The following is a 57,671-nucleotide window of genomic DNA, read 5'->3' as shown; positions in this document are numbered from 1 at the left end:
GTCGAGCAATCCGGCCTGAGCCTTGAAGACATCGAACTCGCCGCGCGCATGTATCGCCGCGCCAAGCGGGTGATCATGTGCTGGGCCATGGGGGTGACCCAGCACGCGCATTCGGTCGTGACCGTGCAGGAAATCATCAACGTGCAATTGCTGCGCGGCAACATCGGCCGGCCGGGCGCGGGGCTGTCGCCGGTGCGCGGGCACAGTAACGTGCAAGGCGACCGCACCATGGGCATCAACGAACTGGCCCCACCGGAGCTGATCAATGCGCTGGAGGCACGCTTTGATTTCAAGGTGCCGCGCCGCCACGGCCACAACACGGTGATGGCGATTGCCGCCATGGAGGAAGGGCGCTCCAAAGTCTTCATCGGCCTGGGCGGCAACTTCGCACAGGCGACGCCAGACAGCCCGCGCACCCATGCGGCCTTGCGCAACTGCGACCTGACCGTGCATATCGCCACCAAGCTCAACCGCAGCCATTTGGTGACGGGCCGCGAAGCCTTGATCCTGCCGTGCCTGGGTCGTACCGATATCGATATGCAGGAAGAAGGCCCGCAAGGCGTGACGGTGGAAGACACCTTCAGCATGGTGCACATCTCCCACGGGCAACTGAAACCCAAGTCGCCCTTGATGCGCTCGGAACCGGCAATCATCGCCGGGATCGCCAACGCGACCCTGGGCAAACATCCGATTGACTGGTTGTGGGCGGTGGCCGACTACAGTCGTATCCGCGACTTGATTGCCGACACCATTCCCGGCTTCAAGGACTTCAACCAGAAGCTTCTGCACCCGGGCGGCTTCCACCTAGGCAACAACGCCGCGCATCGCATCTGGAAAACCGACAGTGGCAAAGCCCAGTTCGCCCCGAGCGTGTTGCCCGCGCACCTGGTCAGCGAAGGCGTGCGCAACCTTGACGTCAAACCGGACCTGATCCTGCAGACCATGCGCTCCCACGACCAATACAACACGACGTTGTACGGGCTCGATGACCGCTATCGCGGGGTTTATGGCATGCGCGACGTGGTGTTCGTCAATGAGCAGGACATTCGCCAGCTGGGCTACGAGCCAGGGCAGAAGGTAGACATGGTCTCGCTGTGGGGCGATGGGCGCGAGCGTCGGGTCAGCGGTTTTACCTTGATTGCCTACGACATCCCGCGTGGCCAGGCCGCCGCCTATTACCCGGAGACCAACCCGCTGGTGCCGCTGGAAAGCTATGGCGACCGCACCTATACCCCGACGTCGAAGTTCATCGCCATTCGGCTTGAGCCTGCGCCGGCCAGCAACCTGATTCAGTCCCTCGGCGCTTGAGCTGGACCGGGGCGGCTCAAGCGCCGCCTCGGGTTCTGCTGATCGCTGGGCATCTGTTCGCTGCGGGCCGCAAGGCTCAATGAGGGTATCGTCATGTTAAATCCTGGAGCGCTCGACCTGGCGCGCATTCAATTTGCGTTCACGGTCTCGTTTCACATCATCTTTCCCGCCATCACCATCGGCCTGGCCAGCTTCCTGGCCGTGCTGGAAGGTCTATGGCTGAAAACCAACAACTCGGTCTACAAGGACCTGTACCACTTCTGGTCGAAAATCTTCGCGGTCAACTTCGGCATGGGCGTGGTCTCGGGCCTGGTCATGGCGTACGAGTTCGGCACCAACTGGAGCCGGTTCTCGGATTTCGCCGGGAGTATCACCGGGCCTTTGCTTACCTATGAAGTGCTGACGGCGTTCTTCCTCGAGGCGGGTTTCCTGGGCGTCATGCTGTTTGGCTGGAACCGGGTAGGGCGTGGGTTGCACTTCTTTTCCACGGTCATGGTTGCCATCGGCACGCTGATTTCCACGTTCTGGATTCTGGCCTCCAATAGCTGGATGCAGACACCGCAAGGCTTTTCCATCGTGGATGGCCGAGTGATGCCGCTGGATTGGTTAGCCATCGTCTTCAACCCGTCGTTCCCGTTCCGTCTGATGCACATGGCAATCGCTGCCTTTGTTGCCACGGCGTTCTTTGTCGGGTCTTCGGCGGCCTGGCATTTGCTGCGCAAGAACGACACGCCGGCGGTGCGAAAAATGCTGTCGATGGCAATGTGGATGGCGTTGATCGTGGCGCCGATCCAGGCAGTGGTCGGTGACGCTCATGGCCTGAACACCCTGGAGCACCAACCGGCGAAAATTGCCGCGATTGAGGGGCATTGGGAAAACGTCGGTAACGAGGCGACGCCGTTGGTGTTGTTCGGGATCCCCGATATGGACGCCGAAAAGACGCGTTATGCGATCGAGGTGCCGTACTTGGGCAGTCTCATTCTCACCCATAGCCTGGACAAACAAATCCCGGCGCTCAAGAGTTTTCCCAAAGAGGATCGGCCGAACTCGACCATCATTTTCTTCAGCTTCCGGATCATGGCAGGGCTGGGGATGTTGATGATCTTCACCGGATTGCTCGCGTTTGCTTTGCGACGTAATGGCGCGCTGTATCGCAACCGCCTGTTCCTGCGCCTGGTGTTGTTCATGGCGCCAACGGGCCTGATCGCGATGCTGGCCGGGTGGATCACCACCGAGGTCGGTCGCCAGCCGTGGGTGGTCTACGGGCTGATGCGCACCGCCGACGCGGCGTCCAATCATTCCGTCACGCAGCTGAGCATCTCCCTGGCGCTATTCGTAGTGATCTACTTCTCGGTGTTCGCCGTGGGTATCGGCTACATGATGAAGCTGGTGCGCAAGGGCCCGCAGCCCCATCACGACCACCCGCCTCAGGGCGGCCCCGGCCAGGAACGCACACCACGCCGTCCCCTGTCCGCTGTCACCGAGACGCTGGCGTCCGGCGACCACACCAACTGATCAAGGGGATTGCACATGGGCATTCAAGGCATAGACCTGTCGTTGATATGGGGCGTGATCATTGCCTTCGGGGTGATGATGTACGTGATCATGGATGGCTTCGACCTGGGGTTGGGCATCCTGTTTCCGTTGATCCCGGACGAGCAGGAGCGCGACGTGATGATGAACACCGTGGCGCCGGTGTGGGATGGCAACGAGACCTGGCTGATCCTCGGTGGGGCAGCGTTGTACGGTGCGTTTCCACTGGCCTATTCGGTGATCCTGGAGGCGCTGTACCTGCCGCTGATCTTCATGCTGGCGGGGCTGATCTTTCGCGGCGTGGCGTTTGAGTTTCGCTTCAAGGCCAGCCCGCAGAAGCGGCACATCTGGGACATGGCGTTCATCGGCGGCTCGTTCCTGGCGACCTTTTGCCAGGGCGTGGTGATCGGCACCTACATTGCCGGCATCCCGGTACTGAATCGCCAGTTTGCCGGTGGCACGCTGGACTGGCTGTCACCGTTCCCATTGTTCTGCGGCGTCGGGTTGGTGGTGGCGTACGCGTTGCTGGGCAGCACCTGGTTGCTGGTCAAGACCGAAGGCATGCTCGAATCGCGGATGCGTCTGTTCAGCCGCTATTTGGCGTTCGTCCTGATGGCAGTGGTGGCCGTGCTCTGCGTGTGGACACCGTGGCTGCATCCGGAAATCGCCACGCGCTGGTTCTCCCATGCGCACATCGTGGTCTTCGGTGGGCTGATGCTGCTGGGCGTACTCGCGCTGGTCGGGTTGCTGAAGACGTTGCGTCAACATCACTCCCACTGGCCGTTCGTATTCACCCTGGTGCTGGTCTTCCTGGGCTACATCGGCCTGGCCTTCAGCATCTGGCCGAACATCGTGCCGCCGTCCATCAGCCTGTGGGACGCCGCATCGCCACCGTCCAGCCAGCTGTTCATCCTGATCGGCACCCTGTTCATCCTGCCGATCATCCTGATGTACACCTGCTGGAGCTACTACGTATTCCGCGGAAAAGTGAGGATTGGCGATGGCTACCACTGAGACGGAAAAACCGAGGCCACACCAGCCGGGGCCCTGGTACCAGCGGGTGTTTTGGCTGATCGCTATTTGGTTCGCCAGCGTGATCGCACTCGGCATCGTGGCCAGCGGTTTGCGCTGGGTGATGCACATGGCCGGCATGACCAGCCATTGAGGGCGTAACCCCATGAACGTCCGGCGCCGAAGACGGCGCCGGATCTAGGAGGCACATATGTCGGCACGCATTGATAAGACCCATCCTGTTGAATACAAGACGAAGAAAGGTGTCGTGGTACAGATCGGTTTCAGCTGGAGCCCACCGCTCGACGTTCCGGTGGGTGCAACGTTGACGTTGACAGGTGCAACGCCCCTTACGGTGTATGTGGAGGGGGATCATTGGGAGAGTTATGAGCAGGCGTTTCAAGAGACGCAGGAAGCGGCGGAGCATTGGGTAAACTTTTTGCCTTGATGAAGTGTTTCCGTGAGGTTGGCGGAGGGCTTTTACTGAATCGCAGGCACAAAAAAAGACGTCCTTGGACGTCTTTTTTTGTTGAAGTGGTGGGCCGTTCCGCCTGCAAGGGTTCCGTTCAAAATCCCATCCCTTAACGTCTTTTCCGCTAGGTTTCGTGATGACGGAGATTGAGCTTATATCTCAGGAAAAGCTGCTTTAGGGGCTATCGTAGATTTCAATTTTTTCTCGCTAGCAGGCTTGTTTTTGGGTCTTGGATCCAATATATGGTTCGACAGCCTGGCTCTGTCAAGTTGCCCTGAAGGCAGGTCCTTAGCACGGTGTCGGAACTCCTTCGGCGCCCCATTATTCTCTGAGGCGGGCGCCCCTACAGCGGCTGAGAGAGGGTTGAGCGACCCTTTTTTGTTGAGCTTTGCTGGTACTCTTTCGTTGCAGTTACTCTTGTCTTGTCGAAATAAATCACCAAAAAAATCATGATTTTTAGTTTTTAATATTGGTTTTTATGGAGTTATTAATAAAATTCGCAATTGGTTTTTATCGGTTTCGTTTAGTGTTTGATCTAACGAGCGAGAGTGAACGGCCACTTCGGCTGCCCACTCTCGTAACTGTCGAAAAAAGGAGAAGCCGTCATGATGCTCAAGGATCCGTCCAGCAAATATCGCCATTTCAATACCGTGGACTTGCCCGACCGCCAATGGCCCGGCAACGTGCAAGCGCTAGCTCCCACTTGGTGCAGCGTCGATATGCGCGACGGTAACCAAGCCTTGATAGAGCCGATGAATGCCGAGCGCAAACGCCGTTTTTTCGATTTGCTGGTCAAGGTGGGCTTCAAGGAAATTGAGGTGGGTTTTCCGGCCGCTTCCCAGACCGATTTTGACTATGTACGCGAGCTGATCGACAGCGGCTCGATTCCTGACGATGTCACGATTCAAGTGATGACGCAGGCGCGCAGCCATCTGATCGAGCGCACTTTCGAGGCGCTGAAGGGCGCTCCACGGGCGATTGTGCATGTATATAACGCCACCGCTCCGGTGTTCCGCGATGTTGTCTTTGGTGTGGATCGTGCCGGCTGTATCGAGATCGCCACCCAAGCAACACGCGAGATCAAGCGCCACATGGAGAACAATCCCGGGACGCAGTGGACATTCCAGTATTCCCCGGAAACCTTTTGCTTCACCGAGCTGGAGTTTGCGCTGGAGGTCTGTGAGGCGGTGACGGATGCGTTCGGGCCGACCCCGTCCAACAAAATGATCCTGAACCTGCCGACAACGGTGGAAGTCTCCACCGCCAATGTGTTCGCCGACCAGATCGAATGGTTCTGCCGGCATTTCAGCCGCCGGGACAGCGTGGTCATCAGCGTCCATCCCCATAACGACCGCGGCACCGGCGTTGCTACTGCGGAGCAGGCATGCCTGGCAGGTGCTGAGCGTGTCGAGGGCACGTTGTTCGGTAACGGTGAGCGAACCGGCAATGTGGATATCCTGACGCTGGCGATGAACCTCTACACCAGTGGCATTGATCCTCGGCTGGATTTCTCGGACATCATCCATGTCCAGCGTGAGGTGGAGTTCTGCAATCAGTTGCCGACCCATCCTCGTCACCCATACGCCGGCGAGTTGGTGTTCACTGCCTTCTCCGGTTCGCACCAGGACGCGATCAAGAAAGGCTTTGCGGCACGCCAGGCCAACCCGAACGGTATGTGGGAAGTGCCGTACCTGCCAATCGACCCTGCCGATATGGGCCGCAGCTATGAAGCGGTGATCCGCGTCAACAGCCAGTCGGGCAAAGGTGGCGTGGCGTATTTGCTGGAGCAGCATGGCATCGTGATGCCGCGTCGCTTGCAGATGGAATTCAGCAGCTTGGTCCAACAGGAAGCGGATGGCTCCGGTCAGGAAATCAGCGGGGAGATGATCCTTGCCTGCTTTACCCGGCATTACCTGGAACAGGGCAAGCCTTACGCGCTGCGGATGCCAAAACTGGTCAGCGAGGGGGATGTGACCTATCTGGAAGCCACCCTTGAACACGGTGCGCAGCACATCGACTTGAGCGGTGAGGGCAACGGCCCATTGGCGGCGCTGGTCGATGCCTTTGTCCAGCGAGGCATTCACTTCGATATCGCTGATTACCACGAGCATGCCACCCGTGATGGGGCCCAGGCTGAAGCTCTGGCTTATGTGGAAATCCGCGTGGGCAATCAGTTGCTGTTCGGTGCCGCCCGCGATGGCAGCAGCTTGCTGGCTTCTCTCAAGGCGGTGACCAGTGCTGTCAACCGCGCATCGCGCCTGGGCCTGCTCAGCGTGGTGAGTGTTGCGGTGCCTTCCTGAGATGAACGCGCATACCGCATTGGCAGCGCTTGCCGGTAACTATGGTCATGGCGACATAGTGGCTCCGCATCGGCATGAAGAGGGTCAACTGGTCTATGCCATTAACGGTGTGATGCTGGTATCGGTCGTCGGGACCACCTGGGTGGTGCCTTCCGGGCATGCGCTCTGGGTCCCTTCGGGGGTGGAGCACCAGATCCGCATGACCGGCGAGGTGCGCATGCGCACCTTGTTGATCTCACCGGGCGCGCACCGGACGTTGACGGAGGAATGCCATGTTCTCAAGGTTTCGCCGCTGCTGCGGGAGTTGATCATCGCTGCGGCCGATGAACGTGACACTGAATCGGCCCTGTTGCGCCATGTGCAGATTGTCGATCTGATTTTCTCGGAACTCGACAGGGCGCAGAGGGTGCTGGCGCATGTGCCGATCCCTGATGAGCCAAGGCTCAAGTCGCTGTGTGCCGACTTCATCGACAACCCTTCACAGGAGTCGAAACTGGAGAGTTGGGCGGTGCAACTCAATATGAGTTCGCGCACCCTGGCGCGGCTGTTCCAGAAAGAGTTGGGCATGAGTTACGGGGAGTGGCGCAAGCGCACTCGGCTGTTGCTCAGCATGCAACGGCTGGCCTGCGGTGTATCGATCCTGGAAGTGGCGTTGGAGCATGGCTACCAGAGCCCAAGTGCGTTTACTGCAATGTTCAAGCGCACAATGGGCTACACCCCGAGCAACTGCCGCCTGGTCTGATACACCTCGGCGAACGCGTAACCCCAATCGAACATGGCCCCGCCTTCAGGCAGGGCCATGTTTTCGCGTGTGCCCGGCCCGTAGGCGCCTGCGATAAGGCGGTCTACAGGCACATTGTCCAAATCGAAACGATGGTTGTCTGGAACTCGGGAGATGCTCGGCCCGGTGCTCTCTTAACCTGCGTCTCTACTTGGCATTCTGGGTTTTTTCGATGGGTTCGCCTTTTTTCTGCGCACGACATGGTCGTCTTTCGCTCCTGGGTGTGGCGGTCGTCTTGCTGGCGGGTTGTTCCTCTTGGGTCGCCCATACACCCGCACAGCCACACCCGGAGCGCATCAATGTCCTGAGCCGTCTGCCGCAGGGTGTTTCGGCCCAAGCGTTACCCGACCATTGGTGGCAGTTGTATAACGATCCGAAACTCGACGCGCTGGTGCAGCAGGCATTGATGCATAACCGCGACCTGGCGGCGGCCCAGGCTCATGTGCAATCAATGCTGGCCGGGATCATGCAGGCCGATGCCGAGCGCTGGCCGTCGACTCAGGCGTCACTGGGCGCCGAGTACGGCAAGACGGCCGATGATCAGACACTGGCCAAGGCGACCGATAGCCATGCGCCGTCACAGTGGGCGTTCAACCCAGGCTTTGAACTGGCTTATCAAGTGGACGTCTGGGGTCAGGTCCAGCGCAGTATCGAGAGGGCCCAGGTTCAGGCGGCTGCAGCACAGGACGCCGAAGACTTGTTACGCATCACGGTGGTGGCGCAAACCACTCGCGCCTATGTCAATGCCTGCGCCCTGGGGGCGCGCGCCAAGGTCCAGCGCCATTCGCTGGAAGTCGTCGGGCACAGCTTGGCGTTGACCGACCGCCAGCGTCAGGCCGGTGTGGTGACAGATCTCGAATACACCCGAATGCAGGCGCTGCAGGGCGAAACCCTGGCGTTGCTGCCGATGTTGGAAGCACGTCGGCAAGCAGCTCTGTACGAACTGGCGATGTTGACCGGCGTGGCCGACCTGGAACAAGGCGCTGGCGCCGCGACCTGTGAGGTCGTACCGCAACTCAATGCCGAACTGCCGGTGGGCGACGGCTGGCAATTACTTGCGCGCCGCCCCGATATTCGTCAGGCCGAGCGAGCGTTGCAGGCGGCCACGCTGCAAGTGGATATCGTCCAGGCCGACCTGTATCCGAAGGTGACCTTTGGCGCTTCAGTGTCCTCATCCGCCAACAAACCCCATGAGCTGGGAGACAGTAGCGCAGTGATGTTTGGCATCGGTCCGCTGATTACCTGGCAATTCCCCAACTGGCGAGCCAATCGCGCGCGGGTCAACCAGGCCAGGGCGTTGGAGCGGGTGGAAGTGGCGCAATTCGAGGCCAGTGTGCTCAAGGCACTCAAGGACGTACGCCAGGCCCTTGCGTTGTACGACGGCGAGCGTCAGCGCCACGCCGCCTTGAGCCAGGCCCTGGATAGCAGTCGTCAGGCCTACAAGTTGGCCCAGTTCAATTACAACGCCGGCTCTATCGACTTTCTCGACGTGCTGGACAGCGAGCGTGAGCTGATCCGCTTGCAGGCCACACGTGCCGATGCCGATGGCCAGCTGTTGCAGCGCCAGATCAGCCTGTTTCGCGCGCTTGGTGGCGGTTGGCAGTCCTCCTCTTCCGCTACCCAGACCGCTGCGCCCAGCCGCGCTTCCGTCAATTTTTCCGGTACCCAGCCATGAATATCGCTGTCGATGAAAAAACCGTTGTCCAGGACGAGCAGGAGAATGTGGTCGAGCAACTCATGCATGCGCGCAAGCAACGGCGCAAACGCAACCTGATACTGCTGGGAGGCGTTGTGCTGTTGATCGCAGCGGTAGCGTTCGGGGTGTACTGGATGACAGTGGGGCGTTACCTGGAACAGACCGATGATGCCTATGTGCGTGCCGACTGGATTCCCATCAGCCCGAAGGTCTCCGGATATGTGGCCCAGGTCTTGGTGGAGGATGATCAGCCCGTCAAGGCCGGAGAGGTGCTGGTGCGCATCGAGGACCGTGATTACCAGGCCCGCTTGGCGCAAGCCCGCGCACAGCTGGCTGAAACCCAAGCCTCGGTGGCGGCGCAACAGGCCAACCTGCAAGTCACCGACAGCCTGATTGCCCAGCAAAAGGCCGGTGTGCTCCAGGCTGAGGCTCACACCCGCAGCGTGGCTGCCGAGCTGCGCCGCGCAAGTCTCGATCAGCGCCGATACGAAGGCTTGGTGCGCGAACACGCCGCCAGTGCCCAGCGTCTGGAAACGGCAGCCGCCAGCTACACCCAGGCCAACGCCGCGGTGGAAATTGCCAAGGCCATGCAACGTCAACAGGAAACCCGGTTGACCGTTGCCATCAGTCGGCGCCAATTGGCCGAAGCCTCGCTCCAACAACAGATTGCCCGGCGCGGCCAGGCCGAGGCGCAGTTGAACCTGGCGACTCATGCGCTGGAAGACACCTTGATCCGCTCGCCCATCGACGGGGTCGTGGGGCAGCGCAAAGTGCGCACTCGCCAATATGTCGCACCAGGTTTGCCGCTGCTGGCAGTAGTGCCCTTGCAGCAAGCCTATGTGGTGGCCAACTACAAGGAAACCCAGTTGCGCGACATGCGCGCCGGTCAGGCAGTAGATATCAGCGTAGACAGTTACTCGGGGCGCAAGCTCAAGGGCCATGTGGTGAGTTTCTCGCCAGGTTCCGGGGCCGTGTTCGCGCTGTTGCCATCGGATAACGCCACCGGCAACTTCACCAAGATCGTGCAGCGCTTCCCGGTGAAAATCGTCATCGATGAGCATGACGAGGGCGGGCCTATCCTGCCGGGCATGTCGGTGATCACCACCGTTGATACCCGACCAGCCAACCAGGGCGCGGCACATGACTGAGGTCGCTGAAAAGACCGTCTCCTTTCGCGCCTGGGTGGCGGTGATCGGCGGGCTGTTCGGCTGTTTCATGGCCGGCATGAACGTGCACGTGACCAGCGCCGCGCTGCCGGAAATCGAAGGTTCCCTGGGGGCGACATTCGAGGAGGGCTCGTGGATCTCCACCGCGTACCTGGTCGCGGAAATCGTGATGATTCCGCTGACTGCCTGGCTGGTCCAGGTGTTCTCCCTGCGCCGGGTGATGCTCGTGGGGTCGTTTGTGTTCCTGGTGGCGTCTATTGCCTGTTCCTGGGCACCCAACCTGGAAGTGATGATCATCATTCGGGTGATCCAGGGCGCCGCTGGCGCGGTGCTGATCCCCTTGTCATTCCAGTTGATCATCACCGAGCTGCCGCCCAGCAAGATTGCGATGGGCATGGCCTTGTTCGCGTTGTCCAACAGTGTTGCCCAGGCCGCCGGACCGTCCATTGGCGGCTGGTTGACGGATGCCTATTCCTGGCGCTGGATTTTCTACCTGCAACTGGCCCCCGGCATTCTCTTGTTGCTGGCGGTGGCGTGGTCCATCGATGCCAAGCCCATGCAGTTGAGCCTGCTCAAGCGCGGCGACTGGGGTGGAATCCTGGCGATGATCGTCGGCCTGGGCGGCTTGCAGATCGTGTTGGAGGAAGGTGGGCGCAAGGACTGGTTCGGCTCCGATTTTATTGTGTGGATGTCCCTGATCGCGGGCATCGCCCTGGTGTACTTCGTGCTTTCGCAGTTGTATGGCAACCGTTCCTTCATCAACCTGCGCCTGCTCAAGAGCTACAACTTCGGGGTGGCCAGCGCGGCAATGTTCATTTTCGGCGGGGCTACCTTCGGCCTGGTGTTCCTGGTACCCAATTATCTCTCCCAGTTGCAGGGCTATAACGCCCGGGAAATCGGCATCAGTCTGATCGCCTACGGCATGGTGCAGTTGGTACTGGCGCCGTTCATGCCGCGACTGATGAAGTGGCTCAACCCGAAACTGATGGTCGCCAGCGGCTTTTTTATCATGGCCCTGGGGTGTTACCTCGGTGCGCACCTGGATGTCGATAGTGCCGCCAACGTGATCATTCCTTCCACGGTAGTACGCGGCATCGGACAGCCACTGATCATGGTGGCGCTTTCGGTGCTAGCCGTGTCCGGCCTGGCAAAAGATGAAGCCGGTTCCGCTTCCGCCTTGTTCTCCATGCTGCGCAACCTTGGCGGGGCGGTGGGCACCGCAGGGTTGACGCAGATCGTCGCCATGCGCGAGCGCTTTCACTCCGAGCGGGTGGGGGAGTCGATCACGCTGTTTTCCCCGTCCTTGCAGGAGCGCCTGCGCGCCAGCATGGCCGGCAGCGAAGATTTCATCTTCAACCAATTGTTACCTGCCCAACAGCAGGTTCTGGAAGGCCTGATCCATACCGTACGTCGTGAGGCGTACTTGATGGCATACAGCGATGCGTTCTACGTGTCCTGTATCGCGTTGATCTTGTGTGGTGTGGCGGCCTTGGCATTACGTCAACAAGCGAAGAGTTGACCAGATTATGCCCGCCAGCAATGGGCGGGTCTTTGTCAGTGAGCAAGAGGGAACTTGAATGGTAAAAAGGCGCATGGCCTCTTCATAGATTGATTGCTTACTTAGCGATTACATATAGATTGTTTGCACTCCGAATGGGGTGTCGGCCAACTATTGCCTGACGAAGTTGATGTTATCAACTTCGGTCGGGCTTCTGTTGTTTGTATGTTTATAGTTTTGAAATAAATTGTATTAATCTTCTAAAAAACACTTGCCGAACGTCATGGACTTCCTCTAAGTTTTGTCTTGCTTTGGCGGCTTGGGTTTTGCGCTAACGAAGCATGAGCCTATAACTAACTTGAATAAGACTTAAGTGCTGGCCGGCAATGGCGAGACAGGCCTACTTGTGCCTGGAAAAAGATAACCAGGTAAGTCTCGCGTGGTCAGACCTGACTAAAGCTTGATAAGGAGCGCAACATGGAAAATAAAAAGTCGCTGTTGAACGCAAAAAAATTAGAACTGGGCAACCATCGGATCTTTGCTGAAATCAATTCCTTGCCGGTGCTGCGTGCCTTTATGGAAACCCATGTGTTCGCGGTGTGGGATTTCATGTCTCTGGCCAAGCGCCTGCAACAGGACCTGACCTGTACTCGTCTGCCTTGGCTGCCGCCGTTGGACCCGGCGGCCGCGCACCTTATCAATGAGATCATCCTTGGCGAGGAGTCTGACCAGAACCTGCAAGGCGGTCATTACAGCCACTTCGAACTCTACCTGCACGCTATGCGGGAAGTGGGCGCCAGCACTGACAAGATCGAATATTTTGTCAAACTGATGCGCGACGGCGTCGACCTGCAAACGGCTCTCACGCGTTGCGGCGCTGGCCTGGCAGCCTCTGCCTTCGTCACCGACACCATCGAAACCGCTATCTACGCCTCCACCCACAGTGTTGCCGCCGCCTTCCTGCATGGCCGTGAAAGCGTTATCCCCGAGATGTTCCAGCGAATCCTCGATGATTGGGACATCACCGCAGACGATGCGCCCACCTTCCGGTACTACCTGCAACGCCACATCGAAGTCGACTCGGAAGACCACGGCCCGGCGGCGGAAAGCCTGTTGGCGCGGCTGGTCAATGGCGATGCCCAGCGTCAGGACGAAGTCTACGTGTCGGCGATTGCTGCAGTGCAAAGCCGTTTGACCTTGTGGGACAACTTGCGTGTGGCCATGCGTGAAACTGTCAGTGAGTGCGTAGCATGAACTTCGAAGTCATCGAGGCTGACCAGGCCCAGTGGTTTGAGGTGAAGTCGGAACGGGACATTACCCTGACGGTATTCAAGGACACGTTGGACCCTGTGACGAAAACCGGTGTTCGTACGCGGTTGGTACGTTTCCATCCAGGGGGCGGCACGCGTGAAATCTACACCCATGATTATCACGAAGAAGTGTATTTGATTGAGGGCGACCAGACCGAGTTGGCAAGTAAGGATCGCCCCGAGAAAACCTACCGCGACGGTAGTTACTTTTTCAGGGCTGCGCACACCGAGCACGGACCGTTTAATTCAAAGGACGGATGCCTGTTGTTTGAAGTGCATTACTACTGATCGTCATGAACAAAGGGGAAGATTCATGAGAGCTGAAGAGTACCAGTCATTTTCCGAGTCGTGGGAGGAGCGGGCGACCATTCGTACGCGGCCGAGACGACGCCTGGAAGATGATGGGAAGTTGATATTTCCGATCAGCCGCCAACCCTTGGTCATGGGCGCGACATTTATACGGGAATGCGCTCACTTGCAGCACTTTGTGCTAGTTCAAAGCTTATACAAGTTCATTAATGATGTAGTGATTTTTGAAACGGAAATTGTCGACAAGACGGCCAGGAGCATTGCGAAAGATAACTTCGCTATACGCTTCCCGTTTGCCTGTCGATATGACGCGATGACCGTGGTGGTCGATGAGGACTATCACGCCCTCGTGGCGATGGATTACATGCAACAGACCATCGAGCTGACCGGCATCGAACCCATTGCCTTGCCAGCGGAAATCGAACTCAGCCGTTCGATTCCCAAGGCATTGGCCATGGCGCCCGAGCACCTCAAGGCGGCCGTCGAGTTGATCTGTGTCGCCATTGCGGAAAACACCCTGACCAATGATGTCGCCGCCTTTGCCCGCGACGACTCGGTCAAGGCATCGGTCAAGGGGTTGATGGCAGACCACCTGGCTGACGAGGGGCGACATTCGGGCTTCTGGGCCAAGTTGACACGTATCTACTGGAGCACTGCGAGCGAGGAGGACAAGCGGACGCTGGCCTCGATCATGCCGGTGTTCCTGGGTGAGTACCTGACCAATGAGATCCAGCAGAGGTTTGATTTCGCTCTGATCGAGCAACTGCCGGTAAGCCCAGAGGTCAAGGCGGCCTTGCGTCAGGAGGTCGAAGGCATGAGTTTTCCGATCACTGCGTCTCACCCGCTGGTAGGCAACATCGTCCGATTCTTCAAACACAGCGCCCTGCTCGACGCTCCCTGCATGCAGGATGCGCTCGCCGATTATCTGCGCTAGAGGACAACTTCAATGAGACATCTTGATATCGTTCTGTGCGGGCGCAGTCATGCGTTCGCCTGCCTTACGCAAGAGCTGGAACAGATGGGCCATACGGCTCACCTGCTTACCAGTGATAACGCCATTGATCTTTGCCGGTTACCGGCGCCGGACTTGCTGATCGATGACGGCAGCACGGCGCAACCCTCGCATTATCCGTCGTGTCACCGCCTGTCTTTGCGGGCGCACTTCGACGATGTCAACGATGTCTTTGCGCCCGTGCGGGTGGACTGCCTCTGGCGTCCTGGTGATGGCGACTGGATGGTGCTGGGGCGCCGCGAGGTCTGCGCCAATACCGCCGGCAACGGCGCCGACCTGGCACGCGAAGCGGTTGCGCAGGTGGTGGAGATGGCCAGTATGCACATTGGACGTTTCTCACGCAGTGCCGACTATCTTGAGGTGCCCCGTGAGCCGGTGCAGGCGATCGACCGGCTGTCGAGCCTGACTCTGCTCGACAGCCTGGCCTGGCGCCATCGTCACAATGCAACTGTCAACGCCGGGATCCTGGAGGAGGCCAAGCGCCCCTTTATACAACGCCTGGCCGATAGCCTGCTGGCCAATGCCGAGCGCAACGCCCTGAAAGTGCAGGGGCGTGGCATGTCCTACGCGCAATTGCATGCCTATAGCGTGGCGGTTCAGGAGCGCTTGCAGCCTTTGCTTGAAATCTCCGCTGGCGGGGTGACGGTGGTCGCTATCTCGTTGCCTAAAGGCACGGCGCTCTATGCGGCGATCCTGGCGGTGCTCGGGTGTGGCGCGGTGTACTTGCCCCTGGACCCGAACCATCCTGTCGAGCGCCGCGCGGCGATCCTCAAGCATGCCGGTGCCAGCTTGCTGATTCAGGACAGCCAGGCAGACAACCCACTGCCGGGCCTGGCCACCCTGGACATCAGCCACCTGGATTTCTTTCACCACGGCGCCCAGGGTTACAGCCGGGTAGCCCTGGCCCCGGATCAGAGCCTGCTGCGAGTAGCGCTTACCGGCTCGGCGCCTTGCGTGGCGATCTACACCTCGGGTACCACCGGGCAACCCAAGGGCGTGTTGCTGACGGTCGACAACCTGAGCCACTTCTGTGCGTGGTATGCCCGCTATGTGGAACTGAGCCATCACAGTCGCGCCTTGCAGTTTTCCACCATCAACTTCGATGCGTCGTTGCTGGATATCTTCCCCACGCTTATCCAGGGCGGCGAGTTGATCGTGCCCACCGAAGACCAGCGCCGCGACCCGGTGGCGCTTGCCGAGTTGATCCAGCAAGAACAGGTCACCCATGCGTTCTTGCCGCCGGCCTTGCTCAGCATTATTCAGCTCGAGTCGCTGTACGGCATGCAGCACCTGGTGACGGGCGGAGATGTGTGCGAGCCCCATGTGATCGAGCAACTGGTGGGCCATTGTGCGCTGCACAATATTTACGGCCCCACCGAGACCACGGTGCTCGCCACCTGCCGCACTTTCCAGCCCGCAGACAACAATCGCAACCTGGGCGTGCCGATTGCCAATACCTCGGTTTACCTGCTGGATGAACACGGCCAACCGGTAGGCGAAGCGGACAGCGGTGAGATTCACATCGCCGGGCCCGGCGTGGGGGCGGGGTACTTGGGAGCCCTGCAAATGACCGCTGAGCGTTACCGTCTGCATGAGTTGCCCGACGGCCAGCTGGTGCGCCTGTACCGTACCGGCGACTTGGCGCGCTGGACGCAGGAAGGCGTCCAGATCATCGGGCGCCTGGATAACCAGGTGAAAATTCGCGGGTTCCGGGTCGAGCCGGAAGAAATCGAGCACCTGCTGCAATCGAGCCAATTATTCCGTCAACTGGCAGTGGTCATCGATAACCAGCGGCGCATCCTGGCGTTTTTCTCCCAGCCCCAAAGTGCCGAGGGGCAAGTGGCCAGCGAACAGTTGCAGGCTTATGCGCTCAAGCATTTGCCCGACTACATGCGCCCCAGCGCCTACTGCCTGCTGGAGTATCTGCCGGCCACGGCCAATGGCAAGATCGACCGCAAAGCCTTGAGAGACCTGCCAGTCAACTACAAGACCCAAGGGCCGCACCTGGCACCCCAGAACGCCACCCAGCAGCAGTTGCTGGAGCTGTGGTCCAGGCTGTTGGACCTGCCTGCGCCGGATATCTCCGTGGATGACAGTTTCTTCAACCTGGGTGGTCATTCGATCCTTTTGTCGCAGATGCTCATGGGCATTCGCGAGACGTTTGGCAAAGGGGTCTCGATCAACCGTTTTATCGAACAACCCACCCTGGTCAACCTTGCCAACCTGATCGACCAGGACGTCGAGGCCACCGCTACGGTCAGTCCCCAGGCGCTGCAGGACGCGATGATCCGGCCTGAACTGGATGTGTTGCCGATCAGCCGGCTGGGCAACATACACAAGGTCATTGTGACCGGCTCCAATGGTTTTCTCGGCGTGCATATTGTCGAGGCACTGCTGGAACTGGGCAGTACCGAAGTGGCTTGCCTGGTTCGCGAGTCGGCAGGGATGAGCGCCCAGCAGCGCTTCGAGCAGGCGCTGATCCAGAACCGTCTCGAGCATCTGGACCTGAGCCGCGTAAAGGTACTGGCGGCGGATATCAGCAAGCCGCGCCTGGGGTTATCCGAGCAAGACTATGAATGGCTGGACCGTGAATATGGCGTGTTGATCTATAACGCGGCCAACGTCAACCACGTGCTCGACTACGAGTCTCTGGTCAAGGACAACGTCACGCCTGTGCTCGAATGCCTGCAACTGTGTGAAGGACGCAGCAAGAAGATTTTCAACTTCATCTCCACCCTGTCAGCCTCAAGCACAGTGGATGAACAGGGGCGGGTGTTGGAAGAGCCGCCGGCGTTCACGCCGCCGATCTACATTCGCAATGGTTACAACCTTTCCAAGTGGGTGGCTGAGCGCATTTTGTGGAATGCCAGCGAGTCGGGCGTCTGGGTCAACCTCTATCGCCCGGGAAACATTGCGTTCAATACGCGAACCGGGGTGTGTCAACCGCACCAGAACCGCTTGATGTTGATGCTCAAAGGCTCATTACAGCTTAAGGAAGTGCCCGAACTGGCGCTCAATTTCGACCTGATGCCGGTGGATTTCCTCGCCCGGTTCATCGCCTTTCATGCCAGCCGCCATAACCGTTCCAAAGCGGTGTTCAACCTGCACAACCCGCAGCCCCTGTCATGGACTCACTATCTGGAAGCGTTTCGCGCTGCCGGTCACGACTTCCAGATGGTCCCGGTGACGCAATGGCAACAGCGCCTGTCGGCTATCGACAGTGATAACGCACTGTTCGGCGTGGTCGGCTTTTACCTCAATGGGTTTGAAGAAGACATTGGTGATATCTCGATGATCGAGTACCGCAATGCGCTCTCAGGCATCCAGAACATGGGGGAAGACTACCCGGCCAAGAACAGCGCGCTGCTGCAAAAAGGCTGTGACTACCTCAAGCAAATCGATTTCATCTAAACAAAAAAGGAGCTTTCTCATGGAACATTTTGAACCCGATACCTTGGTCCGCAACCCGGTTGGCAACCCTGTCGTCGCCAGCGTGATCGTGAACGGCGATGCCCGCAGCGTGTGGAAGATCGTCGGAGATTTCGCAGGTTTCGCCAAATTTATCCCTGCGCTGTCCCACATTGAAATGACCGGCGAGGGCGTACGTTCGGTACGCAAGAAGCTGTTCAAGGACGGTAATGTGGTGATTGAGCAACTCAATACGCATGACGACCAAGCCATGGCCATGACCTGGTCACTGATCTACACGTCGTTGAATATCGGCAACCTGTGGGCAGTGATGCAGGTTGTTCCTCAAGACGAGAACCAGAGCCTGGCGACCTGGACTATCATTGGCCAGCCCTACACCGGCGGTAAGGAAGACGTGCCAGCGTTCGAGGCTTTCCTGCAAGGCTTTGCCGATAGTGCGATGAAAAATGTACAGGAACTATTTATCTGACTCTAAAGCGCCTGTGCTGATGTAACCAAAAGTCCATGTACGAGTTGGACCGCAGCAGCGCAGCCCGTTTTGGTATCCCAAAATAGCACCGGTGGGCTCGGGAAACGCCTAGAGTTCAAAATGCTTCTACGGAAGCTAATAGCCCTGAAGTCCTTGGTTTCAATGGATTTCAGGCACAAACAAAGACGTCCGTGGACGTCTTTGTTTGATCATTTGGGCCGGGGTAATCTGAACAAGATCGATAATTTATTGATTTATATAGATTTCAATATTTTTGATTTTTGTTTGGAATACTCTTTGGAATACCCAGCCCCCTCGCCACGCTCTGAGAGCTGACGCGTTAGGGTAGTTCAAAATAGATACCCTTATAGACGTTGCATCTGGATTCCGTCTCAGTCATGAAATTTAGGATTTTACTTCACTCGGCTGGTGATTATTCGGACGCATGCGACCTACCTAAGAGTCAGGCGACTTTAACGGTTCGCTTCTTTGCAGCATATGCAGCCAGTTGTTCAAGCGCGTACTGGATAGCATAGGGCGCTGGTCGGTAGGTCGCCGACTCTTCGCCGCTCAAGTAGTAGCGCATGACCCGGTCCGTGATGCCGAGGGTAGTCGCTGCTGCTTTTTGGGTGATGCCCGCCGTCTCGAGGAGATCACGCAGGTAATCCGGGGACGGGTTGTGCAGTGATGCGTCTGGCTTTCGAAGGTGCATGTTGTCAGTCCCGTATCTCATATAATCGGGTTGGTGGTGTCCGACGAAAAACTCAATGCACTAGTGTTTGTGCCGTTGGCGTTTACTCGCCTACGGACTCATATACAACAGCGGTGCAATGCTCTAGCGCCACGCCCAGTATGTTTTCAGTTGTCGATGAGCAACCCCAAGCAAATACACACCAAACTCCGGCCAGAGGTCTTCTATCTACGAGCATGTTGACTAGTGTTTATTCATATCCTTCCGTGTTAGCAGTGTGAGACCGCGGAATTGCAAAAAAATACTCATCATCTGCGTGCGGATCGAACTCAGGGCGAGCGATACGACCTTGATCCAAAAGGTATTGGAGCACGTCGCGCACTTCCAGCCATCCATCTGGCTTAATCAATTTTAGATTTTCTATGGCTTCGCTTATTTCTCTCCAACCAGTATTTTGTGGCTTGATGACATCCAGTAATGTACTCAGGACCAGTTGCTGGCGTTCGACTTGATTCATATTGGACGATGGTGAGACTTCGTTTGTTGATGCCATTGCGTTGCTGCTGGCATCGATGCCGTATTCGTGAATGAATTTGTAAGCTTCTTCGCGGCTCATGTCGCCCTTGATGATCTCCACGCGATCCCGCATTGGTTTGTCGTAGTGAACAACAGTGACATCATATTTACCTCCGCTGACTTGAACGGAAATATTAACCCCCGTACGTTCTCGAGCTTCTAATACTGTGCGTTGTTCTGCACGCATTTGGACTTCTTCGTCAGTAACAATGTCCCACTCAGGGCGCTCAAACAGATCAGGGTACACGCGATGTTTGGTCGCGAAGTAGCGCTTGGATATCTCAATGCAATTTTCACGGTTGCAGTTTGGCGTTTTGATCACATAAAGAAATGGTGTCTCCAGATTTTTTTCGCGCCAGTTACTACATTTCCGGAAGCTGGAAAATTTGACTGTTTGATACAGCTCGCCATTATAGAAAATCTCAAAATCCAGAAGCGTTTCAGCAGGTCTGACTGTTTTTTTGATGCTCATATCGTCCTGCTCCATCGTTTTGGGCGCGCGTCGTTTATCTTGATATATTTTAGGAACAGTGTTCCTTTGCGGCAAGGGCTTTTTTACGCATTCACGCAACTAGGTGCGGAGGGTTTAGCGCCAGACTAAAATCGATCTCATCGTGGTTAGGCAAGCGTCCAAATCTGTCGAGTCGCGACGTCTGATGCGCAACCAAGGCCGTCTATTTTTCTTTGAATTTTCATACGCGCGGCCGCCTACCTCTCGCGAGAGCGTATTAACACATAATTTAACGGCTTTTTGAAAATTTCAGGCAGACCATGAATACGCATGCAAGAGGGGATTCATAATTCACGACCTCGCGATCTCAGGGTTTTGTAAGGCTGCCGGCTCTGTGCCACTATCTCTGCCCCTGACTTGGATGCAGGCGATGTTCCTGATTCGAGTTTTCTTCCGCCGAATACAGTAGGGATGCTAATGGCTGATTACAGTATTGACCCAGCGTACGACAAGTGCCGCGCGTTCATTGATGGTTGGCGCCTGAAAAGCAGGAGTTGGGAGGATATCGCCCGGCTCGGCCGGATGGGAGAGTCACTTGAGAAAATCAATGGCTGGTTCCTGTCGCAAGAGGAAATGGACGACTGGCCTTCGCTGGGCAATAGCCCTGAAGAGCGGTTTGAACGCTGGAAGGAGATCGTTCGGCACAAAGAGCAGGCGGAACAGCAATCTGTCGCCGCGGCGAGGCCCTTGATCTTTGTGGGGGCGGAAGAGGCCGAGCCGGGTATGGCAGTGCCGCAAGATGCGCGAAGTGCATGGCAACTCTACAAAAAACACCTCATCGCGCAGGGCTGGAAGGAAACCTCAGTCGATAACATTCAGAGATCTGCCGTTCGCGTCCTCCAGCGCCTTCGTCAGACCACAAAAGATCGTGTGGCCGTGAAAGGGCTTGTGGTAGGGCATGTACAGTCCGGCAAAACAGCCAACATGGCTGGCCTGATTTCTATGGCTGCCGACTATCGATGGAACCTGTTCATCGTCCTGACCGGGACGCTAGAGAATCTGCGGGTGCAAACCAGTAAGCGCCTGGTTGGCGACTTGTTCCAGCATGATGGTAACGTCAGTTGGAAGTCTATCGAGCATCCGTCGAGGAACAGCCCCTATGGTGCTCGTGCGCAGGACATGCAGTTCGATCCAGGCCGAAGAGATCGCCATCTTGTTGTCTGCCTGAAGAACCCGGCGCGACTGAGGCATCTCATTGATTGGATCAAGGCACATCCCTTGGGGATGTCACAGATGCGGCTTGTAGTGATTGATGACGAAGCGGATCAGGCGGGTATCAATTCGAATGACGTTACGAAGGCGGAGCGTACGGTCATCAATGGGCTCATCCTGAAGTTGATCAGTTTGCCGCTGCAATGTGTGAATTACGTCGCGTTCACTGCCACCCCCGCTGCCAACTTTCTCAATGAGGGGCCTGGCGATACCCTTTACCCAACGGATTTCATAGCGGTGCTACCCCAGGCAGACGAACATTTCGGGCCCGTGCAGATTTTCGGTTCCACCGAAAATGAGAGAGAGCCGCTTGGAATCGTTCGTGAAGTAACTCGCATGGACCTAGAGCAGGTAGCCAGTCTTCACAAGGGGGATGACCTGACCCTGCCTCCGGCGCTGGAAGAAAGCTTGATCTGGTACCTGTGCTGTGTGGGTGTGATGCGATTGTCCGGCGCTGCAAAACCGGTAAGCATGTTGATACACACCAGCGCAAGGCAGCTTCATCATGATTACATGAGCGAAGCGGTGCAGGCAGCTCTCAACACGTGGTCTAAGTATAATGATGCTCAACTGGCCGACACTTTCAGGTCTGTGTGGGATAGGGTTTCGTCAGACTTGGATGTTGCGCAGTTTGGCGAGCGTTTCCACGACTATGGACGACTCTCCGAGCTTTCTGAGCTACCGGCTTTTGACAGCTTCTTCGAAGAAATTCGGACGCTTCTCGATACGGTGACGGCCATCCAGCTGGACGCTGACTCCAAAAGGACGTACCACCGCGGTACCCACGTGTGTGTCGATAACTGCGCCAATAATGGGGTAACCGATGAGAACGAAATCCGACGGTTATTTTACCCTGACGCATCGCAGGGTCTGGATTTTTGTACGGCGTTCATCGTTATTGGAGGCGGCACGCTCTCTCGGGGACTGACGATTGAAAATCTGGTCAGCACCTTTTTCCTTCGAGGCTCGGCCCAGGCAGATTCCCTTATGCAGATGGGGCGCTGGTTTGGTTACCGCAAAGGCTACGAGCTGTTGCCGCGCATCTGGATGTCCGATGATACGAGAGAAAAGTACGAGTTCATGACAGTCGCGGAGGAGGAGCTTCGTGACGATCTCGATCGTTTCATGCATGGCGGCGCCAAGCCTGAAGAGTTCGGGCCTCGCGTGCGTGTACACGCGAGCCTCGCTTGGATTCGTCCGACAGGTGCGAATAAAATGCAGCGCGCGATCGAGGCGGCATTCGACTTTTCGGGAATCAATCGGCAAACCACCGTCTTCCATGACGGCGAGGATGCTGCCGTCCTGCTCGAAGCCAATTTGTTGTTAACTGAGAAATTTTTGAGTTCGGCTGGTGCCGACCTCGAAAAGTCCGATTTAAAAGGGGCGAGCAGTCTTGTCTGGCGTGAGGTTGACGTAAGTCAGATAGCCGAATACTTGGCAAGTCTGTCGTTCCACCCAGGGAATCAGTTCTTCTCCGACATAAAAGCGTTTTTGAAGTGGCTCGGTGAGCACTCTGAAAACGCCGGGTACAAGAGCTGGAACGTCGTGGTAGCTGGCAGTTCACCGAGTCCGAAAAATAGCTGGAATATTTCTGGTCAGGCTGTGGGTCGAATCAACCGCAGCCGATTCGCTGATAAACGTTCGGATGATGGCGTCTCCATTGGAGCGTTGCGAGATCCTAAGGATCTCCTAGCTGACACCCGTGACCTTGAAGATAGTGATCTTTCGAAGACGGGTTTCAGTAGTTCCCTTGTGGCAGAGCTCCGACGTAAAGGAGGGGTCGGAACAATACCTCAACTGCTCATTTATCTGATCGACAAAGTTAGTGATTATGTTGCTCCTACAAAAGTAACTCCAGCGCCGCGCCGAGTGAGGCAATCGCTTAATGCCAAGGCGCACATCGTAGGCATCAGTCTTTATTTGCCGGGCTCGCAAGGTAAGAAGAAACACTACGTCACTCATGTGACGGTCGATATCCCAGATACTTTCATGGCCTCGGAAAATGACCTTGAAGAAACGGTAGGCGTGATCTGACCCATGAAGTATTACAGCCTCCAACTGCAACCCATGCAGGAATCCGGTGCATTCCTGCTTCGCGCACTGCAGAACGAAGAAACGCCTTTGCTTGACCTGCTGGTACGCGAGTCGGTTCAGAACGCGCTCGACGCAGGGCGCAACGGTAATCAGGCTCTGCCGATTTCGGTGGGTTTCCACATTCGCGAGCATTCGCTGGATGCCATCGCCTCCACTTTCAGCGAAGGGCTGAACCTAAAGACGCTCGGAAATCGCTATCCCAGTACTCCGAAACTGCTTGAAATTCGAGATTCAGACACTGAGGGACTTACTGGGCCAATGAGCTTCGACAGCGTGGACGCTAATGGTCAGCATGGCAATTTCCTGAAGCTCGTGTTCGAAGTCGGCCGGACTCGCACAGATGATAGTGCGGGCGGTTCATGGGGGTTGGGTAAGACCTGCTACTTTCGCATGGGTGCTGGCCTAGTCATCTACTATAGTCGGATCAATACGACTGAGGGGTTTGAAGAGCGACTGGTGGCTTCGCTGGTCGAAGATGAACACCGTATTGACCGCCTTCAGCTCGAGACGCAAACCGGCATTGCCTGGTGGGGTGCGAATGAAAGCTTGCGAGCTATCACTGCGCCCGAGCACATCCACGAGATTTTGAAAGCATTGGGTTCCAGTCCGTTTACTGGTAACACAACCGGAACCGCAATCATCATTCCATTGCTCAAGGAAAACCTGTTGCCCGTGTTTTGTGAGGAGGGTGTGCCTGCGCCATGGTGGTACAACAGTTACGAAAGTTATGTAAATGTTTCAATCCAGCGCTGGTTCAGTGCGCGGCTGGATAACCCTTTTTTCGCCAGTGGTCGATATCTGAGTGCGTCGGTGAACGGCAAGGAGATCGCCAGCTCGGACATGTTGCCGGCATTCCGGGTGAGCCAGTGCCTGTATGATCGTGCGGTTGGAGCGGCCCCAGAAAAGGGAGATTATCTGACGGGCAGAGGCGTCAAGGCTGATGATGTACTCTGCAGGGCCATTCAATTGCGCGGAGAGTTCGTTGGTAGCGCTCCTGCGGGCTGGCTGCTCGCCGTAGTGATAAGTCCACATCAGTTGCAGATGGATGCGCCAGACAACGTGGCTAGCCCGGAGACCTGCATCTTCTCCAAGGCAGACAGCGGCGCCCCCCATCGTCCGATAGTGACGTTCATGCGTTCTCCTGGAATGAACATCTGCTGGGATGACAGTATCGATTCGCGAGGTTGGGCCGGTGGTTTCGCGGGGTTCGCGGACGGCCGATACGTTATGGCGCTCTTTCTCCCAGATTCGGGACGGGAGCTCCTGCCTTCTCAAGCCAGAGGACTACGCTCGACTATACAGAATCTCGAAGGATATCTGCGAAGTTGCGAGCGTGCGGATCATGCCGCTTGGGTAGATGTAAATGGAGGGCGAGTCGTTGAGAAGATTCGTGCTCAGTGTGGCCGGGCCTTGAAGGAATTCGGCGTACCGTCCCAGCCCAGCGTGACTGTAAAACCTCTGATGCGGATGTCACGCAAGCTTGCCGAACTCGTACTTCCCAGTCGTGGATTTGGTAGCGATGGGCGATTTGGTAAGGCGGCTCCGCGTGCGGCCATTCGACAAGAGTCCAGAGGAGGTACGGTGCTTTCGCCCGAACTGGAGATCGTGGAAGTCAGGCATGAAGCATCCACCATCGTTATGAAGTGGGATCTGAGATGGGGGATGGTGCAGCCAAACATGCCGAGGGAAATCACTGTATCTGTAGACTCTGAAGCAGGACCTATCACTTTTGATAAATGGCTTGAGAGCGGGCTCGGTGTATTCCCTTTTCGGCTAGAGTCCCTCCGCATCAGTAGCGCGACCTTTTCTGTAAAAAGTATTGAAGTTGCTGGAAGTAGCGGCGTCAGACTCACAATTGGTGCGGCGTCTGTTCTACCGGGACTTATTCTCGAAGGGGAGCTTAACGTCAGAATGACCGAGTCCGGTGGCAAGTTATTGCGGCCGGTGATCAGCGTTCGGATTTCGGATACAAGTGGAGTTGCGGAATGAGTACGCGACTTCCGCTTTACAGAATGCTGTATGCCCCACTCGGCGGCGTAAGCGAGTCGGAAGTGAAATATCTCTTCCGGTCAGATGACGGTATTGATCCAGGCGCGGTGCTGGTGAGTGGCGATCAATATGCCTTGGGTAAAGATAGTGACTGGAGCCCGGCCGAGCACCCCTTGGCGGTTCGATGTTTGATCGAGCGCGCTCCGCTTCTGGAGGCCATTTTCGGTACCGATGGTGTAGTGAGCACGGACTCTGAAGTTTTGCTTGCGCTGGAGTGGGCATCGGCGGATTCCTGCTGGCGAACGCTTGGGTCCGTTCGTGGGCTGCGGTACGAAGCACAGAGCGAGGACGTGGTGCTCGACATCGAACTGGCGGCCGGAACGGTCAGGGGTAGCGGTCTTCTATCGGTTCAAGCATTTCTAGGCCAATACACGACAGAGTTCGCTCCAGGGTTTGCGCATCAATCAGGCGCACGACTGGGCCTCATAACACAACCAATCGAAATCGTGATTGACGGTGATGGCTCCCTTTTTCCTGTGCTGGAGGAGTCTCTGGGCGCAGATGGGCCGCTGTGGGAGTTGAAAGCTTCTTGGAGTGATCCGCAGGATGAACCATTCTCCAGTGAATACGTCGCCCTTGTACTTAACAACGCCCATCCGCATTTCGAACAATTACGCGATCGCCGGGCTCCTAATATCGAGCAATCGCCGTTGATGCGTCAGGTTTTTGCAGCCTGGCTTGCACTGGTCATTGCCCAAGTCAAGGAAGACATGGGCGCACAATTCGATACGTATCTAGGCGCGTCCGATGCTGATGAAGGTATCGCAAGTATTGCGGACGCAGTTCGCTCATTCATTCGATTAGGTGATCTGAACACAGGCTCACTTCCGGGGTTGTTCGCTTCTACCCAATGTTGGCTTGATCAGCGTGTACGGGAACTGGAGAAAGAGGCATGAGTTTCCCGACATTGAACCTCAAACTATCGCAGCGCCACTTTGACGAAATGGTTAAAGTCGACGCGTTTCTACCCCATTTGTCTGATCTGGGTATGGAAGAAATACGCCGCCAACTACTCGCCGTCGTGTCGGTGTATGACCCCACCGCGAGAAGCAACCTCTCAGGCCCCGGGGCCTATGACATGAAAGTTGGCCTTGCCCTGTACCGGATATTGGCAGAGGCCGGCATGGACATTCGAACCGCCGCAGATGATGGCTGGTGGCGCTTTCTCTCCCTACGTGTGCTGCCGGATTTGGTGAAGAGCCGTTGGGATAGCGCGCCACCTGTGCGGTACTGGAAGGGACGAAGCCGCATCTGGTTGCGGGCAATGTGGTGGACCGTCCATCTTACGTGGCAGGGATCCGAGGAGAACACTCGAAAAGTACTGGAGAATGTGACCACTGATACGGTCGTGCAATTGGTCGAGCGCCCTGGTAAGGGTGGTTTTAGGATTGATCTGACACGGTTGATTTTCAAGATGCGCCAGCTGCGCAAGCCCTCCCAAGATCAGTTCAGGGCGATCATGAAGCTCAATACGGCGCAGATCGTGCTGAAGGAGCCCCTGTTTTGCGAGGGCGGTTTGTTGGGGTACGTGGACGCGCTGTTCACTGATGTGGGATGCATGCCCATTGATCAGGATAGTAACCATGACTGATCTGTTGAAAGAGATCCAAGAAGGATTTGCCAATCTCGACCATAGCGGCCGAATGTTGCCCATCATGGCTATGCCTGCAGCGTGCCCCGCGTGGGTTTTTAGAGAGGGCGACAGGTTCGGCGTTGCCGTTGAGTGCCCCGGACACTTGGACATTTCAGAAGGGTTCGCCGGCGCCAAGCTCCGGACAGTAGAGCGGGTAGTCGCAGGGCAGCATCGGCGCTTCCTACGGCTGGAGTCGTCCATTGAATGGCTCCGCAATGAGTTCGGACTGATCTGCGAGCATATGATCAGCGTCGGATCCGGTACTGCTGTACGCCAAGCGCTGCTGACTGACCCATTGGTTTGGTGGCACCGGTGGCGGCACCTGCTGGGCAATGCTGTGGTTGACAAGCATGGCTATGACTTACTTGCGGAACTGCTAGCCTTGGAAACTCTTGTCATCAAAGGGGCCTGCTGTGAATGGACCGGCCCTTTTGGCGGCGTAGTTGACATCAAGACTTCAGCGAGCGATTACGAGGTCAAGTCGACGATCAGCCGCTACGGGACAATGGTCAACATCTCTGGGCAGTTCCAGCTGGCTGCCTCATCCGGTAAGCCGTTACAGCTGCTTCACTTCAGATTCGAACCGGTCGACAAAGGTTTGTCGATCGATCTCGTTTGTGATCGTCTCATTGCGCTTGGCGTCGATGCAGACATGCTGGAAGGCGGTTTGCAGCGGCTTGGGATGGAGGCTGGATGTTCCGCGCGGAAAGAGGCATTCAACCTCATCGAGGCACGATCCTATAAGGTTGATGACAGTTTCCCCCGGGTAACGCCTGCGAGTTTTATAGATGGAGTTATGCCAGCAGGCGTTGTTCAGTTTGAGTATAGGGTAGATCTTTCTGGGCTGAAGTGTGAGCAGTTATAGAGTTAACTTTTATCGTGCCCCGGTTGGCGATCCAATGCTCAGCCATATATTCTCTCAACGATTCGGGTACGCATTTTCCTGTGAGGCAATTGTCACTCATTAGATAAACCAAGCGGAAAAAACAGTGCGTTCCTTTTGCCAATCGTGTGCGGTGACTGATAAACAGGTGACATGCATACCCCCCCCTTTGTGTATTTTCTCCGAGAGTCACTCTTCGAAGGGGTAAGCAGATGAACAATAGCTTTGCTCGGCCAACTAAGATAAGGCCACGAAATTAGGCACGTTCCAACTTCAGTAATTCTCAGGAGTCGGTACATATCCCTGCAATAAGATGATGCCGGCTAGAGGTTTGGTAAACACTGTCTAAGTGGCAGGTGATGCAATCGCGTCCAAGTATTTTAAAATAGCCGATTAGCCTTAGTAGTCGCGATCAGTCGGAGGATTCGCTAGGATAATCGGGCCAAGAAACGTACTGTTGATTAAAATCTGGCACTGCTTCCAGAAGCCATTTCATGTCTGTTTCTGTCTTGCGGATTCCGCACTCCCAAAGCTCGAAGACCCGCCAACCCTGTTGTAGCAGTTCATTTCTTTTTTCTATATCTCGCTTCACATTTTGCTCGAATTTCGCGTGCCAAAAATCTTCGCGAGAACTGGGTGTGGTCGTATACTTGCAATTAGGGTGCCTGTGCCAAAAGCAGCCATGAATAAATATGCAGAGGTGGTAGCGACGTAACACTACGTCGGGCCGACCTGGAAGGTTCCGCGGATGCAACCGATACCTGAATCCATGTCTGTGCAACAGCTTTCGTACTTTCATCTCGGGGATTGTATTGGTGCCGCGGATGCTTGCCATCATGCGAGACCTGACTTCTGTACTGACTACATCCATAAGTCTCTCCCCTGATGCTTCTGCTCTTTCTTAAGGATAAGACCTTTGAAACTTCGCTAGCGTTCCGAAGCCAATACAAATCATTATTTTTTTCGTGGGACGCGAGGGGATAGGCGATAGTTTTGCGTTGGCAGGCAACGGGCTATGGTTGAAATTGCGTTTTTCGCCGAAAAAGAGTCCCTAGCTGGGATTGTTGACAGCTCCAAAGCGCTCGACGAAGAGGGGGGGATCGCCACCAGCGCAGCCGCAGCCGCAGCTGCGCTGTGGTCTCAATCCTAGTACAGTGTCGCGGCTCGGCCGCTAAAGCTGTCGCCACTCCTGATTCTTTGAACAATGAAGCCCATGATTCAATACCAGAACATCCTTTTCCCGTCGAAGGTGATCGCCGAGCCAACTGCTGCAGTTGAGGGCGCTATTCAGATCGTCGACCTTTTTGCAGGCCCTGGCGGGTTAGGCGAGGGGTTCTCATCCTCCGGTGATGGCAAACACTTCGATATCATCGTTTCTGCCGAAATGGACTCTGTCGCTAGGAGGACGCTCAGACTGCGTGCTTTCTATCGTTTGCTCAAGCGCGAGTACCCTCGGGGGTTGCAGGATTACTACAGATACTGCAATGGAAACGCGACAGAGCCTAGCACCCCTGAAACTGCAGAGTTCTGGAGCCGAGCCGAGCAGGAGGCACGACAGATAACCTTGGGATCGGAGGATGGCGACAAGGAGTTAAATAAACTCATCAATGCAAGATTGAATCAGGAAGGGCGCCCGTGGGTCCTGATTGGTGGCCCCCCGTGCCAAGCGTATTCCATCGTTGGTCGCGCCAGAAACCAAGCCAAGCTGGGCTATGTTCCTGAGAATGATAACCGTCATTTTCTGTACAAAGACTATCTGCGCATCATCAAAGATTATCGTCCTACTGTTTTCGTTATGGAAAACGTTAAAGGGATCCTGTCGTCAAAGGTTGGAGGTAAAGGAATTTTTGCGCAGATTTTGAAAGATCTGGTGGATCCGACCAAAGCATTAGAAAATACAGAAGGAGGGCAAAAATACAAGATTTGTTCTCTAGTTTCAGAGGAGTCATTCAGCGATTCGGACTGTATAGAGAAAGTAAACCCAAAGTCTTTTATCATCGAAGCAGAAAAGTACGGGATTCCACAAGCTCGGCATCGCGTCATTCTGTTGGGAATAGCACTCGATGAAGACGGAAATGTTCCGTTTCATGATCTCTTGAAAACAGCCGAGCCAGTATCGGTGAGACAAGCCATCGGCGGCCTGCCGAAGCTTAGAAGCAAGCTGTCAAGGCGTTCGGACTCTCAAGAGGCTTGGTATCAAATTGTTACTGAAGAAGTAGATGATTTGCTGCATCATGCCGAACTTGAAAATGGCAAGCTCATTGCCCCTCTACGAACTACTCGTAAGGCACTTTTCAATGCGCCACAGAGCTCAGGTGGTGAACGAGTGCAAATAGAGCAGGGTCAAGGTGATACAGGTATACCATCTTTGAATTCTTGGTATCAGGATCCAAATATCAAATATTGGATAAGTCACGATGCTCGCGGCCATATGCGGTCGGATCTCCGGCGATACGCATTTGCTAGCACCTTCGCCGAGCACTATAAATACTCGCCCAAGGGCCATCAGCAATTTTCTCTTCCTGGTCTCGCTCCCGCTCACAAGAATTGGGAAAGTGGCAAGTTTAGCGACCGCTTCAGGGTGCAGCTTGCAGAACTTCCTGCAACGACTATCACCAGCCATATATCGAAGGATGGTCACTATTTTATTCACTACGACCCTGCTCAATGTCGTAGCTTGACCGTCCGCGAGGCGGCACGACTTCAGACCTTCCCAGATAATTATTATTTCGAAGGAAATCGAACTCAGCAATACCATCAAGTGGGCAATGCAGTCCCTCCTTTACTGGCAAACAAAATTGCGAAAATTGTTTATGATGTTGTATGTCGACGGGTTGCCGAACGTAAAAATCTTTCAGATAAAGGACCTTCCCAGAATGATTCGTCGCTGCTGTAGACCCTAATTTATCGCTCTTGGCCGAAAGCGGCTATCTTGAAGGGCCGCTTTTGAAACCGAAGCGGCACTTCATTTCTCGTGCGCTTATAGGTGAGTTTATTGGTTTGTTTTTTAGCATGCATGCATGTTGACTTTGGAAGGTGAGTGCTGGCTCTGGCGCGGCTTTGCGGAAGATATGTTATTAATCCAAATTCAACTGTCAAGAGAGAATTGAGTAATATAGTAAAGGGTTATGTTTCGTCCTTTTGGGCAAAATTCGTTTTCTATTGTGTATTTTAGGCTATGGTGAGTTGTAGTTATCTTATGGGTGAAGCGTCAGAGTCATGCCGCAGCAGTGCAGTACCAGCCTGAAAAAATCTAATAAAATCTTTCGTAGTCACCTTGGAACTCTCCGAGGGCGGCAAGGTTTGCTAGTACCGCCTTACTTGATACAAGTAAAAGTTGTGTGCGAACAGGGTTATCCCAGCCGGCTGCGCCATGCTTGCCGCCATGAAATAAGTTGTTGCGAATGGTCTTGATCGATCGCACGACTTTAGCAAGATCTGTTTTGCAATCTAACAACCCGACGGGTCGCCAGTCCAGCGTGCTATTCGCCAAGACAATCTGTCGCTCTGGGGCTGCTGCGAGTAACTCCTTGGCCTCATCAGAAGGATTGTATGCATCTGCATGCTCATTTACAAATTTATCCCAGCCGGGCTCAGCATTTGCACCTAGCTTATCATATTTCAGATAACCGTATTCTTTGAGACAGAACTCGAATCGTGAGAACCAATAAAAGAAGTCGAAGGCTAGCAATGAAAGCTCTTTAGTTATCTCGTCTTTGCGCATGAACCCTCCTAAAGCTTTGGGCGATAGACCAGCCAGCACCGCTGCTGAATTGTAGAACAGACGGACGAATTATCCACTCACAAAGCTGTGCTCGCCGTGGCAGAGACGGCAAAGGCCTGCATGGCATTCGCTGGCCCGCTGAACTCAGACGCATGGCTTATCAAATCAGAGATCAGAGCGGGAATGCTCGCAGTGGACCTATGGTTGGGAGCCAACAAGCAATCTTGACCGTTCCAGACGTTTGCGAAGTTCTACGTAACTGTAAAATAGATCCCACTGTCCACCCATCGCCGTCCTTAACTATTGTCCTTGCTGGAGTAGGCAACGGCTGCAGCCATAAGTGCTTCAAGAGTAAATCGGCGATAAAATTTTATGAAGCTCAAATAAAATATATATGATATGAAAATGATAGTTAGTAGGGTGGTGATGGTGGCTAGCATTCCCGCGTTGCTGTAAATCATATGCCATGTAGCAACCCAAAATAAAATCACAAAATAGAATGTTAAAGTTCGCATCAGACCAAATAAAGCGACGTAGTTTTGCATTTTTGGAGCGTGATTTTTAGAGTTCTCTAAAGCATAGTGATAAAGGTATAGGAAATAATTGGTATCTCTTGCTGGCTCTTCGGCGGGACTATCGAGTCCAGCGGAGCTTGATAGGATGAGTGTTATTTTTTGTCTGATAATGGTTTTCATCATTGTGTCGAGTTCTTTGTTTACTAGGCTCTTAACTCCTAGTGCATAGTTTACAAAAAAGTCAATAGCGCTTATGGGTAAAAGAAGAAATGCGACGATCACTCTAACTGAGTTCTTTTTCTTACTGTCGACTCCAGATGTAAAGTAACTATCCTGATAAATCCCTAGCAGCGTTTTTGAAGGAAATCCATACATCCAATTTAAATGCTTTTCTACTGTCATGGCGGATAAAAAATTTATGAAGTGACCACTTATATAGGAAAGTAAAATCAGTGGTGTGTAAAGTTCTACTCCTTTTAGTTCTGATATATTTATAAATTTAAGTAGCGCGCTATCTTTGATGGCGGAGTGAGAGGCTATACTGATAAGCAAATAAACAAAAAGCGATCCAGGAACAAAATAACCAAGAAAATCATAAAAAGAAAACGGGTTTTGTTTGACTTCCATGGTTAATCCGCATTCACAGTTTGAGGAGGCTGATCGGATAGAGCGTCTCTCGAGCGTAGCACTGAATTGCAACACACCTCCTAGATTCTTGACTGTCGTTTTGACATACAACAAGCACCGGTCGTGCCTCCGCTAGACCGAGAGCCTCTCGTTGCGATGAGAGCAATACGATTTTGATAGCAAAGGTCCTTGTGTGGATCGGATCCGCCGCCGCAACAAGGCGATAAATGCTAGGTTTTGCTCGGCATCTTTGTTTGGATGCTGCGCTTATTGACTCTCATGCTTGTGTTGTCACGGCTACACATTTACGCTTTGTCCCGTCGCGGTAAATCCCGCGACCGGGTGTGACAACCTGAATTGTTCGAGGTGCATGGCGCCATAGCCAGTAGAAAGTGCTCACACAGGCTTAGCTGCTGCTTTTCTATGGTGGATCGTGCGGGGCAGGCTTATGCCTGGCCGGTACCCTCGGACGCCGGTTTGTCACCCCCGTACGGTCTGCCACCCAACCGCGTGACAACGGCTGATGGCAGTTTTTACTTGTCCGAGGAGATAAGGAAAATGGCATGCCCCCCTTTTAAGCTCGCGCACCACCCCGCCCATTTGGTACAGGCTGCAAACCATCTCGGAGGACTCCGTGATGTTTGATCTCTCACTTCTAATCGGGCTCCCCAAACCCAACAGCATCGATACTTCATCGCTTGGCCCTGAAGATGCAGCTATTAAACTGCGGCAGGCTGCCACTCTCCGACTTAACGGAGCCCAGAGTATTCTGCTTCATTTTCCCCAAGACGTTGAGCTGGCAGTAGAGCTGTTGGATGACGCCGCCGTGTTGTACGACAAGGCATTCCGAAATTTGACTGGTATTCCAGCTCAAAGCGTTCATCAACAGAGCCATGAGTATGTCTCTGTCCCATCCGCTGAAGGCTCTCCTGCGATCCAAACCCCGTGGGGCGATGAATTCGCTCCGATTATTAAGGATGGTGTTCGTTGCGCAGAGACTTGGCTTGAAGGCTCATCGTTACCGCTATGGTGGGCGTTGTCTCAGAATCGGAAACGTCATCGTCCAGGTGATCCACAAGAGGCATTTGAAGCAGGTTTTTTGCTGCGGTTGCAGCAGACGCTGATCATGCGGCGTGAAGCCTTCACCTCACAATCATCCAGCTTTGACGCTTGAATCTGTAATTGACGTTTGAGATTTGCTTTTCCCGTCAAACCCTCCGATCAAGCGATCTTTGATCGCGCCGATCGGAGGGTTCCCTCGCTTTTTTCTCTCCGCCGCCGCGTTCTACCCTCCCATTTTCAAATTTGATTAACGCCATGCTTGCTTTCACCCGTCAGCAATTCCCTGCAATCTCTATCGAGCGCAGCGCCATTTCAGTGTGTGTGCGAAGCTTTTCGTTGGGCATGGATGTAGGTGTGGCGACAGCGGCGACGCCGGCGACAACCCACGTAGAACGTGGCCTGGAGCATGGCGACAAAATTGGCGACAGTCGCCACTTTCTGAGCACTTCGGCAGTGACGCTTGACCGCCTTTTCGAGTGGGTATAAAAATTGGCGCACGGATCGCTGTCGTTGACAGCACCAGCCCAGGTAGCCAGAGCCTTCAAGGCTACGCCACTTGTGTGGTGGTTCTTCCGAAGTGCGATTAGCGTCCGGCGGCTCGCACGGTCACTCCCCAAGAGTGATGGATGCCTACTCGACTGATCTGCCCACTGCGGCAGACGATGGACCTTTCTCGCTGCACTGCAGCAACCTCACCTCTCGGCACACTTCGCTGCGCCAGACCTCGCCCGTCTCTTTCTCCTGGAAAGAGACGGGCGCTCGTACTACTGCTGCAAGCCACGTCGTACGGGGCATTGCCGCAACTCTCTTCGTGACAATCGGCGTGACAACTCCGATGTGTCGCCATCCGCAACGACACAGGCACCGGTGCCGCAGCCAATGGAAAGGCTGCATCTGACTGACAGTCAGGCATGCCCCAGGTGTCGATGTTGTTGCCTTCTCCCTCCCAGGATCTCCAGGTGCCGAACTCGTCAGTCGGCACAGCCTCCACCCGCCCGTATCTTCGGATGCGTCTAAGGAGGCCAGATTCATGGGGTCATGCCCTTGCTCCCGGTCGTAAGGAGCCGTTCGTTCCACGTCAGTGAACACCTCACAGGCCGCAGGGGCCTTGATCCCTGATAACACTCAACAGCCGTGGCGGGACTACGTGAGGACAACCAGCAATGAACGAGGAGAGGGCCCATGCAGCAGTTAGATCCGAAGCTTGAACTACCACGACCACCTCGACCGCTGATTGAGTCGAATCCCGTGGCCCAGCCTTATCCGGTGCAGGCACTGGGTGGGATTCTTGGGCCTGCGGTAGAGCGAATGGCCGAGGTCATCGGTGTGCCCCAGGCATTGGCCGCGCAATCAGTGTTGGCTGCCTCGGCGCTGGCCACTCAAGGTCATGCGGGCTTACAGCTCGACGGGAGAAATTATCCCCTGTCGCTGTACCTGATCACGGTGGCCGCGTCAGGTGATCGCAAGACCGCCGCAGACCGATGTGCGTTGCTGCCGGCACGGCAATGGGAGCGTGAACAGTGGCAACGCTACCGCGAACAACTCGCGTTGTACCGTGCCGCACAACGGCAGGCGCAGCGTATCAAGCCCGCCGATCCCACCCCCACAAACAGCGTACCGCTCGAAGCGGAGCCCTCTGCACCTAGGCTGATAACCACGGATCCGACTATCGAGGCCCTGATCAAGGGACTCTGCCATGACTTGCCGAGCATGGGCCTGTTCTGTGACGAGGGGGGACAATTCCTTGGCAGCAGCACCATGAGTCGGGACAACCGTTTGAAAGCGGTCACGACCTTGTCGTCGCTCTGGGACGGTAGCCCGATTGATCGTGCTCGCTCTATGGCAGGCGAAAGCCTACGAGCATATGACCGACGCCTGAGCCTGCACCTGATGCTGCAACCGTATTTGGCCATGCAGTTACTCAGTGACCCGTTGCTGCAGGGGCAAGGCATTCTAGGGCGCTGCTTGATGACCTGGCCAACCAGTCTAGCCGGGCAACGTAGCTACCAGGCTATCGACTTGTCCAAAGACGCTGCCCTCAAGCGATATCATCACCGCCTTTCGGCTCTGTTTTATCAGCCTTGGTCACTTTCCGCTGACGGAGCCTTGCAACTATCAAAGCTGAGCCTCAGTCCGCTCGCGCGTCGTCGCTGGATTGATTTGCATGATGCTATCGAAGCTCAACTGGGTGAGTTTGGCGAGCTGGCCAGCGTGCGGCCCAGCGGTTCGAAGGCCGCCGACAACCTTTTGCGCGTCGCCGGCATTTTGGCCGTTGTGGAGGAGAACAGTGTCGTTGAGGTCGACCATATCCAGCGGGCCTCGGCCTTAGTTGGCTACTACCTCACCGAGATCCAGCGCCTGACCGAGCAGGAGCCGATGTGCAGGGTAAAAGAAGAGGCGGACCGGCTGTTGCGCTGGCTGCAGGTCAAGGATTGGAAGCGCTTCAGTATTCGAGATCTGAATCGCAACGGTCCCCGCTTTGCCCGCAAGAGCAGTCGTCATGCCGCAAAGCTGCTGGTCGAGTTGATTGATCATCAGTGGTTGATCTCCGACGGCCACACCTTCGAGGTGCGCCATGTTCAATCTTGATGAAGCGCTGCGCAACCATCTGGCTCAACGCCAAAAGGAGCCGAAAGTGCGATTTGTCGCCGGTACTGTCGCCACTTTGTCGCCACGCTCAAAGGCAGGCAAGGCAAGGGTTGTCGCCGGTGTCGCCGGTGTCGCCACCCTCCATAGAACTATCACCTCGACGACCTCCATTATCCAATGGTTGGAAGAGCAGGGCGCGCATCTTTACGTCACCGACAACACGCTGTGTTTTCGCCCGACTGATTGGGCTCAGTTCGCGATTGTAAGTGCGCACTGGCGAGCCCTTTTGCATGATCTCGCAGCAGCCGATCAGGAACAGAAAAATGGCTCGCGTCGGTAAGCGAGCAGGGCGCAATTTCGGCTTCGGTCGCCAGCTCAGCTATGCCGGACCGCAAGCCCTGAAAGATCTGTTTGGCGAAGGCCATTTTGCTACCGTCAAAGCCCATAGTGATCGCTGGCAGGCCTTCGTGCGTTGGTGTCTATCCGAGGAAGGGCCGAGGCTCAATGATGCGCGACAGATCGACCGCGAAGTCCTAATGCGGTACGCCGTCCACGTGCGGGAGCAGGTTGATCAGGGCAACGTCGGCATCGCCACCGCGCAGAACCGACTGTCCAGCTTGAACCGAACGATGGCTGCGCTGCGCGGTGATCAATACGTCAAAATTCCGAGTCCGAGCAAGGCGCTTGGCTTGCAGCGCTCAAGCGTGCGTAGTGAGGCGCCACAAGGCCAAGACCGTGTGCAGGTCAGGCTGATTGCGCAAGCGCTGTCAGAGCGACAGCAACTGAGGGTGAGTGCCATCGTGCTCCTCGCTCGGGAGACCGGTATGCGCCTGCGTGAAGCGATCTTGTCGGACCTTCCCCGACTGCAACGTGAGGCCTGGCAACTCGGCAAGATCAACATCCAGGACGGCACCAAAGGCGGTCGTTCAGGCGCATCTGCACCGCGTTGGATTACGGTCACGGATCAAGTCCGCGATGCCCTCGAGAGGGCCTACGAAGCGTCTCCTACTAGCAGTCGGAACCTGTTAGCCCCTGATGAAAGCTACAAAGATTTCTTACAGGCAGTGGTTCGACCTGCTCGGGACATTCTGCATGAGCATGGATTGAAAGGCTTTCATGAACTGCGAGCGGCTTACGCGTGTGAGCGCTATGAGCAACTGACTGGCTTTCCTGCACCCGTCAATGGCGGTCGTGTTCATCGAGAAGATCGAGAGCTTGATCAGCGTGCACGACAGCAGATCAGCCACGAATTGGGACATAACCGCATCGATGTGGTGAGTGCCTACATCGGAGGTCGGCGATGACATCCGAGTTCGACATAGCGTTGTTTCTGCGCCCCGTGCTCAAAGGTGCGCATGCCACGCAGCAGCGGCACATCAGGCAAGCAGAAAGGATGCACGAGGTAATTCGTGAGCGGTGGGGTTGTGCGACGCCTTGGTCCTGGAGAGAAAAACACGTGAGATGGTTTTTGGATCACTACCTGCGATGCTCAGCACCAGCGACCGTATATTACTATGCGTTAACAACAGAGTTGATCCGCCGCAGAAAGGCAAAAGTCGTGGTTGCCTGATAGATCTTTAGGCGTGAGCCCTTGAGTATGGGAATGCGGAGCCTTCCCATACTCAAGGGCTTGGCTGAAGAAGCGCAGCCATGCGAGAGATTTATCCACCGTCGTCAATCTCGTCGCCCTGCTGCATGACACGGATTGTAACCGGCGTCGCGTACCTTGGATGGTCAGCTAATCGGTACGACGTTGCGGCCCCTGCCTTGATTGATGGCAGATGCCGAAAGGCTGCCAGTGGCCGCTTTTTGGATATGTTCACTCCACCAGGCCATCATCGGACGCCGGCGTTCGATGTAGTCCGCCCGGTTGTAGGCGCTACGAACTTCGTCCTTGTCGACATGCGCCAGTGCAACTTCGATTAGTTCCGGATCCCAGCCATGCTCATTCAGGATGGTGCTGGCCATGGAGCGCATGCCGTGGCTGACCAGCCGGTCTTGGAAGCCCATACGTTTCAGCGCCATGTTGGCCGTCTGGCTGTTGGCATGGGTGCGGGGATTTCGGTCTGCCGGAAACACGTACTCTCTGTGTCCGCTGTGGGGCTTGAGTGCCTCCAGCAGTGCGAGTGCCTGTTCAGACAATGGGATGGTATGCGGACGACGCTTTTTCATGCGCTCCGGCGGAATGGTCCAGATACGCCTGTCGAAGTCGATGTCTGCCCATCGTGTGGTTGCCGCTTCGGCAGGACGGGTCATGGTGTGCAACTGCCATTCGATCAAGCAGCGGGTCGTTCTTTTGATGGCTGCGTTGGCGATTTCCAGCATGAGCTCGGGTAGCTCATCAGGGTGGAGTGCAGCCATGTTCTGTTTCTTGGGTTTCTTGAATACCGCGCGAATACCGCTGAGGGGGTTCGCGAATATGAGCCCGGAATTGACCCCATAGGTCATGATCTCATTGAGCCTTTGGCTCAACCGTTTCACGGTCTCGAGGCTGCCTTTTGCCTCGATTGGCCGAAGCAGTTCGATAATCATCGGTGCGGCAATTTTCGAAAGCGGCGTTGTTTTCAGGTCCGGGAATACATGCAGTGTGAGCGACCGCCAAATGTCTTCGGCGTAAGCTGGGGTGACAGAGTCCTTCTTCAGCTCAAACCAAGCTGTAGCGACGTTCTCGAATGTGTGTTCTGTCTGCGTTCGTTTGGCTTCAATCTGAATGTTGCGTTGCACCTTGGGATCTATGCCTTGTGCAAGTAGCTCACGTGCTTCAACGACTTTCTTTCGAGCGTTTGCCAACGAGAGCTCTGGATAAGTGCCCAGTCCCATGTTGATACGGTTCTTGGTTATCGGATCGCGGTAGTTGAAGTTCCACAGCATTGAGCCGTTGCTCCTGACCCGGAGCTGGAGGCCGTCACCATCGCTGAGAACGTAATCCTTGTCTTTTGCCTTGACTGTCTTGAGCTGGCGGTCGGAAAGGCGGAGGGCTGGAGCGGGCATGAGAGCTACCTCTGACACCGTTTTGGTATTCCAAAAAATAGCACCGGATGCCTTGGAATACCATTTGGAATACAAAAAACTCTGGAACTCAAAAAGCCTCGAAAGTTCCCGGTAGCCCTGAAGCCCTTGTGTTTACTGGATTTCAGGCACAAAAAAAGACGTCCGTGGACGTCTTTAGATGATGAAATGGTGGAGCCGGGGGGATTTGAACCCCCGTCCGCCAGTACTCCGCTGTCGGTACTACATGCGTAGCCGTGTCTATTAAGTTAACCCTCAGCGACCCGACGGGCAGGGTGCTTTGGGCGAGTTGTGTAAGTTTTAGCCGCTTCGTCCACAACGTACTGCACGGCGATTCTGTTCTATATGACAATCATTTTGGGTTTACAGACATCCCCTGATGATTGCTGAGCCCGAAGGCATCAGGAGTGCATGTCAGCTGCAATTAAGCAGCGAGAGCAGCACCGTATTGGTCGTCATTGGCAACTATAAGAAGTTGCAACAGTGGATTTACGAGTTCTGTTACCAACTCGGCATGCACCTAAAGTTTCGCAACCGGCGTCGAATCCTAAACGGCCCCGTGCTTGTAACTCGTTGTTTCTTAGTGAGTGACAAGCTCATGCAGTGTACGCCAAACGGTCACAGAAGGCCAACCCGAAGGTTGGCCTTGAGCGGGTCTCTGGCCTATTGGCCGCCTTTGTCACCATTCTGCAGGTCTTGCAGGGCTTTGGAGGTGATCTCGATGCACTTCTTGTCATCACCGGCTGCGTGAGCGGCCTTGGCCTGGGAGACAGCAGTGTCGATTTCGCCGCTTTTGCCGGAGGTGTCGGTGGCCAGCAAGGCCTTGCCGTTGTTGATTCTGTCGAGGTTGATTTGACACAGGTCGGGTTCGCCGGCCGCGAAAACAGGGGAGGCCAGCATCGCTGCCGTGATGAACAGGCCAGCAAGAGCGGAACGCTTCATCGGTATTCTCCTTGTACACATTAGGCTCGATGCTGCTCCCGGATTAGGGCAGCCAGCGAAGTCGGGGATGGCCTTCATCGCGAAGACCTATGCAGATGACTGCGCCGGCGCGCCGGGGTTCTGTTTTTTGCAGGTTTAATGCGCGCGGGCCTGGGTGACCCGGTCCACCAGGTACACCAATCCGTGGTAATCGATGCCGCCATGCTGGCTCAGGCCGATCTCGCAGGTGCGGCTGGTGGAGATCCCTTCGCTGCAATATTGCACCGCGTCCTTGAGGGTTCGCAGTGAGTGAGCGTTGAGCCCCGGCGTGGTAAAGCCTTTGTCGCCGGCAAAGCCGCAGCAGTGGATGCCCTCCGGGATGACTACGGTTTTCGAGCAGCGCCGCGCCAGATCGATCAGTGCCTGGCTTTCGCCCAGGTGCTGTGTGCTGCATGTGACGTGCACGGCAATGGGCGCTTCCTGTGGGGTAAAGTCGAGGCGGTCCATCAGGTGTGTGCGTATGAAGCGCACCGGGTCGTAGAGGTCCAGGCGTGTTTCGCCGAGGTCTTGCACAAGTCGCAGGGTGCAGGGGCTGGTGTCGCAATAGATCGGGTCGAGGCCGCCACGGCTGGCGTGGAGTAGGGCGCCGATCAGTTCCTGACGCTTGTGTTCGGCCTGTTCTGCGTAGCCCTTGGAGGCGAAGGGTTGGCCGCAGCACAGGTTGTCCTGGTTGTCGGGGAATACGACCTGATAGCCGGCTTTTTCCAGCAGCGCACGGGTTTTGTCGTACAACGACATCTGCTCTTTGTCACCCGCTGCGGGGCCCATGGCGCGTGAGACGCAAGCCGCTAGGTACACCACCCGTGGTCGCTCGTCGGTAACAGGCGGGCTAAAGCGAATGGCTTTTTCCGGCTGCGGCATGGCGTTGGTCCACTGCGGGATTTGGCCTTTGGACAGTTGGGTGACTTTCGCCGAGAGCTTCGCAAGACGCGGTGCGCCCAGCAGCATGCGCGCACCGTTGGCGACGTGCAGTGTGAAGCGGGCACCTTGCAGGGCGGTGGCGAAATGGCTGGCCAGCCATTCGGCGGTTTTCGTACGGTCAGCGTTGCGAGCGCGCAGCTTTTTCACCAGGTCGCCGGTGTTGATGCCTACAGGGCAGCGCTGGGCGCAGAGTCCGGTGGCGGCGCAGGTGTCGATGCCTTGGTAGTGGTACGCGGCTTCCAGCTCGGTCGTGTCGATGCCCGCGCGTTTTTTGGCCTGGATGTCGCGCCAGATCACAATGCGCTGGCGCGGGCTCAGGGTCAGCCCCTTCGATGGGCACACGGGCTCGCAGAAACCGCACTCGATGCACTTATCCACAAGCTCATCGGCCGCTGGCAGGGGTTTCAGGTGCTTCAGGTGGATTTGTGGGTCTGCGCTGAGCACCACGTCTGGGTTGAGGATGCCGTTGGGGTCAAGCAGGCGTTTGAGCTGCCACATCAACTGATAAGCGTCGCTGCCCCATTCCAGCTCGACGAAAGGCGCCATGTTGCGGCCAGTGCCGTGTTCGGCTTTCAGCGAGCCACCGAATTCCACCGCCACAAGCTGCGCCACGTCGTCCATAAATGCTTGGTAACGTGCGACTTCTTCGCTGCTGTTGAAGCCTTGGGTGAATACAAAGTGCAGATTGCCTTCCAAGGCGTGTCCGAAAAGGATCGCCTCGTCGTAGTGATGTTTGTCGAACAGTGCGATCAAGCGGTTCACGCCGATGGCCAATTGTTCGACGGGGAAGGTCACATCCTCGATGATCACCGTCGTGCCGGTTTTGCGCACGGCGCCGACGGCGGGGAAAGTGTCTTTGCGGATCGCCCACAGGCGCGCGTTTTCCAGCGGGTCTTCGGTGAAGTCGACCTGTTTTTCCACCGGGAACGGAGCCAGGGAGGCCATGATCAGCGTGAGCTGTTCCTGCAGCAGCGATGGCGACGCCGCGCGGGATTCGATCAGCAACGCGCAGGCGCTTTCCGATAGATGCTGTACGAAAGCCGGCATGCCTGGCTTGTTCTGCACCGAGCGCAGGCTGCGTCGGTCCAGCAACTCCACCGCCGAAACGGGCTGGGTTTTCAGTACCGTTACCGCGTTGCAGCAGGTTTCGACGTCCGGGAAGACGATCAGCGCCGACGCCTTGTTCGGATGATCAATCACCGTGTCGTACGTCACCGCGCTGATAAAGCCCAAGGTACCTTCGGAACCCACCAGCAGGTGGCTGAGGATATCCAGTGGCTCATCGAAATCCACCAACGCATTGAGTGACAGGCCGGTGGTATTTTTCAGGCGGTACTTGTGGCGGATCTTTGCCGCCAGCTCGGCATTTGCCCGCGTTTCGCGACCCAATGTCGCCAGACGTTCAAGCAGCGCGCCCTGTTGTTGTCGAAAGGCCGCGACACTGGCCGCATCTTCAGTGTCCAGACGGCTGCCGTCAGCCAGCACCAGGCGGATACCTGCCAAGGTGTGATAAGTGTTTTGCGCCGTGCCGCAGCACATGCCGCTGGCATTGTTGGCCACGATACCGCCGATCTTGCAGGCGTTGATCGACGCCGGGTCGGGCCCGATCTTGCGTCCGAACGGCGCGAGCCATGCGTTGGCCTGGGCGCCGATCACACCGGGTTGCAGGCGAATCTGCGTGCCTTGCCCACGAATCTCGCGGCCGTTCCAATTGTCGCCCAGCACGATCAGGACCGAGTCGCTGATGGCTTGGCCGGACAGGCTGGTGCCTGCTGCGCGAAAGGTCACCGGTACACGGTCGCGTTGGGCGAGTTGCAGCAGTGCCACCACTTCGTCCTCCGACTCTACGCGGATCACCAGTTGTGGGATCAGTCGGTAAAAGCTGGCGTCGGTGCCGAAGGCCAGGGTGGAAAGCGGGTCGTCGAAGCGTCGATCTTGCGGGATCAGTTGTGCGGCGTCGCGCAGAAAAGCAGCAGGCAGGCTCATCGGTCCTCCAGGAATAGTTGACGCCGCGACCGGGGTGCGGCGTCGATGCTTACCCTATTACGTGCAGGTCTTTAGTGCACCAACATACCGGTGAACCAGTAAGCCTGCGCCAGGGTGATCAGCCCGACGATGGTGGCGAAAAACAGGCTGTGCTTGAGGGTGAAGCGGAACAGGTCGGACTCCTTGCCCACCAGGCCGGTGGCGGCGCAGGCCACGGCGATCGACTGCGGCGAAATCATCTTGCCGGTCACGCCGCCACTGGTATTGGCGGCCACCAGCAGGGTGTCGTTGACGCCGATCTGGTGCGCGGTGGTGGCTTGCAACGAACTGAACAGGGCGTTGGACGACGTGTCGGAACCCGTCAGGAAAACTCCCAGCCAGCCGAGGAAAGGTGAGAAGAACGGGAAGGCTGCGCCGGTGGCGGCCAATACCAATGCCATGGTCGACGACATGCCGGAGTAGTTGGTGACGAAGGCGAACGCCAGCACCATGCCGATGGACAGGATTGGCCAGCGCAGTTCGTAGAAGGTTTCTTTTAAAGTGGTCAGACCAGTTTTAAGGTCGATTTTCAGAACCAGCATCGAGATCAGTGCAGAGAAGAAAATCGCGGTGCCGGTGGCAGAAATCGGGTCCAGCTTGAACACTGCGGGGATCGCGGTGGGGTGGGTGACGATTGGGGCGACCTTGATCACCATTTGATCCAGGTGGGGAATCGCGAAGTTGAAGACCCAACTGTACATGGAGCCACCCGCAGCGAACATCGCCTTGAAGGGTTTGAGGGTCCAGATAGTGACCAGCACAGTCAGGATCAGAAACGGCGACCATGCTTTGAAAATCTGCCCCAGGCTGTAAGGCGAGGCGATTGTGCTGCGCGGCAGGCCGAAGCCACCGGCGCTGGCGGTGACCGCTGCGCTGGACGTGGCGCCGGCAATCTGTGCGCCGGCGGTGCGTTTGGGTTGCCAGACTTTCAGGAACAGGGTCAGGGCAATCAGGCTGGCCAGGGCCGACGTGATATCTGGCAATTCCGGGCCAATGAAGTTGGAGGTGAAGTATTGGGTGATGGCAAAGCTCAGGCCGGCCACGAACGCTGCTGGCCAGGTTTCGCGAACGCCGCGCAGGCCGTCCATCATGAACACCAGCCAGAACGGCACGAACAGCGACAGCAGCGGCAATTGGCGGCCGGTCATGGCGCCGATCTTGAACGCGTCGATACCGGTCACTTGGCCGGCGACGATGATCGGAATCCCCAGTGCGCCGAACGCGACCGGTGCAGTGTTGGCAATCAGGCACAAGCCAGCGGCGTACAGCGGGTTGAAGCCCAGGCCCACCAGCAGCGCGGCGGTGATCGCCACGGGGGCGCCGAAACCCGCTGCACCTTCCAGGAAGGCGCCGAAGCAGAAACCAATCAGCAATACCTGCAGGCGTTGATCGTCGGTGATCGACAGGACCGAGCTGCGGATGATCTCGAATTGGCCGCTTTTGACCGTCAATTTGTAAAGGAATACTGCGGCGACGATGATCCACGCAATGGGCCACAGGCCATAGGCAAAACCATAACCAGCGGCGGCGAGCGCCATGTCCACCGGCATCTGGAACGCAAAGATAGCGACCAGTATCGACAGTGCCAGAGTGATGCTCCCGGCGACGTGCCCTTTGAGGCGAAACACGGCCAGGGCCAGGAAGAAGAATACGATGGGGATAACGGCGGCCAGTGCGGACAGGCCGAGGCTGCCGAGAGGGCTGTAGAGCTGTTGCCAGGTTTGCATATGGGATGGCCCCTAATTGTTGTTGGTCAGGCACTATTCAGTTAGCTTGGATAATTGGTAATACCAATTTACAGCTGCTGTCGGCTAGAGTAAAAGCCTTGGCGTGGGTGTGTCAATTTGCCGCTCGCGAAACTTTGGTCGTAGCGCCGTGGGCGAGGGGTTCGGGTTGGGCCAATCGAGAGCGTTCTGATAGGTGCTGCAAGCGCGGCGATAGGCCAGAATAGAGACCCCGGCGAGTGGTCGGGATGGCGGAGAGTGAGTTATGGGGTTTGATCAGGTGCGTCAGCGCCGTTTGTCTGACGATATTGTCGAGCAGCTTGAGGGCATGATCCTTGAGGGCACGCTTAAGTCAGGCGAGCGCTTGCCGGCCGAGCGAGCCCTGGCGGAGCAGTTCGGTGTGTCGCGCCCGTCGTTGCGTGAGGCGATCCAGAAGCTGGCAGCCAAGGGGCTGTTGGTCAGTCGCCAGGGCGGCGGTAATTATGTGGCGGAGTCACTGGGGTCGACCTTCAGTGATCCACTGCTGCATTTGCTGGAAAACAACCCTGAGGCGCAGCGTGACCTGCTGGAGTTTCGCCAGACCCTCGAAGCGTCCTGTGCTTACTACGCGGCGTTGCGCGCCACCGAGGTCGACCGTGAGCGGCTGACCGCAGCGTTTGAGGCTTTACAGGATTGCTACACCCGGGCGGACGAGGTGAGCCGGTTGGAGGAGGGGGCGGCTGATGCGCGGTTCCACCTGGCGATTGCCGAGGCCAGCCATAACGCCGTGTTGTTGCACACCATTCGCGGGCTGTTCGATCTGCTCAAGCGTAACGTGGTGACCAATATCGGTGGCATGTACCAGCAGCGCACGGAAACCCGAGACATGCTGATCAGTCAGCATCGGGACTTGTACCTGGCGATTATCGAGGGGCGGGCCGAGCAGGCGCGGGAGGTTTCAACACGTCACCTGTTGTATGTGCAGGAAGTGTTGGAAGAAGTGCGTCAGGAAGTTCAGCGCGTAGCGAGGGCGGAGCGGCGTAAAGGCATGTAGCCTGGGGGAGGCCCCAGGCTACATCGTCACAAGGGCTACTCTTCCTTGCCCTTGTTGCGCACGGCGCGATGCAACTCACGGTTGGAGTCGCGCTCGCGCTCGGTATCGCGCTTGTCGTATTCCTTCTTGCCCTTGCCCAGCGCGATCTCGCACTTGACCAAGTGCTTGCTCCAGTACCAGGACAAGCAGACGCAGGCGTAGCCTTTCTGTTGTACGGCAGCGGCGAGCTTGTCGATCTCGCGAGCATTGAGCAGCAGCTTGCGCGTGCGTACCGGGTCGGCAATCACGTGGGTGCTCGCGGTGGTCAGCGGGGTGATATGACTGCCGAGCAGCCATGCCTCGCCATCCTTGAGCAGTACGTAGCTGTCGACCAGTTGCAGCTTGCTGGCGCGCAGACTTTTTACTTCCCAGCCGGCCAGGACCAGACCAGCCTCGAACCGATGTTCGATGAAGTAATCGTGTCGCGCCTTTTTATTTTGCGCGATGGTCCCTGTGGGGTGTTTCTTTTGTTTAGCCATAGGGGCGGCATTATAGGGAGTTGCGAGCGTGTCGGCTACGGTCAACCAGCGTGCTTGAGCGTGTAGTGCGAATCCCGGACAATGTGGACAGTTCTTTGATTTTTTTCTCTCGCGATTCAGGCTGTTTTTTCGCGATGTTTGCCTCAGCAGTGGAAATAACGCTCACATGACGACGCATATTCAACGTTCGGCCCTGTTGCCCTATCCGGCTCAGGCGCTCTATGACCTGGTCAACGACGTGGCGCGTTACCCGGAGTTCCTGCCGTGGTGCTCCGCTGCCGAGGTTCTGGAGAGCAGTGATGAGCACATGGTTGCCAGTGTTGGGGTGGCGAAGGGAGGGCTTAGTCAGCACTTCGTTACGCGCAATGTGTTGGTGCCGGGAAAGTCCATCGAAATGAATCTGCAGGAAGGCCCGTTCACTCAATTGCATGGGGTGTGGGTGTTCAAGGCGCTGACCGACAAAGCCTGCAAGATCAGCCTGGACTTGTCCTTCGATTACGCCGGTCCGATTGTGCGGGCGACGTTGGGCCCTCTATTCAATCAGGCTGCCAATACGTTGGTGGACGCATTCTGTCAGCGAGCCAAACAACTGCATGGTTGAGATTGAAGTGGTGTATGCCGCCGTGGATCGCCAGGTTTTGTTGGCGGTTGCGGTGCCGGCGGGCACGAGCTTGAGGGCTGCGGTGCAAGCATCGGGGATTGCGGTGCAGTTTCCCGGGGTGGACTTGGCTGAATGTCCTTTGGGGATTTTCGGCAAGGTGGTTGAAAACCCGGATGGGCGTGCCGTGAACGCGGGTGACCGCATCGAGATTTACCGGCCGTTGCTGGCAGACCCTAAAGAGGTGCGCCGGCTGCGTGCCGCCAAGGCTGCAATGGCTAGGCAACAAGGTTCATAGGTTCACCTAATGACACACAACAAAAAGCCCGGCATGCCGGGCTTTTTGTTGAGCGCCGCAAAGTTACTGCGGGCTGGCGTCCAGAGGTTCTGGTGTCGGGACGGGGACGGTCTTCACGCCGTCGACGTCCTTCTGGATCTGATCCAGCAAGGAGCCTGGCTTGGCCGGCGCTTCGGGCTTCGGCTTCTCGGCTTCCTGCGCAGGCGCGGTCACGTTCGTGCCATTGTCCTTGCCGAGCAGGGCGTCATCGCGGCTCACGCCGGGCATGAAGTCACCCGACAGGCTGACAAGCTGATCATTGCCATTGAAAATGACACTGACGCGCTCCTGCTGGCGTTCACCGCCACCTGGTTGGATGCTGTAGAGATAATCCCAGCGATCGGCATGGAAAGTGTCGGTCAGCAGGGGATTGCCCATAATAAACCGTACTTGCCGTCGGGTCATTCCCGGGCGTAACTGGTCTATCATGTCCTGCGTGACGACATTGCCCTGCTGGATGTCGATTTTGTAAACCCCGGGGAATGAACAACCGGCGAGTGCGAGCAGTCCCACAAAGGTGAAACTGGTTAGCAAGAGCTTGGTGTTTTGCATCGGTGGGCGACTTCCACTATCTTGGCTGGGACAACGTAAACGCCGATCATACCCGTATTAAGAGAAGCTGCGAAGCAGCATCCGCGAGAAAGCTAACCATGGTTGAAAATAGCGAACTACGCAAAGCCGGTCTCAAAGTGACTCTGCCACGAGTCAAGATTCTACAAATGCTCGATTCTGCTGAGCAGCGTCACATGAGTGCCGAAGATGTTTACAAGGCGCTGATGGAGTCTAATGAGGACGTCGGCCTGGCCACGGTTTACCGTGTACTGACCCAGTTTGAAGCCGCAGGGCTGGTGGTTCGTCATAATTTCGACGGCGGTCATGCAGTGTTCGAATTGGCTGACGGTGGTCATCACGATCACATGGTTGACCTGGATACCAATGAGGTTATCGAGTTCACCAGCCCGGAAATCGAAGCGCTGCAGCACAAGATTGCTGAGGAGCATGGCTTCGATTTGGTCGACCACAATCTGGTGCTGTACATCCGTAAGAAAAAGTAAAAAATCGACGCAGATCTGCTTTGCGAAACGATTGAAGGCGACCCTAGGGTCGCCTTCGTGCTTTCTATAAAGAAGAAAATGCCAGCCTAAGCCTTGGCTGCCACAACCATTTTCTTCGCGTGAGCCAGCGACTCCTTTGTGAGATCTATGCCGCCAAGCATTCGCGCCACTTCTTCTACGCGTTCCGATTTGTTCAGTTTGGACACTGCCGTGTGGGTCGCGTCGCTGCCGCGTACCTTATGCACAAATAAATGTTGGTGCCCTTGGGCAGCCACCTGTGGCAAGTGCGTGACCGTAAGGACCTGGCCACGATCACCCAGTCGTCGCAACAGCTGGCCAACAATCTCCGCAGTCGGGCCGCCGATCCCAACGTCCACTTCGTCGAACACCAGGGTAGGTACGCGTGAGGTCTGGGCGGTTATCACCTGTATGGCCAGGCTGATCCGCGACAGCTCGCCGCCAGATGCCACTTTGGCCAGCGCCTTGAGGGGTTGCCCGGGGTTGGCGCTGACCAGTAGCTCCACCTGTTCTAAGCCATGGGGTTGCAGTTCATTGCTGGTGTTGGTGCGCAACTCAATGGTGAAGCGGCCCCCTGGCATGCCCAGGCGTTGGATTTCCTGTTCCACCGCGCCCGCCAGTCCAGTGGCAGCTTGATGGCGCAGGTCGCTCAGTTCGCGCGCTTTCTCCTGGTAATGACGAGCAAACGAAGCGAGTTCTTCGCCCAGCCGTTCGATGGATTCGTCATTCGCGTTCAGGGTTTCGATTTCATCCAGCAATTTCTGCTGCATCGTCGCCACTTCAGTGGGTTGGATTCGGTGCTTGCGTGCCAAGGTATAAATGGTGTCCAGGCGTTCCTCTATTTCCTGGAGGCGCGCAGGGTCGGCATCGAAGTGATCCAGGAAGCGATTCAGTTCGCCCACCGCTTCCTCAACCTGAATCTGTGCGCTGGTCAACAGGGTGGTGGCTTCGCTCAATGCACCGGATGCGCTGTTTACGCTGGACAGTCGATTGAGGCTGGCCGTCAGGGCATTAAGCACATTGCCGGAATCGCTCTCGCTGCATTGCTCCACCACCTGGCGGCAAATACCCAACAGGGTTTCGGCATTGGTGAGGTTCTTATGTTCCTGTTCCAGCTGTTCCAGCTCGGTTTCGCCCAGGCCCAGGCTTTCCAGTTCTTCAAGTTGATAGCTGAGTAGCTGGTGGCGCGCACGTTGTTCGTCGCCGGAGTTGGACAGCCGCTCCAGCTCCTGTCGAGTCTGGCGCCAGCGCTGGGCCGCAAGCTGCACCTGGCGGGCCAGGTCGGTAGCGCCGGCGTACTCATCTAGCAAGCGACGGTGAGTGTCGGTCTTTAACAGGGATTGGTGTTCATGCTGGCTGTGGATGTCGATCAGGAGTTCGCCCAGGGCTTTCAAATCACCGAGGGGGCAGGGCGTGCCATTGATATAGCCGCGAGAGCGTCCTTCTGCGGTGATGACTCGGCGCAAGATGCACGGGCCATCATTGTCGAGGTCTCGTTCGGCCAGCCAGGCCTCGGCTTCGGGAATGTCTGCCAAGTCAAAGGTGGCCAGGATGTCGGCCTTGTCCGCGCCGGGGCGAACCACGCCACTGTCGGCGCGATCACCCAGGGTCAGGCCCAGGGCGTCGAGCATGATCGATTTGCCGGCGCCGGTTTCGCCTGTGATTACGCTCATTCCACGATCCAGCTCGAGATCAAGGTGTTCAACAATGGCGTAGTTATGTACGGACAGGTGCACCAGCATGACGGCAGCTCCCAGGCTTTATGTCTGGTTATTTATACAGTGTTTTATTCAGGGCTGACAATCCTGTCGGTTAGCTCGATTTGCTTGGCTGTTGAATTTTTTTAGCGCAATGCGGAATGAGAGGGTCGGAAATGATCTGAAGCGTGTGAAAGACTTTTGGTAACGCCTGCGCCCTTGAACCAGGAAATTGTGGCCCCATATACCGGAACAGAAGCGCGAGTTGAGTTCGCGCATGATTTTGAAAGGAGAAATCTATGGCTGACGAACAGACGCAGGATACGCAAACTCCAGACGCCAATTCGGCCGTCGGCGATGAGCTGGCAACCCGTGTGCAAGTGCTCGAAGAGCAATTGGCTGCTGCGCAGGACCAGTCTTTGCGTGTTGCCGCCGATCTGCAGAACGTCCGCCGCCGTGCCGAGCAGGATGTAGAAAAGGCTCACAAGTTCGCATTGGAAAAATTTGCCAATGACTTGTTGCCGATCATCGACAGCCTGGAACGTGGTCTTGAGTTGTCCAGCCCGGACGACGAAAACATCCGTCCGATGCGCGAAGGGATTGAGCTGACCCTGAAAATGTTCCAGGACACCCTGAAGCGTTATCAGTTGGAAGCTGTCGATCCGCAAGGCGGCGAGCCGTTCAACGCTGAGCATCACCAGGCTATGGCCATGCAGGAAAGCCATGACCTTGAGCCTAACAGTGTGTTGAAAGTGTTCCAGAAGGGTTATCTGCTCAACGGTCGCTTGCTGCGCCCGGCAATGGTGGTGGTGAGCAAGGCTCCTGCACCAGTTGCACCTTCTATTGATGAGCAGGCTTGAAATCAGTCGTAACGACCCCATCTATAAGTCAAGCGTTTAAGTGCTACCGCAGTTAGCCACCACTGCTGCGGCATCCAAATTCAAGTTTCGGGAGAGTAAATCATGGGCAAAATTATCGGTATCGACCTGGGGACCACCAACTCCTGCGTCTCCGTGCTGGAAAACGGCGTTGCTAAAGTTATCGAGAACGCCGAAGGCGCGCGTACCACGCCGTCGATCATTGCTTACGCCAACGACGGTGAAATCCTTGTTGGTCAGTCGGCCAAGCGCCAGGCTGTGACCAACCCGCATAACACGCTGTATGCGGTAAAGCGTCTGATCGGTCGTAAGTTCGACGAAGAAGTCGTACAGAAAGACATCAAGATGGTGCCTTACAAAATCGCCAAGGCTGACAACGGTGACGCCTGGGTTGAAGTAAACGGCAACAAAATGTCGCCGCCGCAAATCTCGGCTGAAATCTTGAAAAAGATGAAGAAGACTGCCGAAGACTACCTCGGTGAAGCAGTGACTGAAGCGGTGATCACCGTTCCGGCCTACTTCAACGACAGCCAGCGCCAGGCGACCAAAGACGCCGGCCGTATCGCTGGCCTGGACGTAAAACGTATCATCAACGAACCAACCGCAGCCGCTCTGGCCTACGGTATGGACAAGGCCAAGGGCGACCACACTGTGATCGTTTATGACCTGGGTGGCGGTACTTTTGACGTCTCCGTGATCGAAATCGCTGAAGTTGACGGCGAGCACCAGTTCGAAGTGTTGGCCACCAACGGTGACACCTTCCTGGGTGGTGAGGACTTCGATATTCGTCTGATCGACTACCTCGTTGACGAATTCAAGAAAGAAAGCGGCATGAACCTTAAAGGTGACCCGCTGGCGATGCAGCGCCTGAAAGAAGCTGCTGAAAAAGCCAAGATCGAGCTGTCTTCCGCTCAGTCGACCGACGTGAACCTGCCGTACATCACTGCAGACGCTACCGGTCCTAAGCACTTGAACGTGAAGATCTCGCGCGCCAAGCTGGAAGCTCTGGTTGAAGACCTGGTTCAGCGCACCATCGAGCCTTGCCGCATTGCGCTGAAAGACTCCGGTATCGACGTGGGTGCTATCAACGACGTGATCCTGGTGGGCGGTCAGACCCGTATGCCACTGGTTCAAAAGCTGGTGACCGAGTTCTTCGGTAAAGAAGCCCGTAAAGACGTGAACCCGGACGAAGCGGTTGCCATGGGTGCTGCTATCCAAGGCGCGGTATTGGCCGGCGACGTGAAAGACGTGCTGCTGCTGGACGTCAGCCCGTTGACCCTGGGTATCGAAACCATGGGTGGCGTGATGACTGCGCTGATCGAGAAAAACACCACGATTCCTACCAAGAAATCGCAAGTGTTCTCGACTGCCGACGACAACCAAGGCGCTGTGACCATTCACGTGCTGCAAGGTGAGCGTAAGCAAGCGGCTCAGAACAAGTCCCTGGGCAAGTTCGACCTGGCTGAGATTCCACCAGCTCCACGTGGCGTGCCACAAATCGAAGTGACCTTCGACATCGACGCCAACGGCATCCTGCACGTCGGCGCGAAAGACAAGGCGACTGGCAAAGAGCAGAAGATCACCATCAAGGCCAACTCCGGTCTGTCTGATGAAGAAATTCAACAGATGATTCGTGATGCGGAAACCAACGCCGAGGCTGACAAGAAGTTTGAAGAGCTGGCCGCTGCCCGTAACCAGGGCGATGCACTGGTTCACTCGACGCGCAAGATGATCGCTGATGCCGGTGACAAAGTGACCGCTGAAGAGAAAGCCGCGATCGAAGCCGCTTTGGTTGCCCTGGAAGCTGCCATCAAAGGCGACGACAAGGCTGCCATTGAAGCGAAGGTTGAGGAGCTGTCGAAAGTCTCCGCACCAGTTGCTCAGAAAATGTACGCCGAGCAAGGCCAGCCGGCCGATGGCGCTGCACAGCACGCAGAGCCTGAAGCCAAGCACGATGATGTTGTCGATGCCGAGTTCGAAGAAGTCAAAGACCAGAAGTAAGTTGGTCGCCCAGTTGACCGCTATCAAGCGGTGACTGGTAGGATGTCGCCGCGCGGGAGCTTGCTCCCGCGTTGGCGTGTCTGGGGTATGCGAATTTTTACAGCATGCGACAAGGTCGGATGCTGGCGGTGTGATCGGGAATGCTCCTGCTTTCCGAGCAGTAAATACCGCACTTTTGGCCGGGTCCCTGGCTAAAAAGTAGTAATGACCAGGATCGTTGAATTGACGTGAGTTGGGTCCGGGCCTGTATTGGGGCTCAACGAGTTTGGCAAGGCTCAGGAGGGTCTGGCTGAACGTCCTATAAGAGTGCAAAGACTTATGGCAAAGCGTGACTATTACGAAGTGTTGGGTGTGGAGCGCGGCTCCAGCGAGGCGGACCTGAAGAAGGCCTACCGTCGCTTGGCGATGAAGCACCACCCGGACCGTAATCCGGATAGCAAAGAATCCGAAGAAATGTTCAAAGAGGCCAACGAGGCCTACGAATGTCTGTCTGACCCTAATAAGCGTGCGGCCTACGATCAGTACGGCCATGCTGGTGTTGATCCGAGCATGGGTGGCGGTGGTGCCGGGTTTGGTGGTCAGAACTTCTCCGATATCTTCGGCGATGTATTCAGTGACTTCTTCGGCGGCGGCCGTGGTGGTCAGCGTGGTGGCGCCCAGCGCGGCAGCGATCTGCGTTACACGCTGGAACTGAACCTGGAAGAGGCCGTGCGCGGCACCAGCGTCAATATCCGCGTGCCGACGCTAGTCAACTGCAAGCCGTGCGATGGTTCCGGTGCCAAGAAGGGCTCTTCGCCGATTACTTGCCCGACCTGTGGTGGTATCGGTCAGGTCCGTATGCAGCAAGGTTTCTTCTCTGTGCAGCAGACGTGCCCGCGCTGCCATGGTCAGGGCAAGATCATTTCCGATCCGTGCGACTCCTGCCACGGCGAAGGTCGCGTCGAAGAGTACAAGACCCTCTCGGTGAAAGTGCCGGCGGGCGTGGATACCGGTGACCGCATTCGCTTGTCGGGCGAAGGCGAGGCGGGTACGCAGGGCGGCCCTACGGGCGACTTGTACGTAGTGATCAATGTGCGTGAGCACTCGATCTTCCAGCGCGATGGCAAGCATCTGTTCTGTGAGGTGCCGATCAGCTTTGTTGATGCGGCCTTGGGTGGCGAGCTGGAGATTCCGACCCTTGATGGTCGAGTCAAATTGAAGATCCCTGAGGGGACTCAGACCGGCAAGCAGTTCCGCATTCGTGGCAAGGGCGTTGCGCCGGTACGCGGTGGCGGTGCTGGCGACTTGATGTGCCGTGTAGCGGTGGAAACACCGGTCAACCTGAATCGTCGTCAGCGCGAACTGCTTGAGGAGTTCCGCAGCTCGCTGGATGGTGATAGCTCGCACTCGCCGCAAAGCACGGGCTTTTTCGATGGTGTGAAGCGCTTCTTCGGCGACCTGTAAGGAATTGAATATGCGACGTATAGCCGTAATGGGCGCTGCCGGGCGCATGGGCAAGACGCTGGTCGAGGCGGTGCAGCAACGCTCACCTGCTTCCGGGCTGACGGCGGCGATCGTGCGACCAGGCAGCACATTGATCGGTGCAGATGCCGGTGAGTTGGCTTCGTTGGGGCGTATCGGTGTTTCGTTGTCTGGCAGCCTGGAGCAGGTGTCCGACGAGTTTGATGTGCTGATCGATTTCACCCTGCCGGACGTAATGCTGAAAAACCTGGCTTTCTGCCGCAAGGCGGGCAAGGCCATGGTGATCGGCACTACCGGTTTGACGGCCGAGCAGAAGCAGTTGCTGGTGGAGGCGGGCAAGGATATTCCTGTCGTCTTCGCCGCCAATTTCAGCGTCGGTGTGAACCTGTCGCTCAAGCTGCTGGATCTGGCAGCTCGCGTGCTGGGGGATGAGGCGGATATCGAGATCATCGAGACTCATCACCGCCACAAGATCGACGCGCCGTCGGGCACTGCGCTGTGCATGGGTGAAGCGATTGCCGATGCGCTGGGGCGCGATCTGTCGAAAGTCGCGGTGTACGGCCGCGAAGGCCATACCGGTGCGCGTGCGCGTGACACCATTGGCTTTGCGACCGTGCGCGGCGGTGATGTAGTGGGTGATCACACTGTGTTGTTCGCCACTGAGGGCGAGCGCCTGGAAATCACGCATAAGGCATCCAGTCGCATGACCTTTGCCAAGGGGGCGGTGCGTGCTGCGCTCTGGTTGGAAGGTCGCGAGCCGGGCCTGTATGACATGCGTGACGTGCTGGATCTGCACTAATCAGTAGCTAAAACAGGGTCTCAAGCTTATGCTAAGGCCCCGTTTTTACCCGCTAAGCGACGTCCTGTCGCATTCCCCTGCCTTTAAGGCTCATTAGCGGTGGACCCAAAAAGCCTTTTTCTGTAAGCTACAGCTTTAGTGTGTCCACTAAAAGCGCGCAGAATAATTCAGTGAAGAAGCGGGGTGACGTGTCCATACGTCACTCCGCTTTTTTACAACCTGCGATCGCCCTTTCAGGCTTTATTTACGGGAGGTCTTCTTGACTAAGCCAGCCATACTCGCCCTTGCTGATGGCAGCATTTTTCGCGGCGAAGCCATTGGAGCCGACGGTCAGACCGTTGGAGAGGTAGTGTTTAACACTGCCATGACCGGCTATCAGGAAATCCTTACCGATCCTTCCTACGCCCAACAGATCGTTACCCTGACCTATCCGCACATCGGCAACACCGGTACTACACCGGAAGACGTCGAGTCTGATCGTGTCTGGTCGGCCGGTCTGGTGATTCGTGACCTACCACTGGTCGCGAGCAACTGGCGTAACACGATGTCGCTGTCCGATTACCTGAAAGCCAACAATGTTGTGGCGATCGCCGGTATCGATACCCGTCGCCTCACGCGCATCCTGCGTGAGAAAGGCTCGCAGAATGGCTGCATCATGGTCGGTGACAATATCTCCGAAGAAGCAGCGATTGCCGCAGCGCAAGGTTTCCCAGGCCTGAAAGGCATGGACCTGGCGAAAGTTGTCAGCGTCAAAGAGAAGTACGAGTGGCGCTCCACTGTCTGGGACTTGAAGACCGACAGCCACGCGACCATCGACGCTGCTGAGTTGCCCTACCACGTTGTGGCCTACGACTACGGCGTCAAGTACAACATCCTGCGCATGTTGGTCGAGCGCGGTTGCCGCGTGACCGTGGTGCCGGCGCAAACTCCGGCCAGCGACGTGCTCGCCCTGCAACCGGATGGCGTGTTCCTGTCCAACGGCCCGGGTGACCCTGAGCCATGCGACTATGCCATCCAGGCGATCAAGGAGGTGCTGGAAACCGAGATTCCGGTATTCGGTATCTGCCTCGGTCACCAACTGCTGGCCCTGGCCTCCGGCGCCAAGACCCTGAAAATGGGCCACGGCCACCACGGTGCCAACCACCCGGTACAAGACCTGGACACTGGCGTTGTGATGATCACCAGTCAGAACCACGGTTTTGCGGTGGATGAAGCCACCTTGCCGAGCAACGTGCGCGCCATTCACAAGTCGCTGTTCGACGGTTCCCTGCAAGGTATCGAGCGCACCGACAAGAGCGCGTTCAGCTTCCAGGGCCACCCTGAAGCCAGCCCGGGCCCGAACGACGTAGCGCCGCTGTTCGACCGTTTCATCAATGAGATGGCCAAGCGACGCTGACTGAGCAGTCTGCGGGCGGCCCCGAACCTCGGCGGCCCCTGCAGGCTCATCAAAGATTGTTCAAGGCGGCTTGCCGACTGACCTGCGGATTTGAGTGACAAACCCATGCCAAAACGTACAGACATAAAAAGCATCCTGATTCTCGGCGCTGGCCCGATCGTGATCGGCCAGGCCTGCGAATTCGACTACTCCGGCGCCCAGGCGTGTAAAGCCCTGCGCGAGGAGGGTTACCGCGTCATCCTGGTGAACTCCAACCCGGCCACCATCATGACCGACCCGGCCATGGCCGACGCTACCTACATCGAGCCGATCAAGTGGCAGACCGTTGCCAAGATCATCGAGAAAGAGCGTCCAGATGCGCTGCTGCCAACCATGGGCGGCCAGACTGCTCTGAACTGCGCCTTGGACCTGGAGCGCGAAGGCGTCCTGGAAAAGTTCGGCGTAGAGATGATCGGTGCCAATGCCGACACCATCGACAAAGCTGAAGACCGTTCGCGTTTCGACAAGGCGATGAAGTCCATCGGCCTGGCGTGCCCGCGTTCCGGTATCGCCCACAGCATGGAAGAAGCCAACGCGGTCCTTGAAACCCTGGGCTTCCCGTGCATCATCCGTCCGTCCTTTACCATGGGTGGCACCGGTGGTGGTATCGCTTACAACCGTGAAGAGTTCGAAGAAATCTGCGCCCGTGGTCTGGACCTGTCGCCGACCAAAGAGCTGCTGATCGACGAATCCCTGATCGGCTGGAAAGAATATGAGATGG

At 56.5% G+C, this 57,671-nt stretch carries 49 protein-coding genes and 1 other RNA gene (2 of these 50 cut by a window edge); 37 read left to right on the top strand and 13 right to left on the bottom strand.

Features of this window, described 5'->3' with window-relative positions; all coding sequences use genetic code 11:
- The 15 genes from AC07V4_RS21730 to AC07V4_RS21660 form a co-directional block, all read left to right on the top strand.
- Nucleotides 1-1,308: the 3' portion of an FdhF/YdeP family oxidoreductase gene (locus AC07V4_RS21730; RefSeq protein WP_492638172.1), read on the top strand. It extends 1,017 nt beyond the left edge of the window; only the last 1,308 of its 2,325 coding nucleotides appear in the window; its start codon lies beyond the left edge, outside the window; it ends in the stop codon at nt 1,306-1,308.
- Nucleotides 1,309-1,401: 93 nt separating this feature from the next.
- Nucleotides 1,402-2,823, top strand: a complete 1,422-nt coding sequence (locus AC07V4_RS21725) for a cytochrome ubiquinol oxidase subunit I (protein ID WP_492638171.1) — start codon at nt 1,402-1,404, stop codon at nt 2,821-2,823.
- A 15-nt stretch (nt 2,824-2,838) separates the two neighbouring features.
- Nucleotides 2,839-3,855, top strand: a complete 1,017-nt coding sequence (cydB, locus tag AC07V4_RS21720) for a cytochrome d ubiquinol oxidase subunit II (protein ID WP_431753139.1) — start codon at nt 2,839-2,841, stop codon at nt 3,853-3,855.
- On the top strand, nt 3,842-4,006 hold the full coding sequence (locus AC07V4_RS21715; protein WP_492638170.1) for a DUF2474 domain-containing protein: 165 nt from the start codon (nt 3,842-3,844) through the stop codon (nt 4,004-4,006). The genes cydB and AC07V4_RS21715 overlap by 14 nt, the downstream gene beginning before the upstream one ends.
- A gap of 57 nt (nt 4,007-4,063) precedes the next feature.
- Nucleotides 4,064-4,300, top strand: coding sequence for a hypothetical protein (locus AC07V4_RS21710; RefSeq protein ID WP_492638169.1), 237 nt, complete (start codon nt 4,064-4,066; stop codon nt 4,298-4,300).
- Nucleotides 4,301-4,929: 629 nt separating this feature from the next.
- Nucleotides 4,930-6,624 (top strand): 2-isopropylmalate synthase, encoded by a 1,695-nt coding sequence (leuA, locus tag AC07V4_RS21705; RefSeq protein ID WP_492638168.1) that lies wholly within the window; start codon nt 4,930-4,932, stop codon nt 6,622-6,624.
- A 1-nt stretch (nt 6,625) separates the two neighbouring features.
- Nucleotides 6,626-7,366, top strand: a complete 741-nt coding sequence (locus AC07V4_RS21700) for an AraC family transcriptional regulator (protein ID WP_492638167.1) — start codon at nt 6,626-6,628, stop codon at nt 7,364-7,366.
- A 211-nt stretch (nt 7,367-7,577) separates the two neighbouring features.
- Entirely contained in the window at nt 7,578-9,080 is a 1,503-nt protein-coding gene (locus AC07V4_RS21695; protein WP_492638166.1) for an efflux transporter outer membrane subunit, read from the top strand.
- Complete coding sequence (locus AC07V4_RS21690; protein WP_492638165.1) at nt 9,077-10,249, top strand: HlyD family secretion protein; 1,173 nt, start codon at nt 9,077-9,079, stop codon at nt 10,247-10,249. The genes AC07V4_RS21695 and AC07V4_RS21690 overlap by 4 nt, the downstream gene beginning before the upstream one ends.
- On the top strand, nt 10,242-11,786 hold the full coding sequence (locus tag AC07V4_RS21685; RefSeq protein WP_492638164.1) for an MDR family MFS transporter: 1,545 nt from the start codon (nt 10,242-10,244) through the stop codon (nt 11,784-11,786). The genes AC07V4_RS21690 and AC07V4_RS21685 overlap by 8 nt, the downstream gene beginning before the upstream one ends.
- 456 nt (nt 11,787-12,242) lie before the next feature.
- The gene (locus AC07V4_RS21680; protein ID WP_492638163.1) at nt 12,243-13,019 is read left to right on the top strand and encodes a DUF3050 domain-containing protein; all 777 of its coding nucleotides are present in this window, start codon (nt 12,243-12,245) and stop codon (nt 13,017-13,019) included.
- The gene (locus tag AC07V4_RS21675) at nt 13,016-13,363 is read left to right on the top strand and encodes a DUF4437 domain-containing protein (protein WP_057450903.1); all 348 of its coding nucleotides are present in this window, start codon (nt 13,016-13,018) and stop codon (nt 13,361-13,363) included. The genes AC07V4_RS21680 and AC07V4_RS21675 overlap by 4 nt, the downstream gene beginning before the upstream one ends.
- Nucleotides 13,364-13,388: 25 nt before the next feature.
- Complete coding sequence (locus AC07V4_RS21670; RefSeq protein ID WP_492638162.1) at nt 13,389-14,318, top strand: diiron oxygenase; 930 nt, start codon at nt 13,389-13,391, stop codon at nt 14,316-14,318.
- Between the two features lie 12 nt (nt 14,319-14,330).
- Nucleotides 14,331-17,807 carry an amino acid adenylation domain-containing protein gene (locus tag AC07V4_RS21665; RefSeq protein ID WP_492638161.1) on the top strand — a complete coding sequence of 1,159 codons (3,477 nt, stop codon included), beginning with the start codon at nt 14,331-14,333 and terminating at the stop codon, nt 17,805-17,807.
- 19 nt (nt 17,808-17,826) lie between these two features.
- The gene (locus AC07V4_RS21660) at nt 17,827-18,294 is read left to right on the top strand and encodes an SRPBCC family protein (protein ID WP_492638160.1); all 468 of its coding nucleotides are present in this window, start codon (nt 17,827-17,829) and stop codon (nt 18,292-18,294) included.
- 463 nt (nt 18,295-18,757) lie between these two features.
- On the opposite strand, the gene AC07V4_RS21655 is transcribed toward AC07V4_RS21660, so the two are convergent.
- Nucleotides 18,758-19,006, bottom strand: coding sequence for a hypothetical protein (locus AC07V4_RS21655; protein WP_099312313.1), 249 nt, complete (start codon nt 19,004-19,006; stop codon nt 18,758-18,760).
- A 229-nt stretch (nt 19,007-19,235) separates the two neighbouring features.
- A complete protein-coding gene (locus AC07V4_RS21650; protein WP_099312276.1) occupies nt 19,236-20,033 on the bottom strand; it encodes a hypothetical protein in 798 nt (265 codons plus the stop codon).
- A gap of 456 nt (nt 20,034-20,489) precedes the next feature.
- On the opposite strand from AC07V4_RS21650, the gene AC07V4_RS21645 reads away from it, so the two are divergent.
- From AC07V4_RS21645 to AC07V4_RS21625, 5 genes are read left to right on the top strand one after another with little or no spacing between them, the layout of a single operon-like run.
- Nucleotides 20,490-23,318 (top strand): Z1 domain-containing protein, encoded by a 2,829-nt coding sequence (locus AC07V4_RS21645; protein ID WP_158231130.1) that lies wholly within the window; start codon nt 20,490-20,492, stop codon nt 23,316-23,318.
- 3 nt (nt 23,319-23,321) lie between these two features.
- Entirely contained in the window at nt 23,322-25,367 is a 2,046-nt protein-coding gene (locus AC07V4_RS21640) for a hypothetical protein (protein WP_492638159.1), read from the top strand.
- Nucleotides 25,364-26,323 carry a hypothetical protein gene (locus tag AC07V4_RS21635; protein ID WP_492638158.1) on the top strand — a complete coding sequence of 320 codons (960 nt, stop codon included), beginning with the start codon at nt 25,364-25,366 and terminating at the stop codon, nt 26,321-26,323. Before AC07V4_RS21640 ends, AC07V4_RS21635 begins: the two co-directional genes overlap by 4 nt.
- Nucleotides 26,320-27,018 (top strand): DUF6339 family protein, encoded by a 699-nt coding sequence (locus AC07V4_RS21630; RefSeq protein ID WP_492638157.1) that lies wholly within the window; start codon nt 26,320-26,322, stop codon nt 27,016-27,018. Before AC07V4_RS21635 ends, AC07V4_RS21630 begins: the two co-directional genes overlap by 4 nt.
- Nucleotides 27,011-27,925, top strand: coding sequence for a PD-(D/E)XK motif protein (locus tag AC07V4_RS21625; RefSeq protein WP_158231131.1), 915 nt, complete (start codon nt 27,011-27,013; stop codon nt 27,923-27,925). The genes AC07V4_RS21630 and AC07V4_RS21625 overlap by 8 nt, the downstream gene beginning before the upstream one ends.
- A gap of 430 nt (nt 27,926-28,355) precedes the next feature.
- On the opposite strand, the gene AC07V4_RS21620 is transcribed toward AC07V4_RS21625, so the two are convergent.
- Nucleotides 28,356-28,778 carry a very short patch repair endonuclease gene (locus AC07V4_RS21620; RefSeq protein ID WP_492638202.1) on the bottom strand — a complete coding sequence of 141 codons (423 nt, stop codon included), beginning with the start codon at nt 28,776-28,778 and terminating at the stop codon, nt 28,356-28,358.
- Nucleotides 28,779-29,156: 378 nt separating this feature from the next.
- Here AC07V4_RS21620 and AC07V4_RS21615 point away from each other — a divergent pair, with 378 nt between their 5' ends.
- Nucleotides 29,157-30,839 (top strand): DNA cytosine methyltransferase, encoded by a 1,683-nt coding sequence (locus AC07V4_RS21615; RefSeq protein WP_099312290.1) that lies wholly within the window; start codon nt 29,157-29,159, stop codon nt 30,837-30,839.
- A 357-nt stretch (nt 30,840-31,196) separates the two neighbouring features.
- Here the strand turns inward: AC07V4_RS21615 and AC07V4_RS21610 are convergent, their stop codons facing one another.
- Complete coding sequence (locus AC07V4_RS21610; RefSeq protein ID WP_492638156.1) at nt 31,197-31,667, bottom strand: hypothetical protein; 471 nt, start codon at nt 31,665-31,667, stop codon at nt 31,197-31,199.
- Nucleotides 31,668-31,963: 296 nt separating this feature from the next.
- Nucleotides 31,964-32,809 (bottom strand): hypothetical protein, encoded by an 846-nt coding sequence (locus AC07V4_RS21605; RefSeq protein WP_492638155.1) that lies wholly within the window; start codon nt 32,807-32,809, stop codon nt 31,964-31,966.
- 637 nt (nt 32,810-33,446) lie between these two features.
- Between AC07V4_RS21605 and AC07V4_RS21600 the strand changes: the two genes are divergently transcribed.
- From AC07V4_RS21600 to AC07V4_RS21575, 6 genes are all read left to right on the top strand, one after another.
- Nucleotides 33,447-33,983: a LasR-specific antiactivator QslA gene (locus AC07V4_RS21600; RefSeq protein ID WP_492638154.1), complete on the top strand. Its 537-nt coding sequence runs from the start codon at nt 33,447-33,449 to the stop codon at nt 33,981-33,983.
- A gap of 143 nt (nt 33,984-34,126) precedes the next feature.
- Entirely contained in the window at nt 34,127-34,357 is a 231-nt protein-coding gene (locus AC07V4_RS21595) for a hypothetical protein (protein WP_099312299.1), read from the top strand.
- 696 nt (nt 34,358-35,053) lie between these two features.
- Nucleotides 35,054-36,460: a YfjI family protein gene (locus AC07V4_RS21590; protein ID WP_492638153.1), complete on the top strand. Its 1,407-nt coding sequence runs from the start codon at nt 35,054-35,056 to the stop codon at nt 36,458-36,460.
- Nucleotides 36,447-36,800: a hypothetical protein gene (locus AC07V4_RS21585; RefSeq protein ID WP_122720004.1), complete on the top strand. Its 354-nt coding sequence runs from the start codon at nt 36,447-36,449 to the stop codon at nt 36,798-36,800. The genes AC07V4_RS21590 and AC07V4_RS21585 overlap by 14 nt, the downstream gene beginning before the upstream one ends.
- Nucleotides 36,784-37,764, top strand: coding sequence for an integrase domain-containing protein (locus AC07V4_RS21580; RefSeq protein ID WP_122720003.1), 981 nt, complete (start codon nt 36,784-36,786; stop codon nt 37,762-37,764). Before AC07V4_RS21585 ends, AC07V4_RS21580 begins: the two co-directional genes overlap by 17 nt.
- Nucleotides 37,761-38,030, top strand: a complete 270-nt coding sequence (locus tag AC07V4_RS21575) for a hypothetical protein (protein ID WP_099312307.1) — start codon at nt 37,761-37,763, stop codon at nt 38,028-38,030. The genes AC07V4_RS21580 and AC07V4_RS21575 overlap by 4 nt, the downstream gene beginning before the upstream one ends.
- A gap of 164 nt (nt 38,031-38,194) precedes the next feature.
- Here AC07V4_RS21575 and AC07V4_RS21570 read toward each other — a convergent pair whose 3' ends face one another.
- From AC07V4_RS21570 to AC07V4_RS21550, 5 genes are all read right to left on the bottom strand, one after another.
- Nucleotides 38,195-39,451, bottom strand: coding sequence for an integrase domain-containing protein (locus tag AC07V4_RS21570; RefSeq protein ID WP_492638152.1), 1,257 nt, complete (start codon nt 39,449-39,451; stop codon nt 38,195-38,197).
- 187 nt (nt 39,452-39,638) lie between these two features.
- Nucleotides 39,639-40,028, bottom strand: a transfer-messenger RNA (tmRNA) gene (gene ssrA / locus AC07V4_RS21565).
- A gap of 104 nt (nt 40,029-40,132) precedes the next feature.
- On the bottom strand, nt 40,133-40,411 hold the full coding sequence (locus AC07V4_RS21560) for a PA2433 domain-containing protein (protein ID WP_431753153.1): 279 nt from the start codon (nt 40,409-40,411) through the stop codon (nt 40,133-40,135).
- 135 nt (nt 40,412-40,546) lie between these two features.
- Nucleotides 40,547-43,357 (bottom strand): FAD-binding and (Fe-S)-binding domain-containing protein, encoded by a 2,811-nt coding sequence (locus tag AC07V4_RS21555; RefSeq protein ID WP_492638151.1) that lies wholly within the window; start codon nt 43,355-43,357, stop codon nt 40,547-40,549.
- 71 nt (nt 43,358-43,428) lie between these two features.
- Nucleotides 43,429-45,123 carry a lactate permease LctP family transporter gene (locus tag AC07V4_RS21550; RefSeq protein ID WP_492638150.1) on the bottom strand — a complete coding sequence of 565 codons (1,695 nt, stop codon included), beginning with the start codon at nt 45,121-45,123 and terminating at the stop codon, nt 43,429-43,431.
- 262 nt (nt 45,124-45,385) lie between these two features.
- Here AC07V4_RS21550 and AC07V4_RS21545 point away from each other — a divergent pair, with 262 nt between their 5' ends.
- Nucleotides 45,386-46,153 (top strand): GntR family transcriptional regulator, encoded by a 768-nt coding sequence (locus tag AC07V4_RS21545; RefSeq protein WP_431753156.1) that lies wholly within the window; start codon nt 45,386-45,388, stop codon nt 46,151-46,153.
- A gap of 35 nt (nt 46,154-46,188) precedes the next feature.
- Here AC07V4_RS21545 and smpB read toward each other — a convergent pair whose 3' ends face one another.
- Nucleotides 46,189-46,671, bottom strand: a complete 483-nt coding sequence (gene smpB / locus AC07V4_RS21540) for an SsrA-binding protein SmpB (RefSeq protein WP_060752280.1) — start codon at nt 46,669-46,671, stop codon at nt 46,189-46,191.
- A 166-nt stretch (nt 46,672-46,837) separates the two neighbouring features.
- Between smpB and AC07V4_RS21535 the strand changes: the two genes are divergently transcribed.
- On the top strand, nt 46,838-47,272 hold the full coding sequence (locus tag AC07V4_RS21535; RefSeq protein WP_016973780.1) for a type II toxin-antitoxin system RatA family toxin: 435 nt from the start codon (nt 46,838-46,840) through the stop codon (nt 47,270-47,272).
- Nucleotides 47,265-47,567: an RnfH family protein gene (locus AC07V4_RS21530; protein WP_492638149.1), complete on the top strand. Its 303-nt coding sequence runs from the start codon at nt 47,265-47,267 to the stop codon at nt 47,565-47,567. Before AC07V4_RS21535 ends, AC07V4_RS21530 begins: the two co-directional genes overlap by 8 nt.
- Before the next feature lie 63 nt (nt 47,568-47,630).
- Here the strand turns inward: AC07V4_RS21530 and AC07V4_RS21525 are convergent, their stop codons facing one another.
- Nucleotides 47,631-48,158, bottom strand: coding sequence for an outer membrane protein assembly factor BamE (locus tag AC07V4_RS21525; protein WP_431749498.1), 528 nt, complete (start codon nt 48,156-48,158; stop codon nt 47,631-47,633).
- A 98-nt stretch (nt 48,159-48,256) separates the two neighbouring features.
- Here AC07V4_RS21525 and fur point away from each other — a divergent pair, with 98 nt between their 5' ends.
- The gene (fur, locus tag AC07V4_RS21520) at nt 48,257-48,661 is read left to right on the top strand and encodes a ferric iron uptake transcriptional regulator (RefSeq protein WP_003194220.1); all 405 of its coding nucleotides are present in this window, start codon (nt 48,257-48,259) and stop codon (nt 48,659-48,661) included.
- 86 nt (nt 48,662-48,747) lie between these two features.
- Here fur and recN read toward each other — a convergent pair whose 3' ends face one another.
- The gene (gene recN, locus AC07V4_RS21515; protein ID WP_492638148.1) at nt 48,748-50,421 is read right to left on the bottom strand and encodes a DNA repair protein RecN; all 1,674 of its coding nucleotides are present in this window, start codon (nt 50,419-50,421) and stop codon (nt 48,748-48,750) included.
- Between the two features lie 254 nt (nt 50,422-50,675).
- Here recN and grpE point away from each other — a divergent pair, with 254 nt between their 5' ends.
- The 6 genes from grpE to carB form a co-directional block, all read left to right on the top strand.
- Complete coding sequence (grpE, locus tag AC07V4_RS21510; protein ID WP_492638147.1) at nt 50,676-51,236, top strand: nucleotide exchange factor GrpE; 561 nt, start codon at nt 50,676-50,678, stop codon at nt 51,234-51,236.
- 102 nt (nt 51,237-51,338) lie between these two features.
- Nucleotides 51,339-53,255, top strand: coding sequence for a molecular chaperone DnaK (dnaK, locus tag AC07V4_RS21505; RefSeq protein ID WP_492638146.1), 1,917 nt, complete (start codon nt 51,339-51,341; stop codon nt 53,253-53,255).
- Between the two features lie 318 nt (nt 53,256-53,573).
- Nucleotides 53,574-54,698 carry a molecular chaperone DnaJ gene (gene dnaJ, locus AC07V4_RS21500; protein WP_431753483.1) on the top strand — a complete coding sequence of 375 codons (1,125 nt, stop codon included), beginning with the start codon at nt 53,574-53,576 and terminating at the stop codon, nt 54,696-54,698.
- A 10-nt stretch (nt 54,699-54,708) separates the two neighbouring features.
- Nucleotides 54,709-55,515, top strand: a complete 807-nt coding sequence (gene dapB / locus AC07V4_RS21495) for a 4-hydroxy-tetrahydrodipicolinate reductase (protein WP_492638145.1) — start codon at nt 54,709-54,711, stop codon at nt 55,513-55,515.
- Nucleotides 55,516-55,774: 259 nt separating this feature from the next.
- A complete protein-coding gene (gene carA / locus AC07V4_RS21490) occupies nt 55,775-56,911 on the top strand; it encodes a glutamine-hydrolyzing carbamoyl-phosphate synthase small subunit (RefSeq protein ID WP_071493565.1) in 1,137 nt (378 codons plus the stop codon).
- A gap of 105 nt (nt 56,912-57,016) precedes the next feature.
- A protein-coding gene (gene carB, locus AC07V4_RS21485; protein ID WP_492638144.1) for a carbamoyl-phosphate synthase large subunit crosses the window boundary here: on the top strand, nt 57,017-57,671 show its 5' end (the start). It continues 2,567 nt past the right edge of the window; 655 of the gene's 3,222 nt are visible here — the first part of the coding sequence; the start codon lies at nt 57,017-57,019; its stop codon lies off the right edge, out of view.

Source organism: Pseudomonas sp. GW821-FHT03A09 (genome assembly GCF_059421065.1).
This window is presented reverse-complemented; position numbering and strand designations above follow the sequence as displayed.

Coding starts and splice junctions, on each gene's coding strand:
- AC07V4_RS21610 (WP_492638156.1), bottom strand. CDS start 31,667: ATGCGCAAAGACGAGATAACTAAAGAGCTTTCATTGCTAGCCTTCGAC.
- AC07V4_RS21600 (WP_492638154.1), top strand. CDS start 33,447: ATGTTTGATCTCTCACTTCTAATCGGGCTCCCCAAACCCAACAGCATC.
- smpB (WP_060752280.1), bottom strand. CDS start 46,671: ATGGCTAAACAAAAGAAACACCCCACAGGGACCATCGCGCAAAATAAA.
- dnaJ (WP_431753483.1), top strand. CDS start 53,574: ATGGCAAAGCGTGACTATTACGAAGTGTTGGGTGTGGAGCGCGGCTCC.
- AC07V4_RS21530 (WP_492638149.1), top strand. CDS start 47,265: ATGGTTGAGATTGAAGTGGTGTATGCCGCCGTGGATCGCCAGGTTTTG.
- AC07V4_RS21580 (WP_122720003.1), top strand. CDS start 36,784: ATGGCTCGCGTCGGTAAGCGAGCAGGGCGCAATTTCGGCTTCGGTCGC.
- AC07V4_RS21695 (WP_492638166.1), top strand. CDS start 7,578: ATGGGTTCGCCTTTTTTCTGCGCACGACATGGTCGTCTTTCGCTCCTG.
- AC07V4_RS21585 (WP_122720004.1), top strand. CDS start 36,447: ATGTTCAATCTTGATGAAGCGCTGCGCAACCATCTGGCTCAACGCCAA.
- AC07V4_RS21635 (WP_492638158.1), top strand. CDS start 25,364: ATGAGTACGCGACTTCCGCTTTACAGAATGCTGTATGCCCCACTCGGC.
- AC07V4_RS21710 (WP_492638169.1), top strand. CDS start 4,064: ATGTCGGCACGCATTGATAAGACCCATCCTGTTGAATACAAGACGAAG.
- AC07V4_RS21690 (WP_492638165.1), top strand. CDS start 9,077: ATGAATATCGCTGTCGATGAAAAAACCGTTGTCCAGGACGAGCAGGAG.
- grpE (WP_492638147.1), top strand. CDS start 50,676: ATGGCTGACGAACAGACGCAGGATACGCAAACTCCAGACGCCAATTCG.
- AC07V4_RS21650 (WP_099312276.1), bottom strand. CDS start 20,033: ATGAGCATCAAAAAAACAGTCAGACCTGCTGAAACGCTTCTGGATTTT.
- dnaK (WP_492638146.1), top strand. CDS start 51,339: ATGGGCAAAATTATCGGTATCGACCTGGGGACCACCAACTCCTGCGTC.
- AC07V4_RS21625 (WP_158231131.1), top strand. CDS start 27,011: ATGACTGATCTGTTGAAAGAGATCCAAGAAGGATTTGCCAATCTCGAC.
- recN (WP_492638148.1), bottom strand. CDS start 50,421: ATGCTGGTGCACCTGTCCGTACATAACTACGCCATTGTTGAACACCTT.
- cydB (WP_431753139.1), top strand. CDS start 2,839: ATGGGCATTCAAGGCATAGACCTGTCGTTGATATGGGGCGTGATCATT.
- AC07V4_RS21590 (WP_492638153.1), top strand. CDS start 35,054: ATGCAGCAGTTAGATCCGAAGCTTGAACTACCACGACCACCTCGACCG.
- AC07V4_RS21570 (WP_492638152.1), bottom strand. CDS start 39,451: ATGCCCGCTCCAGCCCTCCGCCTTTCCGACCGCCAGCTCAAGACAGTC.
- AC07V4_RS21615 (WP_099312290.1), top strand. CDS start 29,157: ATGATTCAATACCAGAACATCCTTTTCCCGTCGAAGGTGATCGCCGAG.
- AC07V4_RS21575 (WP_099312307.1), top strand. CDS start 37,761: ATGACATCCGAGTTCGACATAGCGTTGTTTCTGCGCCCCGTGCTCAAA.
- AC07V4_RS21620 (WP_492638202.1), bottom strand. CDS start 28,778: ATGGCAAGCATCCGCGGCACCAATACAATCCCCGAGATGAAAGTACGA.
- AC07V4_RS21645 (WP_158231130.1), top strand. CDS start 20,490: ATGGCTGATTACAGTATTGACCCAGCGTACGACAAGTGCCGCGCGTTC.
- AC07V4_RS21560 (WP_431753153.1), bottom strand. CDS start 40,411: ATGAAGCGTTCCGCTCTTGCTGGCCTGTTCATCACGGCAGCGATGCTG.
- AC07V4_RS21550 (WP_492638150.1), bottom strand. CDS start 45,123: ATGCAAACCTGGCAACAGCTCTACAGCCCTCTCGGCAGCCTCGGCCTG.
- AC07V4_RS21655 (WP_099312313.1), bottom strand. CDS start 19,006: ATGCACCTTCGAAAGCCAGACGCATCACTGCACAACCCGTCCCCGGAT.
- AC07V4_RS21640 (WP_492638159.1), top strand. CDS start 23,322: ATGAAGTATTACAGCCTCCAACTGCAACCCATGCAGGAATCCGGTGCA.
- AC07V4_RS21700 (WP_492638167.1), top strand. CDS start 6,626: ATGAACGCGCATACCGCATTGGCAGCGCTTGCCGGTAACTATGGTCAT.
- AC07V4_RS21535 (WP_016973780.1), top strand. CDS start 46,838: ATGACGACGCATATTCAACGTTCGGCCCTGTTGCCCTATCCGGCTCAG.
- AC07V4_RS21605 (WP_492638155.1), bottom strand. CDS start 32,809: ATGGAAGTCAAACAAAACCCGTTTTCTTTTTATGATTTTCTTGGTTAT.
- AC07V4_RS21525 (WP_431749498.1), bottom strand. CDS start 48,158: ATGCAAAACACCAAGCTCTTGCTAACCAGTTTCACCTTTGTGGGACTG.
- AC07V4_RS21680 (WP_492638163.1), top strand. CDS start 12,243: ATGGAAAATAAAAAGTCGCTGTTGAACGCAAAAAAATTAGAACTGGGC.
- fur (WP_003194220.1), top strand. CDS start 48,257: ATGGTTGAAAATAGCGAACTACGCAAAGCCGGTCTCAAAGTGACTCTG.
- AC07V4_RS21595 (WP_099312299.1), top strand. CDS start 34,127: ATGCTTGCTTTCACCCGTCAGCAATTCCCTGCAATCTCTATCGAGCGC.
- AC07V4_RS21715 (WP_492638170.1), top strand. CDS start 3,842: ATGGCTACCACTGAGACGGAAAAACCGAGGCCACACCAGCCGGGGCCC.
- AC07V4_RS21675 (WP_057450903.1), top strand. CDS start 13,016: ATGAACTTCGAAGTCATCGAGGCTGACCAGGCCCAGTGGTTTGAGGTG.
- leuA (WP_492638168.1), top strand. CDS start 4,930: ATGATGCTCAAGGATCCGTCCAGCAAATATCGCCATTTCAATACCGTG.
- AC07V4_RS21725 (WP_492638171.1), top strand. CDS start 1,402: ATGTTAAATCCTGGAGCGCTCGACCTGGCGCGCATTCAATTTGCGTTC.
- AC07V4_RS21660 (WP_492638160.1), top strand. CDS start 17,827: ATGGAACATTTTGAACCCGATACCTTGGTCCGCAACCCGGTTGGCAAC.
- dapB (WP_492638145.1), top strand. CDS start 54,709: ATGCGACGTATAGCCGTAATGGGCGCTGCCGGGCGCATGGGCAAGACG.
- AC07V4_RS21545 (WP_431753156.1), top strand. CDS start 45,386: ATGGGGTTTGATCAGGTGCGTCAGCGCCGTTTGTCTGACGATATTGTC.
- AC07V4_RS21630 (WP_492638157.1), top strand. CDS start 26,320: ATGAGTTTCCCGACATTGAACCTCAAACTATCGCAGCGCCACTTTGAC.
- AC07V4_RS21665 (WP_492638161.1), top strand. CDS start 14,331: ATGAGACATCTTGATATCGTTCTGTGCGGGCGCAGTCATGCGTTCGCC.
- AC07V4_RS21670 (WP_492638162.1), top strand. CDS start 13,389: ATGAGAGCTGAAGAGTACCAGTCATTTTCCGAGTCGTGGGAGGAGCGG.
- AC07V4_RS21555 (WP_492638151.1), bottom strand. CDS start 43,357: ATGAGCCTGCCTGCTGCTTTTCTGCGCGACGCCGCACAACTGATCCCG.
- AC07V4_RS21685 (WP_492638164.1), top strand. CDS start 10,242: ATGACTGAGGTCGCTGAAAAGACCGTCTCCTTTCGCGCCTGGGTGGCG.